This window comes from Mesorhizobium sp. EU05-FHT14A09, assembly GCF_058790995.1.
In genome coordinates, this window is the sequence record NZ_JBYTDF010000011.1 from 1 (window position 1) to 55,419 (window position 55,419).

Annotated in this window: 57 protein-coding genes and 1 pseudogene (1 of these 58 only partly in view); 32 read left to right on the top strand and 26 right to left on the bottom strand. The window is 57.6% G+C overall.

Going from position 1 to position 55,419, the window contains the following annotated elements:
• The first annotated feature begins 944 nt into the window (after positions 1 to 944).
• The 3 genes from AC3WTO_RS26470 (at position 945) to AC3WTO_RS26480 (ending at position 4,514) form a co-directional block, all read left to right on the top strand.
• On the top strand, positions 945 to 1,220 hold the full coding sequence (locus AC3WTO_RS26470; RefSeq protein ID WP_326893404.1) for a DUF1488 family protein: 276 nt from the start codon (positions 945 to 947) through the stop codon (positions 1,218 to 1,220).
• Positions 1,221 to 1,476: 256 nt separating this feature from the next.
• Positions 1,477 to 2,061 (top strand): DUF4142 domain-containing protein, encoded by a 585-nt coding sequence (locus AC3WTO_RS26475; RefSeq protein ID WP_492464116.1) that lies wholly within the window; start codon positions 1,477 to 1,479, stop codon positions 2,059 to 2,061.
• An 815-nt stretch (positions 2,062 to 2,876) separates the two neighbouring features.
• A complete protein-coding gene (locus AC3WTO_RS26480) occupies positions 2,877 to 4,514 on the top strand; it encodes a Na+/H+ antiporter (protein ID WP_492464115.1) in 1,638 nt (545 codons plus the stop codon).
• Positions 4,515 to 4,852: 338 nt separating this feature from the next.
• Here the strand turns inward: AC3WTO_RS26480 and AC3WTO_RS26485 are convergent, their stop codons facing one another.
• Positions 4,853 to 5,575: a Crp/Fnr family transcriptional regulator gene (locus AC3WTO_RS26485; RefSeq protein WP_492464114.1), complete on the bottom strand. Its 723-nt coding sequence runs from the start codon at positions 5,573 to 5,575 to the stop codon at positions 4,853 to 4,855.
• A gap of 173 nt (positions 5,576 to 5,748) precedes the next feature.
• On the opposite strand from AC3WTO_RS26485, the gene AC3WTO_RS26490 reads away from it, so the two are divergent.
• Positions 5,749 to 6,039, top strand: a complete 291-nt coding sequence (locus AC3WTO_RS26490; protein WP_492464113.1) for a hypothetical protein — start codon at positions 5,749 to 5,751, stop codon at positions 6,037 to 6,039.
• A 783-nt stretch (positions 6,040 to 6,822) separates the two neighbouring features.
• Here the strand turns inward: AC3WTO_RS26490 and AC3WTO_RS26495 are convergent.
• The 4 genes from AC3WTO_RS26495 to AC3WTO_RS26510 form a co-directional block, all read right to left on the bottom strand.
• Positions 6,823 to 7,098 (bottom strand): hypothetical protein, encoded by a 276-nt coding sequence (locus tag AC3WTO_RS26495; protein ID WP_492464112.1) that lies wholly within the window; start codon positions 7,096 to 7,098, stop codon positions 6,823 to 6,825.
• A 38-nt stretch (positions 7,099 to 7,136) separates the two neighbouring features.
• Positions 7,137 to 7,343 carry a hypothetical protein gene (locus tag AC3WTO_RS26500; RefSeq protein ID WP_492464111.1) on the bottom strand — a complete coding sequence of 69 codons (207 nt, stop codon included), beginning with the start codon at positions 7,341 to 7,343 and terminating at the stop codon, positions 7,137 to 7,139.
• A gap of 135 nt (positions 7,344 to 7,478) precedes the next feature.
• Positions 7,479 to 7,688, bottom strand: coding sequence for a cold-shock protein (locus AC3WTO_RS26505; protein ID WP_492464110.1), 210 nt, complete (start codon positions 7,686 to 7,688; stop codon positions 7,479 to 7,481).
• Between the two features lie 734 nt (positions 7,689 to 8,422).
• Positions 8,423 to 8,569 (bottom strand): hypothetical protein, encoded by a 147-nt coding sequence (locus AC3WTO_RS26510; RefSeq protein WP_492464109.1) that lies wholly within the window; start codon positions 8,567 to 8,569, stop codon positions 8,423 to 8,425.
• 422 nt (positions 8,570 to 8,991) lie between these two features.
• Between AC3WTO_RS26510 and AC3WTO_RS26515 the strand changes: the two genes are divergently transcribed.
• Both AC3WTO_RS26515 and AC3WTO_RS26520 read left to right on the top strand, forming a co-directional pair.
• A complete protein-coding gene (locus AC3WTO_RS26515; protein WP_492558452.1) occupies positions 8,992 to 9,252 on the top strand; it encodes a DUF982 domain-containing protein in 261 nt (86 codons plus the stop codon).
• A gap of 340 nt (positions 9,253 to 9,592) precedes the next feature.
• Positions 9,593 to 10,186 (top strand): DUF2934 domain-containing protein, encoded by a 594-nt coding sequence (locus AC3WTO_RS26520; protein WP_492464107.1) that lies wholly within the window; start codon positions 9,593 to 9,595, stop codon positions 10,184 to 10,186.
• 267 nt (positions 10,187 to 10,453) lie between these two features.
• Here the strand turns inward: AC3WTO_RS26520 and AC3WTO_RS26525 are convergent, their stop codons facing one another.
• Both AC3WTO_RS26525 and AC3WTO_RS26530 read right to left on the bottom strand, forming a co-directional pair.
• Positions 10,454 to 11,578 carry a PAS domain-containing sensor histidine kinase gene (locus AC3WTO_RS26525; RefSeq protein ID WP_492464106.1) on the bottom strand — a complete coding sequence of 375 codons (1,125 nt, stop codon included), beginning with the start codon at positions 11,576 to 11,578 and terminating at the stop codon, positions 10,454 to 10,456.
• Positions 11,579 to 11,590: 12 nt separating this feature from the next.
• Positions 11,591 to 12,379, bottom strand: a complete 789-nt coding sequence (locus AC3WTO_RS26530) for an alpha/beta fold hydrolase (RefSeq protein WP_492464105.1) — start codon at positions 12,377 to 12,379, stop codon at positions 11,591 to 11,593.
• A gap of 188 nt (positions 12,380 to 12,567) precedes the next feature.
• On the opposite strand from AC3WTO_RS26530, the gene AC3WTO_RS26535 reads away from it, so the two are divergent.
• Complete coding sequence (locus tag AC3WTO_RS26535) at positions 12,568 to 12,936, top strand: response regulator (protein WP_492464104.1); 369 nt, start codon at positions 12,568 to 12,570, stop codon at positions 12,934 to 12,936.
• A gap of 541 nt (positions 12,937 to 13,477) precedes the next feature.
• Here the strand turns inward: AC3WTO_RS26535 and AC3WTO_RS26540 are convergent.
• Both AC3WTO_RS26540 and katE read right to left on the bottom strand, forming a co-directional pair.
• Positions 13,478 to 13,909, bottom strand: coding sequence for a hypothetical protein (locus tag AC3WTO_RS26540; RefSeq protein ID WP_492464103.1), 432 nt, complete (start codon positions 13,907 to 13,909; stop codon positions 13,478 to 13,480).
• Positions 13,910 to 13,977: 68 nt separating this feature from the next.
• A complete protein-coding gene (gene katE, locus AC3WTO_RS26545) occupies positions 13,978 to 16,086 on the bottom strand; it encodes a catalase (protein WP_492464102.1) in 2,109 nt (702 codons plus the stop codon).
• A 626-nt stretch (positions 16,087 to 16,712) separates the two neighbouring features.
• Between katE and AC3WTO_RS26550 the strand changes: the two genes are divergently transcribed.
• On the top strand, positions 16,713 to 16,904 hold the full coding sequence (locus AC3WTO_RS26550; protein WP_492558453.1) for a BA14K family protein: 192 nt from the start codon (positions 16,713 to 16,715) through the stop codon (positions 16,902 to 16,904).
• On the opposite strand, the gene AC3WTO_RS26555 is transcribed toward AC3WTO_RS26550, so the two are convergent.
• Both AC3WTO_RS26555 and AC3WTO_RS26560 read right to left on the bottom strand, forming a co-directional pair.
• A complete protein-coding gene (locus AC3WTO_RS26555) occupies positions 16,888 to 17,745 on the bottom strand; it encodes a transglutaminase family protein (protein ID WP_492464100.1) in 858 nt (285 codons plus the stop codon). The genes AC3WTO_RS26550 and AC3WTO_RS26555 overlap by 17 nt on opposite strands.
• Before the next feature lie 203 nt (positions 17,746 to 17,948).
• Positions 17,949 to 18,164, bottom strand: a pseudogene (locus tag AC3WTO_RS26560) (hypothetical protein); the annotation flags it as partial.
• A gap of 165 nt (positions 18,165 to 18,329) precedes the next feature.
• On the opposite strand from AC3WTO_RS26560, the gene AC3WTO_RS26565 reads away from it, so the two are divergent.
• From AC3WTO_RS26565 to AC3WTO_RS26575, 3 genes are all read left to right on the top strand, one after another.
• A complete protein-coding gene (locus AC3WTO_RS26565) occupies positions 18,330 to 18,491 on the top strand; it encodes a hypothetical protein (RefSeq protein WP_492464099.1) in 162 nt (53 codons plus the stop codon).
• A gap of 162 nt (positions 18,492 to 18,653) precedes the next feature.
• Positions 18,654 to 19,394, top strand: coding sequence for a DUF4142 domain-containing protein (locus tag AC3WTO_RS26570; protein WP_492464098.1), 741 nt, complete (start codon positions 18,654 to 18,656; stop codon positions 19,392 to 19,394).
• A gap of 26 nt (positions 19,395 to 19,420) precedes the next feature.
• Positions 19,421 to 20,023: a hypothetical protein gene (locus tag AC3WTO_RS26575; RefSeq protein ID WP_492464097.1), complete on the top strand. Its 603-nt coding sequence runs from the start codon at positions 19,421 to 19,423 to the stop codon at positions 20,021 to 20,023.
• A 61-nt stretch (positions 20,024 to 20,084) separates the two neighbouring features.
• Here AC3WTO_RS26575 and AC3WTO_RS26580 read toward each other — a convergent pair whose 3' ends face one another.
• Positions 20,085 to 21,242, bottom strand: a complete 1,158-nt coding sequence (locus AC3WTO_RS26580; protein ID WP_492464129.1) for an extracellular catalytic domain type 1 short-chain-length polyhydroxyalkanoate depolymerase — start codon at positions 21,240 to 21,242, stop codon at positions 20,085 to 20,087.
• A 569-nt stretch (positions 21,243 to 21,811) separates the two neighbouring features.
• Here AC3WTO_RS26580 and AC3WTO_RS26585 point away from each other — a divergent pair.
• Both AC3WTO_RS26585 and AC3WTO_RS26590 read left to right on the top strand, forming a co-directional pair.
• On the top strand, positions 21,812 to 22,375 hold the full coding sequence (locus AC3WTO_RS26585) for an SRPBCC family protein (protein ID WP_492464096.1): 564 nt from the start codon (positions 21,812 to 21,814) through the stop codon (positions 22,373 to 22,375).
• Between the two features lie 816 nt (positions 22,376 to 23,191).
• Positions 23,192 to 23,674, top strand: coding sequence for a BA14K family protein (locus AC3WTO_RS26590; RefSeq protein ID WP_492464095.1), 483 nt, complete (start codon positions 23,192 to 23,194; stop codon positions 23,672 to 23,674).
• Positions 23,675 to 24,059: 385 nt separating this feature from the next.
• On the opposite strand, the gene AC3WTO_RS26595 is transcribed toward AC3WTO_RS26590, so the two are convergent.
• Positions 24,060 to 24,677 (bottom strand): TetR/AcrR family transcriptional regulator, encoded by a 618-nt coding sequence (locus tag AC3WTO_RS26595; RefSeq protein WP_492464094.1) that lies wholly within the window; start codon positions 24,675 to 24,677, stop codon positions 24,060 to 24,062.
• A gap of 57 nt (positions 24,678 to 24,734) precedes the next feature.
• Between AC3WTO_RS26595 and AC3WTO_RS26600 the strand changes: the two genes are divergently transcribed.
• From AC3WTO_RS26600 to AC3WTO_RS26610, 3 genes are all read left to right on the top strand, one after another.
• A complete protein-coding gene (locus tag AC3WTO_RS26600) occupies positions 24,735 to 25,190 on the top strand; it encodes a nuclear transport factor 2 family protein (protein WP_492464093.1) in 456 nt (151 codons plus the stop codon).
• Positions 25,183 to 26,025, top strand: a complete 843-nt coding sequence (locus tag AC3WTO_RS26605) for an NAD(P)H-binding protein (protein ID WP_492464092.1) — start codon at positions 25,183 to 25,185, stop codon at positions 26,023 to 26,025. Before AC3WTO_RS26600 ends, AC3WTO_RS26605 begins: the two co-directional genes overlap by 8 nt.
• Before the next feature lie 115 nt (positions 26,026 to 26,140).
• Entirely contained in the window at positions 26,141 to 27,013 is an 873-nt protein-coding gene (locus tag AC3WTO_RS26610; protein WP_492464091.1) for an alpha/beta fold hydrolase, read from the top strand.
• A 179-nt stretch (positions 27,014 to 27,192) separates the two neighbouring features.
• Here AC3WTO_RS26610 and AC3WTO_RS26615 read toward each other — a convergent pair whose 3' ends face one another.
• On the bottom strand, positions 27,193 to 27,543 hold the full coding sequence (locus AC3WTO_RS26615; RefSeq protein ID WP_492464090.1) for a hypothetical protein: 351 nt from the start codon (positions 27,541 to 27,543) through the stop codon (positions 27,193 to 27,195).
• 348 nt (positions 27,544 to 27,891) lie between these two features.
• On the opposite strand from AC3WTO_RS26615, the gene AC3WTO_RS26620 reads away from it, so the two are divergent.
• Positions 27,892 to 28,185, top strand: coding sequence for a hypothetical protein (locus AC3WTO_RS26620; protein WP_492464128.1), 294 nt, complete (start codon positions 27,892 to 27,894; stop codon positions 28,183 to 28,185).
• A 350-nt stretch (positions 28,186 to 28,535) separates the two neighbouring features.
• On the top strand, positions 28,536 to 28,883 hold the full coding sequence (locus AC3WTO_RS26625) for a hypothetical protein (protein ID WP_492464089.1): 348 nt from the start codon (positions 28,536 to 28,538) through the stop codon (positions 28,881 to 28,883).
• 343 nt (positions 28,884 to 29,226) lie between these two features.
• Here AC3WTO_RS26625 and AC3WTO_RS26630 read toward each other — a convergent pair whose 3' ends face one another.
• On the bottom strand, positions 29,227 to 29,520 hold the full coding sequence (locus AC3WTO_RS26630; RefSeq protein WP_492464088.1) for a hypothetical protein: 294 nt from the start codon (positions 29,518 to 29,520) through the stop codon (positions 29,227 to 29,229).
• A 125-nt stretch (positions 29,521 to 29,645) separates the two neighbouring features.
• On the bottom strand, positions 29,646 to 29,909 hold the full coding sequence (locus AC3WTO_RS26635; RefSeq protein WP_492464087.1) for a DUF982 domain-containing protein: 264 nt from the start codon (positions 29,907 to 29,909) through the stop codon (positions 29,646 to 29,648).
• 445 nt (positions 29,910 to 30,354) lie between these two features.
• On the opposite strand from AC3WTO_RS26635, the gene AC3WTO_RS26640 reads away from it, so the two are divergent.
• Together AC3WTO_RS26640 and AC3WTO_RS26645 are read left to right on the top strand one after the other, a co-directional pair.
• Positions 30,355 to 30,585 carry a TspO/MBR family protein gene (locus tag AC3WTO_RS26640; protein WP_492464086.1) on the top strand — a complete coding sequence of 77 codons (231 nt, stop codon included), beginning with the start codon at positions 30,355 to 30,357 and terminating at the stop codon, positions 30,583 to 30,585.
• Positions 30,534 to 30,818 (top strand): TspO/MBR family protein, encoded by a 285-nt coding sequence (locus AC3WTO_RS26645; protein WP_492464085.1) that lies wholly within the window; start codon positions 30,534 to 30,536, stop codon positions 30,816 to 30,818. The genes AC3WTO_RS26640 and AC3WTO_RS26645 overlap by 52 nt, the downstream gene beginning before the upstream one ends.
• A 274-nt stretch (positions 30,819 to 31,092) precedes the next feature.
• Here AC3WTO_RS26645 and AC3WTO_RS26650 read toward each other — a convergent pair whose 3' ends face one another.
• Together AC3WTO_RS26650 and AC3WTO_RS26655 are read right to left on the bottom strand one after the other, a co-directional pair.
• On the bottom strand, positions 31,093 to 31,254 hold the full coding sequence (locus tag AC3WTO_RS26650; protein ID WP_492464084.1) for a hypothetical protein: 162 nt from the start codon (positions 31,252 to 31,254) through the stop codon (positions 31,093 to 31,095).
• A 362-nt stretch (positions 31,255 to 31,616) separates the two neighbouring features.
• Positions 31,617 to 32,600, bottom strand: a complete 984-nt coding sequence (locus AC3WTO_RS26655) for an AraC family transcriptional regulator (RefSeq protein WP_492464083.1) — start codon at positions 32,598 to 32,600, stop codon at positions 31,617 to 31,619.
• Here AC3WTO_RS26655 and AC3WTO_RS26660 point away from each other — a divergent pair.
• Entirely contained in the window at positions 32,593 to 33,747 is a 1,155-nt protein-coding gene (locus tag AC3WTO_RS26660) for an MFS transporter (RefSeq protein ID WP_492464082.1), read from the top strand. The genes AC3WTO_RS26655 and AC3WTO_RS26660 overlap by 8 nt on opposite strands.
• A gap of 119 nt (positions 33,748 to 33,866) precedes the next feature.
• On the opposite strand, the gene AC3WTO_RS26665 is transcribed toward AC3WTO_RS26660, so the two are convergent.
• Positions 33,867 to 34,283, bottom strand: coding sequence for a hypothetical protein (locus AC3WTO_RS26665; RefSeq protein ID WP_492464081.1), 417 nt, complete (start codon positions 34,281 to 34,283; stop codon positions 33,867 to 33,869).
• An 86-nt stretch (positions 34,284 to 34,369) separates the two neighbouring features.
• Here AC3WTO_RS26665 and AC3WTO_RS26670 point away from each other — a divergent pair, with 86 nt between their 5' ends.
• From AC3WTO_RS26670 to AC3WTO_RS26680, 3 genes are read left to right on the top strand one after another with little or no spacing between them, the layout of a single operon-like run.
• Positions 34,370 to 35,944, top strand: a complete 1,575-nt coding sequence (locus AC3WTO_RS26670) for a recombinase family protein (RefSeq protein WP_492464080.1) — start codon at positions 34,370 to 34,372, stop codon at positions 35,942 to 35,944.
• Positions 35,941 to 36,843 (top strand): plasmid partitioning protein RepB C-terminal domain-containing protein, encoded by a 903-nt coding sequence (locus tag AC3WTO_RS26675; protein ID WP_492464079.1) that lies wholly within the window; start codon positions 35,941 to 35,943, stop codon positions 36,841 to 36,843. The genes AC3WTO_RS26670 and AC3WTO_RS26675 overlap by 4 nt, the downstream gene beginning before the upstream one ends.
• Positions 36,840 to 37,754, top strand: a complete 915-nt coding sequence (locus tag AC3WTO_RS26680; RefSeq protein WP_492464078.1) for a plasmid partitioning protein RepB C-terminal domain-containing protein — start codon at positions 36,840 to 36,842, stop codon at positions 37,752 to 37,754. The genes AC3WTO_RS26675 and AC3WTO_RS26680 overlap by 4 nt, the downstream gene beginning before the upstream one ends.
• Before the next feature lie 362 nt (positions 37,755 to 38,116).
• Here the strand turns inward: AC3WTO_RS26680 and AC3WTO_RS26685 are convergent, their stop codons facing one another.
• Entirely contained in the window at positions 38,117 to 41,221 is a 3,105-nt protein-coding gene (locus tag AC3WTO_RS26685; RefSeq protein WP_492464077.1) for a TrlF family AAA-like ATPase, read from the bottom strand.
• 702 nt (positions 41,222 to 41,923) lie between these two features.
• Here AC3WTO_RS26685 and AC3WTO_RS26690 point away from each other — a divergent pair.
• On the top strand, positions 41,924 to 42,298 hold the full coding sequence (locus tag AC3WTO_RS26690) for a hypothetical protein (protein ID WP_492464076.1): 375 nt from the start codon (positions 41,924 to 41,926) through the stop codon (positions 42,296 to 42,298).
• Positions 42,299 to 42,466: 168 nt separating this feature from the next.
• Here the strand turns inward: AC3WTO_RS26690 and AC3WTO_RS26695 are convergent, their stop codons facing one another.
• Positions 42,467 to 43,063 carry a TetR/AcrR family transcriptional regulator gene (locus AC3WTO_RS26695; RefSeq protein ID WP_492464075.1) on the bottom strand — a complete coding sequence of 199 codons (597 nt, stop codon included), beginning with the start codon at positions 43,061 to 43,063 and terminating at the stop codon, positions 42,467 to 42,469.
• 105 nt (positions 43,064 to 43,168) lie between these two features.
• On the opposite strand from AC3WTO_RS26695, the gene AC3WTO_RS26700 reads away from it, so the two are divergent.
• Positions 43,169 to 44,599 carry an MFS transporter gene (locus AC3WTO_RS26700; RefSeq protein ID WP_492464074.1) on the top strand — a complete coding sequence of 477 codons (1,431 nt, stop codon included), beginning with the start codon at positions 43,169 to 43,171 and terminating at the stop codon, positions 44,597 to 44,599.
• A gap of 310 nt (positions 44,600 to 44,909) precedes the next feature.
• Here the strand turns inward: AC3WTO_RS26700 and AC3WTO_RS26705 are convergent, their stop codons facing one another.
• The 3 genes from AC3WTO_RS26705 to AC3WTO_RS26715 all read right to left on the bottom strand — a co-directional run bounded on the left by AC3WTO_RS26705 (position 44,910) and on the right by AC3WTO_RS26715 (position 46,868).
• Positions 44,910 to 45,902: a phosphotransferase gene (locus AC3WTO_RS26705; protein WP_492464073.1), complete on the bottom strand. Its 993-nt coding sequence runs from the start codon at positions 45,900 to 45,902 to the stop codon at positions 44,910 to 44,912.
• 398 nt (positions 45,903 to 46,300) lie between these two features.
• Positions 46,301 to 46,540, bottom strand: a complete 240-nt coding sequence (locus AC3WTO_RS26710) for a conjugal transfer protein TraD (protein WP_492464072.1) — start codon at positions 46,538 to 46,540, stop codon at positions 46,301 to 46,303.
• Between the two features lies 1 nt (position 46,541).
• A complete protein-coding gene (locus AC3WTO_RS26715; RefSeq protein WP_492464071.1) occupies positions 46,542 to 46,868 on the bottom strand; it encodes a conjugal transfer protein TraD in 327 nt (108 codons plus the stop codon).
• A gap of 181 nt (positions 46,869 to 47,049) precedes the next feature.
• On the opposite strand from AC3WTO_RS26715, the gene traA reads away from it, so the two are divergent.
• Both traA and AC3WTO_RS26725 read left to right on the top strand, forming a co-directional pair.
• The gene (gene traA, locus AC3WTO_RS26720) at positions 47,050 to 50,058 is read left to right on the top strand and encodes a Ti-type conjugative transfer relaxase TraA (protein ID WP_492464070.1); all 3,009 of its coding nucleotides are present in this window, start codon (positions 47,050 to 47,052) and stop codon (positions 50,056 to 50,058) included.
• A gap of 128 nt (positions 50,059 to 50,186) precedes the next feature.
• Entirely contained in the window at positions 50,187 to 50,402 is a 216-nt protein-coding gene (locus AC3WTO_RS26725; protein ID WP_492464069.1) for a helix-turn-helix transcriptional regulator, read from the top strand.
• A 66-nt stretch (positions 50,403 to 50,468) separates the two neighbouring features.
• On the opposite strand, the gene AC3WTO_RS26730 is transcribed toward AC3WTO_RS26725, so the two are convergent.
• The gene (locus AC3WTO_RS26730) at positions 50,469 to 50,711 is read right to left on the bottom strand and encodes a helix-turn-helix domain-containing protein (protein WP_492464068.1); all 243 of its coding nucleotides are present in this window, start codon (positions 50,709 to 50,711) and stop codon (positions 50,469 to 50,471) included.
• A gap of 136 nt (positions 50,712 to 50,847) precedes the next feature.
• On the opposite strand from AC3WTO_RS26730, the gene AC3WTO_RS26735 reads away from it, so the two are divergent.
• Entirely contained in the window at positions 50,848 to 51,522 is a 675-nt protein-coding gene (locus AC3WTO_RS26735) for a hypothetical protein (protein ID WP_492464067.1), read from the top strand.
• Between the two features lie 4 nt (positions 51,523 to 51,526).
• Positions 51,527 to 51,985, top strand: a complete 459-nt coding sequence (locus AC3WTO_RS26740; RefSeq protein ID WP_492464066.1) for a helix-turn-helix domain-containing protein — start codon at positions 51,527 to 51,529, stop codon at positions 51,983 to 51,985.
• A gap of 806 nt (positions 51,986 to 52,791) precedes the next feature.
• Here AC3WTO_RS26740 and AC3WTO_RS26745 read toward each other — a convergent pair.
• The gene (locus AC3WTO_RS26745) at positions 52,792 to 53,169 is read right to left on the bottom strand and encodes a DUF982 domain-containing protein (RefSeq protein ID WP_492464064.1); all 378 of its coding nucleotides are present in this window, start codon (positions 53,167 to 53,169) and stop codon (positions 52,792 to 52,794) included.
• Positions 53,170 to 54,058: 889 nt separating this feature from the next.
• Here AC3WTO_RS26745 and AC3WTO_RS26750 point away from each other — a divergent pair.
• Both AC3WTO_RS26750 and AC3WTO_RS26755 read left to right on the top strand, forming a co-directional pair.
• Positions 54,059 to 54,313, top strand: a complete 255-nt coding sequence (locus AC3WTO_RS26750; RefSeq protein ID WP_492464063.1) for a hypothetical protein — start codon at positions 54,059 to 54,061, stop codon at positions 54,311 to 54,313.
• 983 nt (positions 54,314 to 55,296) lie between these two features.
• Positions 55,297 to 55,419: the 5' portion of a hypothetical protein gene (locus tag AC3WTO_RS26755; protein ID WP_492464062.1), read on the top strand. Its footprint extends 294 nt past the window's final position; 123 of the gene's 417 nt are visible here — the first part of the coding sequence; the start codon lies at positions 55,297 to 55,299; its stop codon lies beyond the right edge, outside the window.

Consider the following 55,419-nt stretch of genomic DNA (forward strand, 5'->3'; position numbering starts at 1 on the left):
CGCGTCGGATGACGACGCGGTCGTGAAGCGGACGAAAATTCATGAGGTTCTTTCTGGAGCCGGCGCATAGGGCGGCCGCATCATCAATTTAATGCATTAGACGCTTGATTGATAGTAGCACAAAATTAATTATTCAATTTTTTATATGTAACCCCCTTCCTTTATAAATCATACTAAAAAATAAATCGTAATTTTCTCATTACACCATTGATATATAACATTTTTATTTTAAATTTTCGAAACTCTCCTAGGGATTTTATTTTATAACTAAAAATTAAATACCTCCTCACCTTGATAAAAAACTTAATGATACACATGTAACTAAGTGGTTGATTTGAACAATTTGGGTTCATTGTGACCGGCTGACCACAGGTGTTCCGGCAACCTCGATATCAGAGGGTTCAAAAGGGAATGACAGGCAAGAAGCGCCTGTGCTTACTCCTGCAGAATTGCCTCATGGTCGACCTCGGACAGGAACTGTTGGCCTTCCTTGCAAACGGCTCGCAGCTATCCGGCCCAATGTGAAGAACAACCGATCGGCGCAGCCCGACAAATCCGGCAGCCTATCGCATCATCGATGCCGGCCCTGCCTCATTGGCGCAAGGGCGAAGAACGAAGGGATGACCATGACATGAATAGACATCTCCCAGAAACAACAGAACCGAAGCGAATTGCGGCCGCGATAAGCGACTGGGAGAATGAAGGCGGCGCACCCGGCTGCAACCTCATGCATCATCAGTATAGCCGCCGTGTCGAATCTGATCGCTTCCGGACGATCAAGTTTTTCCTGATACTCCAGCGTGCTTTGACGGCAAGACCATGACCCGTCTCAGCCGCTCGGAGGCAACCAAGAGCATGTGGCATCTCAACCTGCGAAATGCCGAGCACCGCAAGGGATCTATCGAACTACCGTTCGCCGCTACGAAACCGGTGGACACGGGCTCATGACGCTGGCTTTCCCCAACCCAAGCCGCAGCTTCGACGAAGTTCGCAGTGCTGTTCGTTTCACGGGTCATGATGGCATGTTCCAGATACGGTTTCTGGTCGAGGCGGCTGCGCTCACAAAGCCGAATGCCGCTAGCTGCGGGGCCGATGTGCTGGAAGCCACGTGTCTATCGGCCTTCGATACACTGCGTACGTCCATTTATGATGTCGCCAGAAAAGCCTACTCGCGTCGCCGTCGCGATTCATACACGCTAACCGCTGCGGATTTCCGCTAGGCAGACTTCGATGCCGATCGCTTCGTTCGTGAGATCTCAGGCTGACCTGCAACTACGCCCCCTCGTCAGGTTGCCTGCTGTCAGGCGACAGGAAAATGGCCGAGAGGAGAGTAAGTAGCTCAGCTGCAACTCGAAGCCCTTTCAAATTTGGGAGTTTAGATCGCTTCCGACGGCTCCAACATATGCCATGGTTGCGCCGACATGGTGCGCATTTCGACGCTCGTTGCCAGCACGTGGGTGCGTAAAGGACCTTAGGATGAAACCTGACCTATTTGTGGCCTCCCTGGCCACAACCATGGCATTTGCCACGCCTGCGCTGGCCGCCGGTAGCCCCCAGGATTTTGTCAACAAGGCAGCCGCCGTCGACATGTTTGAAATGGGGTTAAGCGGGGTCGCTGAGGCCAAGGGGCAGACTGCGTGTGTCAAGGATTTCGCCAAGAGCATGATTTCTGACCATGGTTCCGCCAACGCCAAGCTCACGACAATCGCCAAGGGGCAGAAACTGACCGTTCCCAAGGAGCTCGATGCCAAGCACAAGACCGACATCGAAACGCTCCGGAACGGCAAAGAGCTCGTTGATGAAACTTACGTCCATATGCAGCGCGACGCGCACACCGAAGCGGTGGAACTGTACGAGAACTACATCAATGATGGTGACAATGCCGAGTTGAGCGCATTCGCAAAGCGGACGCTTCCGACGCTCAAGATGCACCGGGAAACGATCGAAAAGATCGCCGGTGCAACCAACAGGAAAGAGACGAAGCAGCAGAAAGTGACTGTCGGGGACGGCCCGTATCCACCCTCTCCACTTCCCGGCGCCAACAGCTTTGCCGAAGACTAGGCGAAAGAGAGTCTATTCTAAGTGACGGGCATTGGCGCTGAATAATCACCGTTGGCTGCAAGAACGTGATAAAACGCCTTTGCTCGTGCGCAATCATGCGCACCCGTCTGACAAAGATCGGACACTACCATGCAACCCCCGGGATGGATTAAACCGGCCGTCTACGGCGCGGTCGCAGGAGCTTTGGCGCTCGCAATCATCGGCTTTACGGCAGGCGGATGGGTCACGGGGGGCACTGCGACAAAGATGGCGAAAAAACCAGCACTGATGCTGTCGTCGCCGTCATGACCCCGTACTGTGTCGCGCAGTTGAAGAGCGCGCCGAATTCAGTCGAAGTTCTGGCCGCCCTTAAGGCCGCTAACAGCTATGATCGTCGATCGATTATAGAAAAAGCCGGCTGGGCCACGCCGCTTGGAGGCACTGCGCCCAACACGGCATTGGCGGTCTCCTGCAACTCCGTCCTCGCGCTCAACTAGCGAGGGTTACCAACGGGTTTATGCCCTGTCCAATCTCCCACAGAGACAACGATGACGCCCCGACCGGGGGGCCCATGAAACTAATGGTCGCTGCGAGCCAGCCTTCCCGAGGAAAGCAGGTTTTTCACGAACCCCACAGGCACCACGCCGTCGGAGAGGAAATGGCACGCATGCTATCGAGCGAGGTATTGCCGAAACTGCCTTAAGCCAAACGCCGCCCACTGCCGCCTGCGCACCACACAACGGCATGCCGGTCCGAATAAGGCTCTTAAGGACGAATTTCGCGAACCGCTTTGGCGTTGAGGTTCTCGAAAGGGATGTCAGCAACGAGGCGCGGCTATGGAAACCATTACAATCGTCCTCATTCTGATGGTTGCGGTGGTCATAAGCGGCTTCATCTCGCGCCTGCTGCCGTTGCCTGCTCCCCGCCCTTTGGTGCAGATCGTGCTGGGTGGGACAATCGGGCTTGTCGCTGACCTGCGGGTAGAATTCGACCCCGAAATCTTCTTCCTCCTCTTCATCCCACCATTGCTGTTCCTGGATGGCTGGCGCATCCCGAACGAGCAGTTGCTCAAGGATCGGGCAGCGGTTCTCGAACTAGCGCTCGGTTTGGTCTTCCTGACGGTGGCTGGCATGGGCTTTTTCATACACTGGATGATTCCGGCAATGCCGCTGCCCGTCGCGTTCGCGCTCGCGGCTGTGGTGTCGCCTACCGATCCGATCGCCGTGTCCGCCATTACCGCGCGCGTGGCCGTGCCGGGACGACTGATGCATATCCTGGAAGGCGAGTCGCTGCTCAATGACGCCTCCGGCCTTGTCTGTCTGCGGTTTGCGATTGCCGCCGCGCTGACGGGAGCGTTCTCACTGTCCGATGCGGCGGTCAGCTTCGTTTGGGTCGCGCTCGGCGGCATTGGCATTGGTTTCGGCGTTACGTGGTTGACGACGAAGGTCAAGGAATCGATCGCACGCCGCATTGGCGAAGAAAGCGGATCGCAGATTCTCATCAGTCTGCTGCTTCCGTTCGGCTGCTACCTGCTCGCCGAGCGGCTTCATTGTTCGGGGATTCTCGCAGCCGTGGCCGCCGGCCTCACCATGAGCTCCGTAGAAGCTTCGGGCCGCGCTCAGGCTGCGACCCGGATGCGGCGCAATGCCGTGTGGGACACGATCCAGTTCGTAGCCAACGGCGTCATTTTCGTACTGCTTGGCGAGCAGTTGCCCTCGATCCTGGGGTCGGCCGCCGAGACCGTCCGGCTGACCGGTCATCAGGAGCCATGGTGGCTGCTGATCTATGTTCTTGCCATCTATTCGGGCCTGATCGTGCTCCGCTTCATCTGGGTCTGGGTCTCGCTCAGCTTGACCATCTTCAGAGCCCGATTTCAGGGCACCAGAGCGGGAGGACCCGACTTGCGGCTGGTTGCGGCAACGTCGCTGGCGGGCGTCCGTGGTGCCATCACCTTGGCCGGCGTCCTGACGCTGCCATTCGTTCTCCACGACGGCTCCCCCTTCCCGGCTCGAGAACTCGCCATCTTTCTCGCGATGGGCGTGATCATCGTGTCGATAATCGCCGCGAGCATCGGCCTGCCGATATTGCTAAAGGGATTGGAAATGCCGGTCGATCCCACCTATCGGGCGGACGAGAATCGGGCGCGGATGGTCGCGGCCGAGGCAGCGATTGCCGAGATCGAGCGAGTCCAGCATAGGCTCGCTGCAGGCCGCAAGGATGCCGATGTCTATATAGCGGCGGCTGCACGCGTGATGGATTTTTACCGTAGCCGCATTGAGGTCCGCTCGCGCGAGGGAGAAGCTGGAATCCGTGTCAGAGAGAGCGAGGAAGCCGAGCGGAAGATGCGGATGGCAGCAGTCAAAGCCGAGCGCAGAGCGATCTTCAAGATGCTGCGATCAAAGGAGATTGGGAGTGAGATCGCTGACAAGCTTGTGCGTGAACTCGATCTCCTGGAAGCGCGCGACGAAGCCTGACCGAGGCCGAGGCGGCCAGCCGCCAATTCGCTTAATATTGGTCCCAGATGGCGCACCGAAGCTGGTCAATGTTCGCCACATCCTGCCCAAGGATGAACATCGCCGGGCTTTTGGATCGAGCCGTTCCGGTCATTTATCTCTTTCGTTTGGCGTCTCCGAACGAAAGAGCGCGCGACAACACCGGTTTGCGCCATCGGCACGAAAGACTGCATTCGGAATTCCAGCACGCGAGTTCAAATGGACAGCTTTCAAGTGTGGTCAGGAAAAGCCGGGCTCAAACTGCAGACCGAACGGCAGCCTTTTCCAACATCTATGGCATACCCCACGTACCGGGAAACCTAAGCTGCACGACGCATGCGCCGGTGAAGGTAGTTCTCATCGAAGCCGGCGACCTGGATCAGCGTGACTGGATTGGTGACGATGAGGCTGCCGCGTTGCAGGGTCATGGCGCCTGTCTTCCTCAGTTCCTTCAGGACCCGGTTGAGATGGACTGGGGTCATTCCCAGTGAATCCGCCAGCAGAAGCTGTGACAAGGGGAGTTCCAGCTGCGTATTCGCCGTGATGCCGATGTTCTGGGCCCTCAGGTAAAGTTCGCACATCAGGTGTGCGACCCGCTCGATGCTGCTGCGGCGGCCCATGCTCGTGATCCAAGCTCGCATCGTGCCTTCGTCGACCAGTTGCGCGATGTACATCGCCTTGGCCACCCTGGGATGACGATCCATAATCGAATCCATGAGGTGGCGGTCGATGGTAGCAACGACCGCTTCAGTGACCGTCTGGATGCTGTGATCCATTTCCTTCAGGAGACCCACATGGAGGTCGCAGGAATCGCCCGGCATCAGATAGGCCAGAATCTGCCGGGTCCCGTTCGGCAGGATCTTGTAGCGGCATGCCCACCCGTCCAGGATAACAAAGACCGGGCCAGGCCTGTCGCCCTCCCGGATCAGATCCTTGCGGGGCGCAATGTTGCGGGGGCCAACTGTAGCCGCCAGAAGCGCGGAGACATCTTCCTCTCCAAGACTTCCGTAGCCCTGCAACTTCTCGACAAACCGATTACCCATGGGCCCACATTCCCACGGCACGATAAAGTTTGATATTGTTCAAAGTTAATATCGAAAGTTGATCTAGTTAATGGCGCTCCACCTGTTTCTCCCCTATGTTCCGCCATCGCTGGACGTGATAGCGGGCCTGGCGACTGAGAGATGAAGTGCTCTCGCCAATGCGAGCGAAGGGCATGACCTCGGAAACCGTCAACGACAATCAAGTGACCTCGCGCATCGCAGGACAGGAAGGACCCGATGCTCATGGGCAGGCGGCGTTGCTGCTTGTGGAGAGCCTGATCCACGCCTTGATCGCAGCGTCGGTGATCACCGTCCAAGAAGCGGTCGAAGTCGTTGATATAGCGGCGGACGTGAAGGAAGACATCGCTGAATCACTCGGAGATTCTCCTGCAACGCTGAGCCAATCGCTCACCCTGCTGCAGACAATTTCAGATAGCCTCCGGCGGGATCTCCCGCTTAGCTGACTGCTTTGCCTGTCGGAAATGAAGGGCCGTCGATCTAGCTTGCACAGGAGCTGGTGAATTTTGGCGTGTTAGCTGTTTGGGGCACGGATCCGAGGAACATGGCTACTTCGACTTGAGCAGGCCAAAGGACCCGTTCTGAATCCGCGCCAATGTTGATGACATTGGCGACAAACCTCTGGCATTGGGCGCCAGAAACCGTATCAGATACGTTGCGGTCTCGCCCCCGTGGGGGTGTAATTGTCCACCCCAAACCCCACAGTCACCACGCAGTAGTAACTTCGTTTCGCGAGTTGCTTGCCGGCGCGTAAGTGAACGCCCCCCACGCCTATAGGCGCGCGTACGACACGCCCCCGCGCGCGATGGCATGCAACGTGACAATTCCCCTTTCAACGAGGTTGGGAGGAACTGACAAGAATTCCGACACTGGCCTGCCGAGAATCAACCGACGGACTAAGGCCACCGTGTCGCACCACTTGCGGCGGCACTCGCACATGCATGGGTTTATGTTAGTCAACTTGCGGGAGACGTTGTTCGAACGGCAGGTTGTACGCAAGCAGCGCACGTTGCAGTTCGCGTGGACACCAAGCAAAACCAGAGCCCGAACGCCGGACGCCGGCTCTGGGGGTCCAGATGAGAAAAGGCAGCCATCAAGGTTGGCGGTTGTAACCCCTTGGGCCGCTCGTAGCACAGGGACTGACGGTTATTGTTATCCAATGCAGGAGGCCGGACTACGCTGGTTGGCCGGAGCCCTTCGACCATGCGATTAGATGGCTGGCCTCCGCATTAAGCCCGGTCAAACGTGAATGATGTGAGTAAGGTTGTAACGAAATTGCTCGCCTTTTCTTTCACGAGCACCTCCGTCCATTCGTCCGTGCCGCGCAATCTTAGATCGCAGTAGATGCTGTCGACCGCCGCCTCCTCAATGCGTTTGATGTGTCGCGTGAAGGTAGCTTCTCCGCCGGAATGATACATGTCGCGGATGACCATACGCAGGATTTCCTGAATTGCGATCTGCCAGGCTGTGTTGATGGCGTGAATTTCACTCATATGTTCTGCCATTGGGATTCCTCCATGTGGCTGCCTTCATCATCGTTCACTCAGGTTTGCGTGAACTTTGCTTCAGCAATCGCCAAATGCCGCGGGGGTAGAGGGCACTTAGGGCGTATTTCTCGAAGCCGCAGCGTCTTTTCCTGTCGGGACAGAGCAAAGAAGTTCAACTCATCGTTGCGAGCGAAAAATTGCGATCGAGCATGGCTAAAGACAATCTCCGCCTTCTGGCGCGATTTGCTGTATCTTTGGACCAATGATCCTTCCTGGATGGGAGGCGGTTAGATACCGCGGCAATAAAAAAGGCCAGGCAATCTGCCTGACCTTGATTGATATCATGCTTTCGACAGTGCCAGTACATCCGTGGTCAACGGAAAGCAGATACCGGATGATTAGGCTGCCTGCAGTTTGCAGGCAGACATTTTACCCGACTTACTGTCGCGCTCCAATTCGAAGCCGATCTTCTGACCTTCAACCAGTTCGCGCATACCGGCGCGCTCGACAGCCGATATGTGAACGAATGCGTCGGCGCCGCCATTGTCCGGTTGAATAAAGCCAAAGCCCTTGGTGGAATTAAACCATTTAACTGTGCCAGTGGTCATAAAAAACCCTTTCATAGCAATACGGGAACCACAACGCCGAAACGCTGCAGATGGTGATAGCGATTTTTGAAAGAAAAGGTTCGTTCAGGGCGCGATGACAACCGCGCAACAACCAAAGCTCAGCAAGCAAATATCGATAGGGATCATTTAGAATAGTCCTGTCGAGCTGTCAACTTCTAGTTTCGGAAAGCAGAAAACTAGGCGTATATTTGTACTGAAGCGCGGGTGGGTCCCGCCAATTCTGCCGCAACCGAATGACCGCTTTTGGCAGACCAAACAGCAGGACATGTGGCCGGGCTGAGATTTTCAATGACAATTTACTTGCTGCGCGCGAAATATCAGGCGGATTTGACGGGCCGGACCGACCATAACATACGGGATGGCATTTATCCGACATCAGCCGATGGATCGCCGATCGCGCCGGTTGGCAAGATACAATGGCAACGACTGACCGGATAGATGCGAGCCTCGCGCCGTTCAGAGATCTTCATCCAGTTCGCCATCGTGGACCTCGGCGGAGCGCTGTTTCGCCTGGGCGATCAAGTCTTTTGCGGGCGCCCCTTTCACCCTAGCAATCAACGGGGTCGATAGGATTTTGGCACGGAGCGAGATGGTTGGAACGACCTTAACTCCACTCCTGTCGGTCGACGAACGCGTGGAGTATATCACCAGCGCTGAAGGAAGGCGCGTTACCCGAAGGCATTCCGAAGATCGAAGACAGCTATCAGGGACCTCTAATCGTCGCCGGCAACCGCGACGCTGGGGCCAAGATCCCAGACACCGACGCGTTCGTCGTGGGTCTGCGCCGCGGTGCGGCTCGCGCGGGCATAGCCATAACCGAATGACAGCCGGTTGTTCACATAGCCAGTGATTGCTTGCACTGGCGCCCAGTCCTGAGGCAGGTGACCAAACAGACGCCAGGCGAGCTCACTGAGGTGATCGGATTCTCGGGTGGCAAGCTGTCCACGGGAGTTTCAAGGGCCAGCGGATTGGGCAATTCGCATTCGCCGCTATCCTTCACCAGTGCATCATAGAGAATCTGGAAACCGCCTTGCGGAGCAAGATAGCGTCAACAGATGTTACCGAAACAGTCTTGATAGCAATCGCTCGTTGCGCGGGGGCAAGTCAGCACTTTCGTCTGCCGTTTGATGTCGTGCTGCGCCGGCGACGTTCCAAAAATCAACCCACGCCCCAGGCTACTCAGTCCATTCGCAACGCACAGGTTGCGGGATAGGCCTCAATCCAAAACCCAGCAACACATGTAAAATTCGGAACGCCGGCCAGGCCGCGGCGTTGCGACATGATGCAGCCGCTTCTTTTTGACAGGCCGGTTCTTATCTATTTCGGAAAACCGGGACGAACGCGAAATGTAAACTCTGTTTTCGAGGCGGAGCATTGTCTGAAGAGCGAGAAGTGGCCGGCCACGCGAATGGCTGCCTGGCAGCAGGCAATCGATGTGCTTGAGGCGCTAAAACTAAATCAAGCTACGCCAGCCCAAGCCCGACAGTCATTCGAACGTGCTGCCAGCGAGGCCCGCATCCTGGCATCAAGTCGCAGAACTTGATACTTACATCACTAAGACACCAATTGCCTCTCGTGGCTCTGACGCCTGCGTCAGGCTTTCCAAACTAAGCTGTGGAAGCTCGGATACGCCGCGTGGTTCCGTCTCGGCATCAAGCCCGTCGACACCATCCAGCACAAAATCAAGGCGGATTTGGCGGGCTGCCACCTTGCCCCCCACGCAGGATCCGAAATCGTAGAACGTTGCGCCCCCCTCCGCTTCTCTTCCTGGCCGATATAGCCTGCGGCTGCTCCTCCGCAGCTTCATGCTGCAAGGTCCGAATTTTTCGGAACAGACGGCCAGTTTGAAGGTTGGCTTAGTCCCGATACGAGAGGAGAAAATCATGTCAATGCCGATCAAGGGTGCACCAGAAACAGCGGAGCAGAGGCCGACGTGGAATGGCCCACCAGAAAACCGTCCGGCGGGATATCTGCCTGCCGATGATCACTCAGAAACTCACCGAGATGCTGCGGGCGAAACTCTCGCCGCCGCCGATCATAGCAGTCTGTCGGATGCAGTATCGACAGAAGTTTCCCGCTCTTCCCGAGAGGATCGCATTCGCGACCGAGCTCACCAGTTATGGCAGCAAGACGGCCAACTGGATGGGAATCATCAAGACCACTGGCTGCAGGCAGAGCACGAGATCGACGAGGAGGGTGAACTTTCTCAACATCCAGACGTAACACAACCCTCTGAAGTCGATCGCCGGCCCCGGGAGGAATTTCCGCCCTTCGATGATCCGGCGTTTTCCCCAGAGCCAGCGCAACCGTCGGTTCAATCAGACTCCCCCGAAGGGAGTGGCCGCCTCGGCGTGAAAGCAGCCCTCAACCCTGCCACGGAAAAGACGTCCGGGGCGGGACCCGCGATTGCTGAGCGGTCGAAGGACGCGCAAGCGCTACAGACAGGCAGACAGCCCGGCGCTTACAAAAAGACTTGATGCAGCTAAATTGTCGGCTTAAGCCTCGAAGAAAGCCGCCTGAGGCGGCTTTCTTATTTTCCCGCAGCTGCCTGCTTCGGACGAATTTGCGCTAGAGCAGAAGGCGACCGCCATCGCCACAAAGACTCGCTATAGGATTGAAATTTTCCGGCTCAATGGCTGCCAGTTCCCACGCTACCCGACTGCGCATTGGCCGTGGCGCCCCAATGCGTGTGGTTCGCTCGTCACGACGTTTAAGACAGATCTCCATCTCGGTCGGTAGCAGCGTCAAGATGCGGCTTCGTCTTCTGAAACTGCCCGGCGTGTCGGCATCGACAACGCAAAGGTGGTTCGCAGATTGTTCGAGGATACCGACAGTGTCCCCCCATGGGCCTTGGCTATCTGAGAGGCAATGTAAAGGCCCAACCCCAGACCCTGCGAGGTGGAACGGCCTTCGGCACGGTAAAACGGTTGAAACAATTGCGTCATTGTGTCCGCAGGTATGGGCTTTCCGGCGTTGGCGACCGCAAGCGAAAACTCTCCATCTCGCGTCCTGCCCTCGATATAAACCGGCTGGTCTTCTGCCCCATGTGTAATGGCATTTCCCAACAGGTTTGAGAGAAGTTGGCCGATCCGGTTGTGATCGCAGTCTATCGGCTCTTTGATGTCCAGGTTCAGCACGAACGTGCGATCCGGGCTCACGACGCGAATTTCCTCGATGACTTGCATCAAGACAGGCGCCAGCGCGGTGTTGGGATCAACCCTCAGCGCGAGACCACCCCCCAGCCGGCTGCGCGTCAAATCGAGAACATTGTTAATCAACTCATGCATGCGGGCCACACTGCGCCGCATCTGTTCAAGAATGGCATGCGTGCGTGCGTCGCCGTCGGCGCGATGCAGCAGCCGCAGCCCTGCATCGATGCCGGCCAGTGGATTGCGCAAATCATGGCCAAGCACGGCAACGAACTGCTCGCGGAGCTCTGACGCTGCTCGTTCATCCTTGAGATCCTGCTCGGCTTCGAGCCTTGCCTCCACCAAACCGCGTTCATAGCGACGCCGCTCTGTCGCCGGGAAAACCGTCAGTCGCGTGAATAGGAGTTCGCCCCGCTCGTCGCGGCGCTCCTGCGCGTTGACCAACACCGAGAATTTGTTGCCCTCAGCCGTGAGAAGGTCGAGCGCCACTTCGCTGAAGAAGCCTTGCATGCGCAACAAGGGCGCGAAATGGGTTTCATAAAAGATCGCCCCGGCTACATTCAGCAGGTCGGGCAATCTCTTTCCCAGCAGCACCTCCCGCTCATACCCCGTCCACATCGAGAAAGTGCGGTTCGATTTAAGGATACGGCTATCCGTGCCGAGGGAAATATATCCGCAAGGTGCGTTTTCGTAGAGATCCTCAAAGTCCTCTTCCACCACCCACTCCCAACACTAGACGAACGCGCGAATGGCCGACACGACCTGCTGCGGCGCACTCAGGTTGGGGCAGTGACCGGTCGCGTCAAGAATGACGAGCCTGCTGCGTTGGAGCTGTCGCTCAACATATCGGCCCACCTGTTCGGCTGCGATGATGTCGTCCTTGCACTGCAGGACCAACGTTCTTACGCTCACTTTCCTCAAGTCATCTCGGTTATCCGACATGAACGTGACGCGTGCAAACTGCTTGGCTATTTCGGGATCGGTGCGACAAAAGCTGTTGGTGAGTTCCTCAGCAAGTTCGGGACGGCCGGGATTGGCCATGATCAACGGTGCCATCGCTGCCGACCAGCCCATGTGGTTGTCGTCGAGCGAGGCCAGCAATTCCTGGATTTGCTGTGCGCTGAAGCCACCCCGATACTCTCCCTCATCGATATAGCGCGGCGATGGTCCGACCAAGACCAAGGCCTCGAACAGACGCGGAGCCTTGATCGAGGCGAGCGCGCCGATCATCGCGCTGACCGAGTGGCCGACAAAGACGGCACCCGATAGTTCCAACGCCCGCCCCAGCTCGACAACGTCGTCGGCATACCCGTTGAGGGAAGCATATTTGGCCGGATCGTACGCGCTGAGGTCGGACTTTCCGGCACCGACATGATCGAAGAGCACGGTGCGGAAATTGCTCTCGAACTGAGGAGCAACAAACCGCCACATGTTCTGATCGCAGCCAAAACCATGAGCAAAAACCATCGCGCGCGAGCCGTTGCCACGGATCTGGACATTGTTGCGGGAAAGAACCGACATAGTCCTCCTAGAGCCTGATGCTCTAGGCAACCGGCCGGACGCATCCCGGTCGCTGCGAACGAGATCGACGAGACCATAATGGAACTTAATAGATTTGTCGTGGTTAGCTTGGTGCCGCAGCCCGTCCGGCGTCCTGCTTCTCAAGTCCCACTGGCGGCGTGGAACAGATCGCCGGGTGGAAAGTGTTTATGAAAGGCCAAGTCTCCGTACTGGTAGTGGAGGACGAATTCCTCATTCGCATGGACATCGCGGATCAGCTTCTCGAAGAGGGCTACAGGGTTTTCGAAGCATCAAATGCCGAAGGCGCAATCAGGTTGCTGGAAACAGAACCATCGATCAGGATCTTGTTCACCGACATAGACATGCCGGGCAGCATGGATGGGCTTAGGCTCGCGGCGGCAGTGCATGATCGCTGGCCCCCGGTCAAGATCGTCGTAACCTCCGGAAACAGGACGGTCGAAATTACTGATTTGCCCGAAGGTATTGTGTTCCACCCAAAGCCCTACCACCATGAGGCCGTAATGGCCTCCTTTCGAGAATTGCTGTCCCACACTTGAAAATGTCACGAAACCAAACTCGGCGCGGTTGTGCAGCCAAGTCGGGTAGACCTTCTGGAAGCGGGAGCACAGATCCCACGCTGCTCGTCAGGCTCCGCTTGCACGATGACTTTGGCTTCCATAGGCGTCACAACCCATCGACAATTGACCATCGTGCCTGCAGGACGGGGCATTGAGACAGAGCCGCTTGCGGGCGGCACGATCAATCCTGGGCAGTTCGAGAGTACCGCCCAGTTGCTCACGAAGGAACAGTTGTCCCCCGGTCGGTGCGTAACTCCCATCACGACAATCGTGGCGCAGCTGGCCTGGTCCCAACAATTGCCTTACCCGCCAATCGCGCGGCTACACCTCCGTTCAGGTCGACACGCTATGCCGGTTCGTCGAAGACAGGTTCCGCCAGCAGGCCATTTCACACAAAGCACGAAAGTTGCGAAACCTTGCAGCGTGGATAACTCACGCGAAGCCGCAAAATTGATCGCCTTGTTCAATCAGGAAACGCAATCTCGCCATTGGCTGGGAACCGCGACGCCCTTTGGGCGGCCTACGCTTCCTGAATGTAGATGACCCAATGCAACTCCCCGGTTTCACTTAACAAACGCCCCACCCATCCCCTCAACGCAACATTACCTGACTCAAGATTCGCCAGGAGGTCGATCGCACATCGCACAGCTGGCGCGCGTGCGGCATCGAGACTCGGGTGTCTGGATGGAGGGAGCTGACGACGTCCCTCGTCGTCATGACACCCGAAGACGAAGACAGCCTCTCCCTTGGCCGCCGTGACAGAGAATTCGTCGAAATCGCCGATGCTTTGCGCGTCATACTCATTCGTAGCGAGGCTGAGGCTCATGCTTTGCAGCAGAAGCGTTCGAGCCCTGGCAAGAAAGGCATCGCCTGCCTCGATGTGGTCTCGTGCCATGTGCACACTGATACACTCGTCGCCGTCGCCGCAAAGCAAAGCGGAAAATGTTCTCATTCCCGAATGCGGTTGGCCGGTCGATCATGGTGCAACAATTGCCATGCTGTTTCTCCGGCGTCTCTAAACTACGATTTTACAGCACCTTCCCTGGCCCAGAGCCGGAGATTGCGGCACGATTCGATGTATGAGGCGATCGCCTTGTTGCCATCCAGGACGATGAGGCCTTCATCCGCATCTGGATCCACGCCAGCTTTCTGCAACAGCGGAATGGCGCCGGGAGCGTATCCGATGAACTTGCAGTGGGCGAACGCATCGGCCACGAAGTCGCGCGCGGCGGCTTCGCCGGCCAGGCGCTTGGCACCCTCTTCCGTCAGCAGCAGCGCGACTGCGTCGAACAGCACCGAAGGCCCGCCGTCAACCATGTGGCGGCCTTCGATCCAACTGCCGTCGGCCGCTTCGACCCCGCCAACCTTGGGCGAAACGATCTCCATGACGGCACCTTCCTTCTCGATGGCGCCTTGCAAGCTTTTGAGAAGATCTGCGTCAACGCCGGGGCTTATGAGAATGCCGACCTTGCGGCCGGCAAAGCTGTCTGGGCCGTTTTCAATGATGCTGAGCGCCGGCGACGGTTGTAAATCCTTGCGCGTGGCGACGGCAGCATCGGCGGCCTTGGGCATTTCCTTGAGGCCAAGCTTGTCGCCGACCGTATCGGCGAGGCCCTCGTCAATGTTCAACAGATGCGAGACCATGCGTTCGCGGATGATCGGCGTCTCGACCTTTGAAAGTTCGAACGTCAACGCCATGGCGATATGCCGCTGCTCGGTTGGGGTCTGGCTGTGGAAGAATTGCCGCGCCTGGCTGTAGTGATCGGCAAAACTCTCGGCCCGCAATCGAACCTTTTGCCCGTCCTCACCATCCGCAAAGGAGCGGAAGCCGCGCTGAGGCGACTCGCGCGGTCCCTGGTCAAATGAGTTTGGCTCATAGTTCACGCGGCCCACCGGGTTGCGCATCGCCATGTGGCCGTCCTGCTGGAAATGATGGAAAGGGCATTTCGGAGCATTGATCGGGATGTGCGTGAAGTTTGGGCCGCCCAGCCGCTTCAGCTGGGTATCGAGATAAGAAAAGTTCCGGCCCTGCAGGAGAGGATCATTGGAAAAGTCGACGCCCGGGGGCACATTCTGCGTCATGAACGCAACCTGTTCGGTCTCAGCAAAGAAGTTATCAGGCATGCGGTCGAGAACGAGGCGCCCAACCGGGATCGGCTCCAGGATTTCTTCCGGAATGATCTTGGTGGCGTCGAGGATGTCGAAGTCAAAGCTGTCGGCAAACGCCTGATCGAACAGCTGAACACGCAACTCCCATTCCGGGAAATTGCCGGATTGGATCGCCTGCCACAGATCCCGGCGATGGAAATCCGGATCCGCGCCGTTGATCTTGACCGCTTCGTTCCACACCACCGATTGCAATCCGAACTTCGGCTTCCAGTGGAACTTGACGAAGGTCGACTCATCCTTGGCGTTCACGAACCGGAACGTGTGAACGCCAAAACCTTCCATGAAGCGGAACGATCTCGGGATCGCGCGATCGGACATGATCCACATGATCATGTGCATCGACTCGGGCGTCAGCGATATGAAATCCCAGAAATTGTCGTGGGCGGATTGGGCCTGCGGAAAGGCACGGTCCGGCTCCTCCTTCACGGCGTGAACGAGATCAGGGAACCGGATGGCATCCTGAATAAAGAAGACCGGGATGTTGTTCCCGACGATGTCCCAGTTGCCTTCCTTTGTGTAGAGCTTGACGGCGAAGCCGCGCACGTCGCGAGCAAGATCGAACGACCCCTTGGAACCGGCGACCGTCGAGAAACGCACAAAGGCCGGCGTCTTTTCACCGGCACGCTGGAAGATGTCCGCCTTGGTGTATTTGGCGAGTGAATCGTAGGTCTCGAAGTAGCCGTGCGCACCGTAGCCGCGGGCATGGACAACACGCTCAGGAATGCGTTCATGGTCAAAATGGAAGATTTTCTCCCGGAAATGAAAGTCTTCGATCAGGGAAGGGCCCCGCGCGCCGACCTTCAGCGTGTTGTGATCGTCCGAGACAGGTGCGCCTTGCGCCGTCGTCAGCGTCGGCGCGTCACCTTCGGCAATTTGGTGGAGCTCGCCGCCTTCTCCTCGAAGAAGCTTTTGATCGTGAATGGTCGCGGCTTTACCCGATGATGTTCCACTCTTAGCCATTGTGATCCCTTTCCGGAAAAGCCGTGTCGGTACGGAACCTCAATGTCGCGATATCCCTTTCGTTCCGGAAGATTGGTCGTGCGGTCATCCAAAAGTGCGGCGCGGCTCAAACGCCGACGGGAAACTGCGGCGAAGCGCGACGCGACGCCGGCGCGAGCAGGTGGCCGGCGAAGAGAGCGAGAAAGTTTGAGCGACAGGTGGGACTACTCGTCGCGTTTGATGAAGGGACACAACCAACCGCCCTCTACAAGAACCCCCATGAAAAAGATTCCTAACAGGCATTTATTCCTCAACAATGGCGCTGAGCTTCGGGCTCGCCACTTTAGCACCGGCCGCCGCTGCTTCCGTATTTGCACCCCGGCGGGGCGCGGCTTCCGCTCAGATCCAGACCGTGCAGTTCGGCCCTGATTGGCGCCGCGGCCATCGCAGCGAAAGACGGATGGAGCGCGAAGGGCGCTTCGAGCACCGCGGCAACCGCGCGTATTATAGTGGCTATCGCGGCTGTCACGAACCGCGCCGGGGCTAACGGGAGCACAATGGCGTATGGTTTCGGCTGCCGCGTTCATAGCCGGCGCGATCGTCGGCGGAGCCGCTTAACAATGAGTCGCGCTCAAGCGGCAATATCCATGTGCGATTGCTCCGGTCGCTACCGGCCCTATCGCGCTTTTGACAACACCTTCCAGCCCAACAACGGCCCGCGCCAGGGTGCGTCTCACTCTGACCGCGACCGGACTATGAGTGAGGCTGCCAGCCGCAAGCTGGCGGGCCTACGTCTGCCACCAGGTTGCTGCGACGACGCCGCTACGATGCCGGCGTGACGCGGACGGTGACGTCCATGCCGATGAAATCACCGGGCGCACCGGCATAGCCGCCGACGATGGGCATGATCTGGCGATTGGTGCGGGCGACAGCTACCGGAACAAGGCTTGCGCTACCGAGCCTGCGGTGCGTCGGATCGAAGGCGATCCATCCGGCGCCGGGGAGATAGACCTCAACCCATGCGTGCGTCGATCCGGGATCTTCGGCGCGTTGTTCCGGGTCCACGAGATAGCCTGAGACGGCGCGGGCGCCAAAGCCGAGGTATCGCACCGCTTCGATGAAGAGGGCTGCGATGTCGCGGCAGGAGCCACTTCCCAGCGCCAGCGTTTCAAGCGGCGTCTGCGTGCCCTCTTCATCACGAATGCGATACGCCACGGAGTCCAGGATACCGGCGTTGATATCCTTTAGGAGCGAAAGGGTATCGGTTGTCTCTCCTCGAACAAAAGCTTTCGCCCACTTGCCAGTCTTCCCCTCCGGATCCGCGTGTTGCGGACCGCGAAGCATTGCCAAATCCACCATATCGTCGCCGGAATAGATAAACGGGAAGGAATGCGCCTCGGGCGCGATTTTAAACACGGGCCAAGCCGCTGCCGTCTGCTCGATCGTGAGTTCGCTCGCGATAGACAGTTGAGTGGCGGGTTCTCCGAAGGTGCCGGCGGCGATGAGATTGCCGAAGACATCCTCGCTCCAGTCGAACTCGGGCACGGGCGAGCAGACAATGGAACTGGACAACACCCTGACTTGATGGTTGCCGCGCGGCCTCAAGATCATGCGATGCGGCAGGAACTCCACCTGCCGTGCATAGCGATAAGTCGTACGATGATGGATGATCAGCTTCATTCAAATCCCCGGTCGTTTCTCGACCGCCTGCACGCAGCAGCCAAACTTCTTCCGGGACCCGGCCTCTCGCGCGCCCGACTGGTTCGTTGTCGATGCAAGCCCGATCTGTTTTTTCAGAACGCATCGTGTGGAGCAGGCATCGTGCAGCGTGTGTCCAATAAAGGGCGGCCACCACTTTACTGGTGCGTCGTATCGCGTCCGATCGTCTCGACATCGAAACCCGCCGCTGATGCCTCGCTGGTGATTGCGTCCATGAGATCGGCATCTGAAATATCAAGACCTGGAAAAACGCGCCGTACCGCCCCTATCGCTTCGACAGAAGCGAAGGGGGTGGCTTCCTCCTGGCAAGCATTCAAGAATGCCTGAATGGCGGCGCGCACCTCGGCTGAAAGGGGTGGTGTGTGGTCGCTGCTGTTCATGACGGCATCCTGGTGAGGCTCCAAGCCAACGAATGCCAGTCTCGAACGTTCCCTTTTTCTAACTCTAAGCCACCGTGCATTTCGCGCGTCTGCATCCGGCGGAACGGCATGCAGCATGAAGCGTTGCTGTTAACATAGCAAAACGCTCTCGATGGAGATCCCTTCATGGCGAACAGCAAATCGAAAGATTATCGCATTTCCGACAAGGAGGCGGTGCGGATTGCGGAGCAAACCGACGTCTCCCCTCAACAGGCCAAGGATCTGGCAAGAGAGCATGGCAAGGAAAAGGGCGAACAGGAGGCTCGCAAAATCAAAGACGAAGGTTGACGCTCAAAAGCCGACCGGCAGCCGCATTAGAGGCGTGGCACAATCGTGCATCGCGGAGGCCGAGTTTTGGAGATGATTGGCTGGCCGCAGATTCTCGGAACAAACACAGGATCTGAAGGTTTGGTCCGCAGCACATAAGTGCTCAGAAAAAGGACTTTCTCCATGAAACCACGCCTATTGGTGGCCTCACTGGCCACAGCTACAGCCATGGCTTTTTCCATGCACGCACTGGCCGCCGACAGCGCACAGGAATTCGTCAACAAGGCCGCTGCCGGCGGCATGTTCGAAGTGGAGTCGAGCAAAATCGCCGAAAGCAAAGCGTCGGACGGGAACGTCAAGGCCTTCGCCCAGAAGATGATCGCCGACCATGGTGCAGCCAACGCCAAGCTCGCGACGATTGCCGAGGCCCAGAAGCTGACAGTTCCGAAGGAACTCGATGCTAAGGGAAAGGCCGACGTCGACGCGTTGCAGAAGGGCGCCGATCCCGTCGACGGACCTTACGTCGAACTGCAGCGAAGAGCCCATGCTGATGCGGTGGAGCTGTTCGAAAGCTACGCCAAGCACGGCGACAATGCTGAGCTGAAGACATTTGCTCAGCAGACGGCGCCAACGCTCAAGATGCATCAGGAGATGATCGAGAAGATCGCGGCGACGGATACGGCCGGGACGAAGGGACCCAGGATCACGGTCGGCGAAACGCCCGACCCCACCCCACCCCTGCCGGGTGCAAACAGCTTTACCGAGGACCAGGCGAAGGGTCGCATTCAGGACGCCGGCTACTCGGATGTCTCGAAACTGACCAAGGACGACCAGGGTATCTGGCGTGGGCAAGCCACCAAGGGTGGCAAAAATGCCAGCGTCGCGCTGGACTACAAAGGCAACGTCGTTGCCGGCACCCAGTAACCGAATAGATTCAGGAGAACAGCATCATGAAAACGGTAACCGGCCTTTTTGACAATTACGACGACGCTTCCGACGCCGTGCGCGAACTGGAAGCCAGCGGAATTCCAGAATCCGACATCAGCATCGTCGCAGGCAACTCCGGCAATCGCCACGGGGATGGTGACTCGAACGCGGCCGAGGGCGCTGCTGGCGGTGCCGGACTGGGTGCCGCCATCGGCGGCGCCGGGGGATTGCTCACCGGCCTCGGCCTGGTGGCTATTCCAGGGCTCGGCCCCGTTGTCGCCGCGGGGTGGCTGGCTGCAACCGCGGTCGGTGCAGTTGGCGGGGCCGCAGTTGGCGGTGCAGCTGGCGGCATCGTCGGCGCCCTGACCGACTCCGGCGTTCCCGAGAACGATGCACATGTGTATGCTGAAGGCGTGCGCCGTGGCGGCACAGTGGTCACCGCAAAGGTCGCCGATCAACTGGCGCCGCAGGCCGAAAGGATCCTGCAACAGGCCAGTTCGGTTGATCTGGAAGGACGACGGGGCGAGTACCAAACGGCCGGCTGGACCGGTTTCGATGAGGATGCCAAGGCCTACTCCAACGATGAGATCGGTCGCGACAAGGCTCGCGGCATCAATCGGGTCTGACCAAAAAACAGATGGGCCTCGCTCCGCATCAGTGGGGCCCATCGTTTGCCGAGCGCTTCACTTAACGCATCAGGCCGGCAGCACGAAGCGCATCTTCGATCGTTTTGCCGATGTCCGTCTCACGTCTGCGAGAACGATCTCGAGGCCGATCTTCCTTATCCGTACGAACTGCTCTTGCGCTTTCCGACGCAGAATAGGTGCACAATGCCTTCGCTCCATCAGAGCGAACCGAGCCGGTTTCAAGCTTGCCATACTTTGTGGCGTGACCATTTGTGAGCCCCCAGAAGTCTGCAATACGCCGTGTCGATGATATTCCAACCTCAAGCATGAACGGCGCGGTATTTCCAAGCCCATCAGTTCCTCCGGTTTTCAAGGGGGTGCCATGTCCCATCGCAGCGACCGTGTATTTTTCCATAAGCTCATTGCCAGTGCTGTCACACCAGACATGGCGAATATGGCCATCAACCGTTTCCGCTCGGCTGGGGCCGGCATTCACCCCATGCACCCCCTGCCATTGCGCGACTATTGAATTGGTATTGGAGGGTGCCACCGTGTTGTCGGCAGCGCCATGCCAGACGGAAATCCTTGGCCAAGCTCCTTGATGACGCGACGCTCCCACCAATCGCTGCTGCAGCTCAGACGCCGAGGGGCCGCCATAGCCGCGCATGCGGTCGAAGGCTTCAGGAATCGTTGACGCGCTGCCATAGGGGAGTCCGGCGATGATCGCTCCACCAGCAAACAGCTCGGGATATGTCGCGAGCATGGCGTTTGCCATCGCGCCGCCAGCTGACAGCCCCGTGATGAAAATGCGGCTGCGGTCCAGGCCATGCTTCATCACGATAGCTTCAATCATCTGGCAGATGGAAAACACCTCGCCTCGGTCCCGGGTGACATCGTCCGGCACGAACCAGTTGAAGCAGAGATGGGGATTATTGGCGCGCTGCTGTTCAGGAAACAACACCGCAAATCCCTCCTCCGCCGCGAGGCGCGACCAACCCGAACCATGATCGTAGCCTGCTGCTGATTGGCTACAGCCATGCAAGACAACGACAAGCGGAGCGCCAATCGGCAGGTTCTCAGGAGCAAAGAAACGTGCCCGCAGGGCACCAGGATTGGCTCCAAAATCGGCCAGATCGGATAAACGATCGGGACCTTGTGAAAAAACCTGCCCCCCGCGCATGGCGGCGAACCGGGTGATCGTGTCTGAAACTTTTCGCAAATTGAAATCCTGGGCCGCCGGGAGTGGCGGAAACCGGGCACCATGCCGTCGCTGCAACATCGTTGTTGCACTGCACAATAACAAGTTGACGTTGGGGAAGCATGCGGCGCGAAACGCGGTGATCTCGATCGATACCGTTATGATTTCATGGGTCATTTGCCTTAAAGTCCGAGCCTCCGTGAGCTCTCAAGCCCAGCGGCTGGGCCAGTCCACTGCCAAAAAAGAACCGTGATCACAAATTCAATGACGGCCTCTCGACACCCTGGAAACGGCGAAAAAGCGCTCGGCGATCTGTCTTACTGCATACGATCGGGCGTCTGATCGAAGCCACCGGCACCGATCATCAGGCCTCAAATTGAAGTTTAGCAGCAGCTTACGGAGTCGGCCAAAGACAGAACCGGAAATGGGGCTCGTTGCGCCCATCAACAATTCGCACCAGAATTGCGGAACCATACCGGAATTCAACCATTGGTTTAATTGGACGTATATCCGTAACCAGAGAACGAGGCCGGCAGTTTCGCAGGATGATTGCGAAGCTGCGTATGGCCATACTTATCAAAGGAACCGGGATGACCCTCATCACCAACTACGCTCCTGTCGTAGGAAAATCTCTCTCTGAAATGGACTGGCGATCTCAACGCCAGTCCAACCATGAGGATGGCTTCCTTCCGAAGGCCTATTACAGCATTGTCCTGGATGAGACCGCAGAGCAGGTCTGGAGCTTGGTTCGAGACTTCAACAACTACCCCCGCTACATCGAAGGCGTCACCGAGAGCATCATCGAAGACGACAAGCGCGGCGACAAGGTCGGTGCCGTGCGGCGTTTCCATTACGGTGATGTATGGATCCGCCAGCGCCTCGTGTCCCATTCCGATACCGAGCGATCATTCACCTATGCTGGCCTTGAGGAATTTCCTTTCCCCGGTGCGGACGCAGCCGCCTCACCGGCTCCTGTAAATTATCAAGGCACCTTGCGGGTAACGCCGGTAGTCGAGAGCAAACAAGCATTCGTAGAGTGGTTCGTGGAATTTGACAGCGCACCGAACGAAGCTACGCAATGGAACAACCTGCTTGTGCCCCTCATTGCGCAATGGACGGATTCGTTACGCCGCACCTTGGCAGGACAGCGCTGAATAGCAGAAAACAGAAGCCGGTCCGAAAAAGGATCGCTGCTGCCGGCGCGCCGGCAGCATTGGCGACGCGCCCCCGAAGGCGAACGGAAGTCATGCCGATCTCCGCTTGCGCCTCGCAAGGATTATCATGACCAAGACCGTCGAAATTGCGGAGACCCGTCGCACACAAGAGAGCCCGGTATTTCAATCACTCATGCGCTTCTATGGCGCTGAAGGACGGTATTCGGCTTCAGGTGGCGCGGCCGACAGAACCACTCTCTTGGACACGTTGCATCCGGATATCGTACTCTAACAACCGGATCCGCTGCCCTATCGCGGTGTATGGCGGGGTCGTGAAGCCTTCGGCAACTGGCTGGACGCTTTCGTCGAGACCTTGACAGGGAGACATCCACAGATCCCGCATTTCATGCTTGCGGCAATGACATGCTGATATGTGCGCCTCTGCTCGATCGACCGGAGCGGAGATCGCGATGCCGATGTGCCAGGTGATCCGTTTCTCCGAGGACCTTCGGGTCGAATGGTGGAATTTGCCTGGGATACCGCCACCATGAACGCTGCCTTGGATTGCGCCGAGGCGTCACCTTCTTAAATTGAGCCGATTTCTTATCGGGACTTGACAGTAGCGGTAGCACTCCTTGTTACAGCTTCAAACATTCACGCGGAGCGCCGCCCCGCAAGAGTAACTCGGACCAAGGTGATGAAGCCGTATGAGGCCCGGGCGAATGGCGGTGGCTGACATATTTGCGGAACGATAGGGCAATCCAACCGTTGGGTTTCCATGGAGGGACCAACCAACCTCCCTCTCAGGAACTCCCCATGAAAAAGATTCTCGCGGGCATTTGTGCCTCGACATTGGCTTTGACCCTCGGGCTCGCAACATTAGCACCGGTGACCGCCGCTCCGCTGCCGACGCCCAGGCCAGACGCAGCCTCCAACCCCGTCCAGACGGTTCAGTTCGATCCCGAATGGCGCCGCGGTGCCCAAAGGCGGATGGATCGAGGCGAAGGCTCCTTCGAACGACGCGACGGCCATTTCGAACGCCGCGGCAACCGCGCATATTACAACGGCCATCGCGGCTACTACGAACCCCGTCGGGGCTATCGGGAGCACAATGGCATGTGGTTCCCTGCTGCCGCCTTCATCGCCGGTGCGATCATCGGCGGAGCAATAGAGAATCAGCCACGCAGAAGCGGCAACACGCATATCCAGTATTGCTATGACCGGTACCGTTCATATCGGGCTTCCGACAATACGTTCCAGCCCAATAATGGTCCGCGCCAGCAGTGCGTCTCTCGCTAAGCCGTAACCGAAATTCATCCAAGCCGTCGCCCCAAAGGCGGCGGTTTTTCGCATTTGGCGCTCGCTTATTGGACAACCCAACCCGACACGAATTTTAAGATTTTCGGCATGGGTATGGATCTACCTACTGGCCGATCGCGCCGATCTGACCGGGGTTCAACCAATGTGCGCGCAAACCGATGCCCTGGCCTGCCGGTTCCCCGCAGGGCGACGACGACCTTCTCGAGCCGGTCCAGATGCAGACGTTGCGCTTCTTCTGGGGAAGGTTCGCATCCGCTTCATCTAACTCAACGATTTGTGGCAAGGCCAAAGGCGAGCATGAAGCACGCAAGATCAAAGACGAAGGCTGATTTCAACAAGCGTCGACAGGCCAGGCAGGCTGACATTACCACGCCCTGATCGCCGCAGCCGTCATGCGTGCAAGCCTTTCGATATATGAGCGGTCAGAGCGGCCTCGGACCACAATGAGACGCCAGTAAAGCGGCGCAGCAATCAAATCCGAAACGGTTTCCCGATCGATGGTCCAGGGAATTTCTCCCCGGGCAATGCCACGATCGATCAAGAGCTCGGCGCGCTTGCGCCTTGCTCGCTGAAATGGGCGTATCGCCGCTTCCAAGGCTTGTTGGCGACCAATCTCGGCGTGGAGATCCACAAGGATACGACGAACAAGCCGATGGCGCAGCACGCGCCGGATGGCGAAAAGAAGAGCACGCAGATCCGCCTCCAATGACCCCATATCCTCGATATCGGTAAGTGTCAGGCCGACCTGCGAAAGAAGGTCGGCGGCCATTTCGGCTTTAGACGACCATCTTCTGTAGAGTGCGGCTTTGCCAACCCCAGCATTTTTGGCCACTCGTTCCAGGCTCAGCAGCGCGTAGCCAGTGCGCGCCCATTCCTCGAAGAAGGCGCGGGCCAGGGCATGGGTAACTGTCGGACGCTTCACCGCCGCGCCGCTCAACCGCCGCCTCATATCCGAATTTCCGTCGGAACGATTGCGTTCCATCCGCGCCATCCCTATTTCAATGGAACGGTGCCGTTCCATTGAAATAGGACATAAACGATGAAAGACAGTGTGCAAAGCTTTTCTCAGATGTTGCGCCAGGCGCTAGGTGAGCGATTGCGGCCGGACGCGCACACCTTCCTCGACATGTTCGCGGAGGATGGGGTGATGGAGTTCCCCTTCGCCCCACCTGGGATGACGGAACGTCTTCAGGGACGCGTGGCGCTGAATGCTCATCTTCAAGCGCTGGCTGAGCTGATTGCATTCGACCGGATTGGTGATCCCGAATTTCTCGCGACAAGCGATCCGCAGATTGTCGTTCTCCAATTTGACGGCTTCGGTCGTGGCGTGGAGACCGACGAACTTTACGAACAGCGTTACATATCGGTCATCCGCGTGCGGGATGGACAGATCGTTCACTACAAAGACTATTGGAATCCGCTGGCTGTCCTGCGGGCGACAAGAGGGGCACCCGCCGTTGGTTCTCTTGTCGGCGTGGAGATGCACGATGCCTGAGCGTATTCTCATCACCGGCGCGACAGGAAAGACAGGAAGGGCGCTTCAGCAATTGATCCGCGCGGCGGGCAAGGATCTTCGCACGGCGTCACGCAAACCGGCCGCGCCAGACGACGTCCGCTTCGATTGGCATGATCACAGTACGCACAAAGCCGCTTTTGAAGGCGTTTCCGCTGTCTATCTCGTCGTGCCAACCGACACGACCGACCCCCTGAAGGATATGCGCCCGACGCTGGAGTACGCGTTAGACACCGGGATCGAGCGCTTTGTCCTTCTGTCTGCGTCGTCGCTGCCCGAGGGCGGTCCGATGATGGGGGCAGTTCACGCTTGGCTTGCCACCCAGAAAACGCGGTGGACGGTTCTGCGCCCGAGCTGGTTCATGCAGAACTTCGTGACCCAGCATCTTCATGCGATCGTCCAAGAAGGCGTGATCTATTCGGCGACCGGAGACGGTCGCGTCCCTTTCATCGACGCCGAAGACATTGCGGCCGTGGCCGCAAAAGCCTTGACTGACCCTGAGTTCGAATGGGGTTCGGCGCCAGTGCTGACCGGCCCCGAGGCTCTCACGTATGACGAAGTTGCGATGGCTATCGCGCAACTGGCAGGCCGACCGCTTCGCCATGCCCGCCTTACAGTGCCCGAGCTCGCAGACCGATATGCGGGCGCCGGCCTTCCCGCTGACTATGCGGCCATACTCGCAAACATGGACGACGGCATAGCCAGCGGGGCAGAGAACCGCACCACGATCGAAGTTGAGAGGATTACTGGGAAGAAAGCGAACGATATGACGACGTTCCTCGCCGCACACCGGGCCCTGTTCGGTCAACGTGGGTAATCGGGCGGTCCAAGGCTGCTGTTGGAATGGACTGCTGCGTCGCCGTATTCATGCTCTTGCACTTTGCATATTATGAAAAACTGCTGAGCCAGTGTTTGGCATTCGGGGACCTGAGATGTTTGTTGAAGTGAACCGCACCAAGCTTTTCTTCGATGTAGAAGGAGCCGGTTTGGTGCCTGATGGCTCAAGGATGAAATCAAAACCGACCCTGCTCCTTCTTCATGGCGGACCGGGCTTCGATCACTCTCTGCTGAAGCCAGCCTTTTCAGCGTTTGCGGACATCGCGCAGGTAGTCTATCTCGACCAGCGCGGCAGCGGCCGGAGCGCCCAATCCCACAGCGAGACCTGGAACCTCGCCCAATGGGGCGATGACGTAAAATCCTTCTGCGACGTTCTGGGCATTGTAAAGCCCATCGTGTTTGGCGTGTCCTTCGGTGGTTTCGTCGCGCAGTCCTATGCGACACGTCACCCTGGCCACCCGGGCAAGCTCATTCTTTGCAATACCGCTGCATGGATGGATTTTCCGGTCGTCTTCAAAACGTTCGCGCAATTTGGTGGCCCTGAGGCCGGCACCGTAGCCCGGGCCTATTGGGAGGACCCGACAGTCGAAAACTGGGAACGTTATGCAACGATCTGTCTGCCGCTTTATAACCGGCGCCCGACCGGTGACGACGATTGGAAAAAGCGGGCAGTTGTTGCGAAAGAAGTTGGCGTTCATTTCAATGGACCGGATAACGAACACGGCGCGATGGATTTTCGCTCGGCGTTGAACAATGTCATTTGTCCCACACTCGTTCTTGCCGGCGACAAGGATCCGATAACGCCAATCTCATTTGGTGCAGCGATCGCCGCCTGCCTTCATCCGGACGTGGTTCGCTTCGAGCGCTTTCCCGGATGTGGCCATCCCGTCTTTATCGATGATCCGGTTCGCGCCTTCGAAGTGATCCGGAAATTCATATTGGAAACAGATGCCGCCCAAGGTGGGTAAAATGGTTTGTTCTAGGCTATGCTTGCTATGGCGGACTTGCGCTCCGCGCTTCCGGTGACGGCGCAATCTGACCAAGTCGAAGCGGTACACGCTCTCTTCCAGCGCTGGCTGGCCGCACTTTCTCGATTCAACAGCATAGCTGAAGCTGCAATTCACCCATGTCAGCCTCGACGACCGGCCTAAAACCAACGCTGGTCTTTGTCATTCAGGTAGCCGATCGCCAATCCGATCATCACTCCAACGGTTGCACCAAGGAACATGGCACTTGAGACGGTGCCGGGATTCTTCCTGACAGTTCGCGAAACTGACTGAGCTTGTGACTTCACCTGTTGAGCCGCGCGTGATGTCTTCTCGGCAGCTGTATCGTACCAGCCGCTAGCTTCTTCCATGGCTTCCTCGGCGCGCTCGGCAAGCGTCGTGTTGATCTTGGTAATGTCGCGCCGGAGTGCGGCAATCTGCTTTTCCAGCATTTCCCGAACATTGTCTGCTGGCGTCTCAGCGGCGGCGTTCTCGTTAGGGATATCTGCCATCGTGAATCATCCTTGTGTTGTCATGAGGGAACGGCTGGCAATCACGGAGGTTCCGGAATGCTTGTCTGGCCAAAAGCCACGTCAGCGATGCGCGGCATCCAACCATCAACGAAGTTGCGGAACCGCACTCGCCTTTGCTCCGATGCTGGCAGATCCTAGCCGGATCCGTTGCCCTTGCAGGTCAAAGCGACCTTTGCAGAGGGTCGCAGCACCTCGTTTAATTTTCGAAAGAAGCTTCAAATATTAATTTCAAGGAGCAATATTATTCTATATTTTTTGGAACGATTGCAAATATTTTTTGTTCTTTAAAGGGATCGCTGTTCTGGAGATCTCGGAACAAGGAGAAATATAATGATCAAAATGCTTCTACTGAGCGCAATGACGCTTTCCATAATGACCGGCGCAAGCTTCGCCGGCACCACCAAAGGAACTTCGGCGCTTGATGATCCGGCGAAAATGTCACCCTTCTTCACCGATACCGGCATGAAGACGATGAAGTCGGAGAGCGAATTCAAGGCTGCATGGATGGCCATGAAGGAAGACGAACGCGCCGGAATGATAAAGGAATGCGGCGATGCAGCCATCGCCAAAGAGCATGACAATTTCTGCAAGATGACCAAGCAGCTTGGCGGCGCCAACTAGCTAGGTGCATAATTTTCGAATTCTCAGATGGCGAGCAACTGCTCGTCATCTGCTTCTTCCAGGAAGCCGCTGCCACCTGCCAAGGCAATGCCGAACATCATGTCCATCATTGAAGACGAGGCGAACCAAAGGATGACTCCCAGACTTTGTCTGCTGTCATGCCATCCGGGCGAAGCCGAGATCTGGACGGACGCCTCTCGGCATTGGCAGTCCGACGGAGACTACGCAGCGCCACCGCCCGCACACCGAGGCTGATCTGCGGAATAGTTATCGCCCGCGGCGCGGATGTGATAGAATGACTCACTCGTGCGCAATCATGTGCACCCGTCTGACAAAGATCGGACACTATCATGCAACCCCGGGAATGGATTAAGCCGGCCGGCTACGGCGCGGCCGGAGGAGCTTTGGCGCTGGCAATCATCGGCTTCACCGCAGGTGGATGGGTCACTGGCGGTAGTGCTACGAAAATGGCGGAAAACTCCGCCACCAATGCTGTCGTCGCCGTCATGACCCCCTATTGCGTCGCACAATCCAAGAGCGCACCGAATTCGGTCGAGGTCCTGGCGGCCCTCAAAGCGGCCAACAGCTATGACCGTCGATCGATCATCGAGAAGGCCGGCTGGGCCACGCCGCTTGGCAGTAACACGCCCAACTCCGCATTGGCCATCTCCTGCAACTCCGCCATGGCCCTGAACTAGAGCCCCTCACAGACGAGGCGTTGGTTGGCAGCCTGCGCCTCGTAGTCGCCTGCGGACGCTCCTGTCCAGGTCGGCCCCTCAAGGAATACCACCATGCCTCGCAAAGACAGTTTTGGATTCGGGACACGAAAGCCTCGGGCTCGAACAGATCGTATTCCGGGGAGTGAAAAAGCGACCGGCAAAGGCAAGACGCGGACCCGCAAGTGGAACGAGGAAGCGGAAGCGCGAGATGCCAACGATCGCGTACATCCCCAGCGCGACACCAGAGAAACCCCGTCTCCACATCCCTGAGAATTGGCAGACGCGATAAGCCTACCGTCCATTTCCGCGCTGCCGTCTCTCCTCAATCCGGCGCATTGTCTTTGAGACCGCGCTGAAACTCGTCGTCGAATGCTGCCAGATGTCGGCGCATTCGCACCTTCCGTATCAGCATTCCGCCCATAAAACTGACAATCAATGCTGTCCCCAGTAGGACTGGGTAGCGAAGAAGTTGCAGCGTGTAAAAGCTGTCGACTATCCAGAATGCCAAAGCAATCAGGACGATTGCCACGATCCCAGACATGAGCAACGAACTTTTTGGCCGTGGCGCATATCGGTTTGCAGCGGAACGGGCTTCTTTTGAGCGTTTGTCCGGCATCCACACCAGCTACGCCCCGAAAGCGTTCCAACCAAGGCCGGATCAGTCGGCTAGCATCTTGTTGTAGGCGAGACAGAGTGACGACATCACCCTTGCAAAAGGCAAGTCCAATCCACCTTCGCGACTTAGGATTTAGGAAGAATGGGAGGTGGCATTATCTCCACCAGCACGCCTGCTTCCTGACAGAAGGCGCGAAGCACGGACCGTGCCTCCTCCTCTGTGATGCTGCCTGCTTCGGCCGATCGAAGGGCGTTGCTCGCCATGTAGAAGAATGCCGATCGATTGAGCAAAGGCCAGCCGGCCAGGAAGGCGATTCCCTCTTCTATCGAGGAAATTGGGAAAATCCCGAACGCCCCTTCCTTTACCCAGAGGTTGCGCATGAAGCCCATATGGGCGTGATCCGCTTGTGATCGCTTCGAGCATGTAACGGCCGAAGATGAACGAAGTTGCAAAAATCTAGACGATCGGCAGTCACCGCGACCGGGAATGCGTCAGAGGAGACGGTGGTCGCGCTCTGTTTCACGAGCAGCAATACGGGCCCTGTTCTGTGTTGGGCCAGTGCCGCGTCCGTTGCGCTTTCTTCGTCCAGCGTCGCCTTGAGCAGTTTCACGGGTTTGGGCATGTCGAGTTGTCAGCCCATGAGCAGTGGACAATTGCGGGCAATTCACGTCTTGTTTTCTAAAAAGCGGTGCCAGGATTTTTGATCCAAGGCCGCCTCTACGGCGTAGATAAGGAAACATCGTTGCAGCCTGGCCAGGTGTGTTGGCTGGCAATTCAAATGCATGGACAAGCCAGCACCATGGACGCAAGGTTAAGCCCACCAGCAACGCCGTTATGGCTCAGGGCCTCGATCGCGCTGATCCCCGTGATGCGGCATCGCTTCTGGGTCAGTGGGCGACATATCCCAACATCGCCTCCTGGTATGCGGGTCTAATCCAGCCGTCCTTCAATCCGCCGAACTGGATTTTCGCTCCGGTCTGGACCTCCCTCTATTTCCTCATGGCGTATGCTGTTTGGCGCGTGCTCAACGCAGCCGGGAGCCTGGCGAGCGAAGCACCGCACTGACGCTTTTCTTCCTGCAATTGGCGCTCAATGCGCTGTGGTCCTGGTTGTTCTTCGGACTGCACAGCCCGATTGCGGGCTTGCTGGACATATTTCCGCAGCTGTTGATTATCCTGGCGACGATCGTCTGGTTCAGGCGGCTCGATCCTCGCGCGGCCTGGTGCCTGGCGCCGCTGGCTATATGGGTGGCATTTGCGCTTCTGCTGAATTTCGAAATCTGGCGCCGGAATGGTTAGGGGAGCGCCCAACGTAAGCCAGATGACGACACAGAGCGTCCGGCGATCGTAGGGTTCCGCGGCGATCTTTCGTCTACGCGGCAAACCCGCCGCTGAGCAGCAGCGCGTCTGCGGCCGCAAGATCATCTGCATCTTCGTCCGCGGTGAAGAGTCGAAGGGCCGTTCCCCGCTTGATGGGCTGCGGGGTGGTATTTGCATTGCGCGCTGCAGGAATTGGCCTGCGACCTGAGCCGTCATGTGGCCAACCAGGCTTTGCGGGTACCTATGGTTCCCGCTACATCAGTTCCTCGATCAGTCGCCGACCTTCCGCGCTGGTTATGAACTCGAGGCGCTCGTCAACCGGCAACGGCCCTGTTGCTTCTTCGCTGTTGCCTGGCATACCAACGAAGAAGCGGCTGACCGGCACGCCGAGCGCCCTGCCGATCAGATAAAGCATGGAAGCGCTGACGCGATTGCGTTCGCTTTCGTATTTCTGAAGTGCTGCGTTCTGATGCCGATGGAACAGGCGAGCGTTGCTTGCGATACGTCCAACTGAACGCGGAGCGTCGCGATCTGCCTGCCGACATGCTGATCGGCTGCATGCGGATCGTTCTCAGCCTTGGTCTCCGCCACCACAAGGCAGTGCTCAAGGTTTTCAGCCTCGGCAGAACCCTTCTCTGCTCCACCAATCACTCCCTGCCCTGAGGCTTCGGTCGACGGCCGCTCGCACGAAGCGGCGATCGAGGTGGCCTTTACTGACAGGCAACAAGACCGGCTCGGTAACAAGCGGGTTCTTTCTTTCCAGTCACGCGTTCAAAATTACTTCGCGACGAGGGGCCAATTAGGCCTCCTAGCAGGGCCCGCGCGCCTCGGTTCGTTCATTTCTTGCGGTTGATCCGTGAGGATTTCCCGATTCTTGGAAAATCGGCTCGGACTCATGCCGATGGCACTGCGGAACATGTAGGCAAAGGCGCTTGGCGACTCGTAACCCTGGGCCAACGCCACCGAACTGATTTTCATCCCCGCGGCGAGCTGAGAGATTGCGTGAAGGATGCGTGCATGCCTCAACCAGCGCGATGGCGGCATGCCGGTTTCAGCGATGAACAAGCGCTCGATCGTCTTGCGGCTGGCGGCGCCGTCAGCAAGCCATGCCTCGACCGAAACAATCGAGCCGGGATTATGCAACGCGGCCTGAGCAAGACTGTTGATCCGTTTGTCCTGCGGCATGGCGAGTGACAACGGAACGTCTCTGGCCGCGAGGATCTCATGGCAAAGCAGATCATGCAGAGCAGCTCTATGGCGCCCTGTAAGGTCGGACGACAAGTCGGGCAGCGTTGCCTGCATCAGGGCACCCAGAAGCGGTGTCATCTCAACAATGCGCGTGGCGCTTCCAAGCTTGCGCGCCTCCTGCTTGTTCACATCGACATAAAGCATCTCATTGCTCGACGCGTATCTTAGCCAGTGTTCAGCGTCCGGCGGAATCCATACCGCCATGGCAGGGCTCAGCAACAAGGCCTGATTGTGCGTGCCAACATACATCGATCCATAGGAAGCGGAGATGAGTTGCCCAAAGTCGTGGCTGTGCCAGCCAAAGTTCTCGCTGGCTTCCTGACTTTCTATTTGGCCACGATATCTGGGCCGCATCCCTGCAAAGACCTCGATGGATACGAAAGAGCAACCGGAGGCGATTTGACGAATTCTCGATGCAATTGAGCTTTGCATCGACAGAAAGACATAACCAAATCTGCTAGGAGTTTCCAGACGCGTTGATGAACAACGCGAGCGGGCCGACAATATGAGCACGACGACTACCTACAATGCCGACCAGCCGGACTGGGCGGCAATCACCGTTGTAATCTTGAGCGTTACAGCTTTCGCGATTGCCCAAGGCCTGACCTTCCCGCTCATTTCGCTCGTTCTGCAAGGCAAGGGGGTGCCCGGAAGCCTGATCGGGCTCAATGCCGCCGTGTACGCGGTAGGAGCGGCAACTGCCGTGCTGACGATCGACCGGCTTACCGCTAACTTTCGCGGCGATCGCCTCATCATCGCGGCCATGTTCGGCTGCGCCATAGGCCTCATGGCATTTGCATTGACCGACTATCTTCCGGCCTGGTTCGTGGCGCGTTTCGCGATCGGGTTCTGCGCCAGCTTGATCTCCATTTTGAGCGGTGCATGGCTGAACACGGCAAGTCCTGATCGCATCCGCGGCCGCATCTCGGGGTTGTACGGGGCGGGCATGTGTGCGGGTTTCGCCGCTGGCCCTTTGGCAATACCCCTGCTCGGCACGAAAAACGGCTTCGCCTTCGCTCTGGTCGCCGTCTATATCGCGCTTATTGGTTTTGCCAGCGCGGCAGTCAACGGCACCACGCGCACGTTGCCGGAGCGCGCACCCTCAGGCGCATTGCTCCGCTTCATCAAGGCCGCGCCCATTCTGGTGCTCATGGAACTCGCCTTCGGCTTTGCCGATATAGCCGCGATATCTGGAATGGCAGTGTATTTTGTTCGTGTTGGTCACTCCGAAGCGTTCGCCGCCTACGCCATCACCGTCCTGTCGCTGCCAACCGCACTTGCACAGCCTTTCGTCGGATGGTTGCTCGACCGGACATCACGCGCCGGCGTGGCGTTAGGCTGCAGCTTACTGGGCGCCGTCGCTTTCTTCGCAATCCCGTTCTTGCATTCCGAGGCTGCGATCCTGGCGACGTTCGCTGTCATCGGTGCGGCCACTTTTGCCCTCAGCACCTGCGCCCTCACAATTCTGGGCGAGCGGTTCGTGGGCGGTATGCTCGTCGCGGGTACAGCCAGCTATTCACTCGCCTACTCGGCAGGCAGCGTTGTGGGTTCCACTGGCACCGGCTTTGTCCTGGATTTGATCTCCCCAGCGGCAGTGCCAATCAGCGTCGGCTTCGGGCTCCTCGCCTTCGCGGGCGTGATTGCGCTGAAGCGACCTTAGGGTTGCGCCCAAGCAACATCTGCTTAGGGGCCGGAAACGGACTGGCAGCTTCTAGCGTACGAGGCGAGAAAGCGGACGTTCTATCCGTTTGAACAACCAAGAGCTGAATTCCGCTCGGGTCATAGCGTCGCCTGGCCGTCGGTCCTTGTCTTCTCGGAGCCTTGTTCCTCCGTCTCGATTTCGCGGATCAAAGCTAAGGCCGACAACAGTCGCTTTTCCAAATCAAACAAGCGGACGCCCGTCAGAAGCGTTTTTCGCCCAGTCATGCGAATGATGGCCTCCATGACCTCATCACATTGACTGGCAAGAACCATTAGATGGTCACCGCTGGGGCCGTAGCGCCCGCAGAACCAATTCTTGACGGTTCGCTCGTTGGCGCCGGTCCAGTTAACGACTGTCTTCGTTGTCACGCGCGCATCATCGCTGGCTCGCCTCAGCGCCAACGAAATGACCATGGCGAAACTCAAATCATCAAAGGAAGATTCGGCGGGGCGCATTCTGGACGGAAAGGACTTGCCCCTTTTGGGAAACGACATTCCACGACCTCATCAAGTACGCTCGACCTTCTTGGTCCTCCCGTTGAGTGGCTCACTACGATAAGTGCGTTCGAAGGTGTCTTCTGTTGGTTCCTTCCTCGACAAAGGCGATTTTAACGACTTCGAAGTCTGAGGGACTGGCGGTCCCGGCCGCCGCCTATGTCCGCATGTCAACCGATCTTCAAAAATACTCGACTGAAAACCAGTTTGCTGCCATCCGCAGATATGCCGACGAGCGGAGCTTCGAGATTGTTCGCATCTATGAGGATGCCGGACGCAGCGGCCTCAAGATCGACGGTCGCGATGCGTTGAAGCAGCTGATGGATGATGTCGAGACTGGCACTGCGAATTTCAGGGCGATTCTCGTCTATGACATCAGCAGGTGGGGGCGATTTCAAAACGCCGACGAAAGCGCCCATTATGAGTATCTTTGTTCGCGGACAGGCATCCGCATCCACTACTGTGCAGAACAGTTTGAAAATGACGGGAGCACCGGCGCGCACCTTTTGAAGTCGGTCCGCAGGATTATGGCGGGAGACTATAGCCGAGATCTTTCCGTCAAGGTTTTCGCAGGACATTGCCGGTTGTGCGAGAAGGGTTATCGGCAGGGAGGGTCTCCAGGTTTCGGCTTGCGCCGAATGCTGCTTGATGAAACCAGCACACCTAAGGGCGAACTACGGCGCGGCCAGAAAAAAAATCTGCAGACGGACAGGGTTATTCTGGTGCCCGGCCCTGCGTCTGAGACGGATACGGTCAGGCGCATCTACAACATGTTTGTCGAGGAACAAAAATCCGAACGCGAGATCGCCGGCCTGCTGAACAGCGAAGGCATTCTGCCGGATTGGGGTAGGCCATGGAGACGTGAAAACATCCATGACATCCTGATCAACGAGAAATACATCGGAAACAATGTCTACAACCGCACATCCTTCAAACTGAAACAGCAACGTATCAACAACAAGCCAGATATGTGGGTGCGGGCCGAGGGCGCCTTCGCTCCGATTGTCGAGAAGGCCGTATTCGAACGCGCGCGCGCTTTGATAGACGCACGCAGCCAGCATCTCAGCAACGAAGAGCTGCTTGATCTCCTGAGGGGAGTTCTTCATGCAAATGGAACCTTGACCGGTGTCATCATCAACGCGGCAGACTCACTGCCATCGATTTTCACCTATCGCCGGCGCTTTGGCAGCCTTCGGCGAGCCTACAGCCTGATCGGATATACTCCCGCTAGGGACTTCCGATATGTCGAAATCCAGAAGAGCCTGCGACAGCAGCACCCGCAAGTGGTGGCCACCCTCATCGATGACCTCAGCCGGGCCGGGATATCGGTGTCGTTGGATCCTGTCACGGACCTGCTTCGCATCAATGGCGAATTCACGATCTCGCTGGTCCTGGCGCGATGCTTTCAGACAAATGCCGGAAGCTTGAGATGGAAGGTGAGATTCGATACGGGGCTTGTCCCAGACATCAGCATCGTAGTCCGAATGAACGAGGCGAACGACCGGCCGCTTGACTACTATCTACTTCCTTCAATCGACATGACGATGCCAAAGCTTCGCGTCGCGGAGCAGAATGCTCTCTCTCTTGAGGCCTATCGGTTCGATTCCCTGGATTTTTTCTTCGATCTGTCGAGGCGATCCCTATTGGAGGAGGCGGCATGACGGAAGGCGAGAAACGGGTTGCGTGGAAATACATCGACGCAGTCCCTATCAGTCAGATCCGGATCCTCAATCCAAGGGAGCGCGACAAACGCAAATTTAGCCTTCTCGTCGACAACATATCGAAGGTCGGATTGAAACGTCCCATCACGGTCAGCGCGAGGGGTACCAACGAAAGCAAGTCAGGCTACGACCTGGTGTGTGGCCAGGGCCGGATAGAAGCCTTCCTGGTGTTGGGCCAGACGCATATTCCTGCCATGGTCATCGACGCGAGCAGAAATGATTGTCTTGTCATGAGCCTTGTCGAGAACTGCGCGCGCCGGCAGCATCGGGCGATCGATCTTTTGCAGGAAATCGCGAGCCTTCGCCAGCGTGGCTACAGCGACAAGTCCATCGGCACGAAAATCGGAGTCACGTCCGAATATGTCAATCAGATCGTTGGGCTGCTTGAAAAAGGCGAGGAGAGACTTTTGTCCGCCGTGGAAGCTGGAGCCCTGCCGCTGAGCCTTGCAGTGGAGATTGCCAAGACCGACGAAGAGGGCGCGCAGGCTGCCTTAATGGACGCCTATACCCAAAAGCAGCTACGCGGGAAGAAACTTGTCGTGGTCCGCAGGCTGCTGCAGCAGCGTAATCTGAAAGGCGGGCGCCTCAGTCAGCTGAATTTCGGGCGCGTCAACCCATCGAAACGCGCGCTAACAAGCGAAGCAATGGTAAGAGCCTATCAACTGGAAGCCGACCGGCAAAAGGTACTGCTAAAGAAGGCTGAGGTTACGCAAGGCAAGTTGCTGTTTGTCGTCGAGGCCATACGATCCTTGATGACGGAAGAAGGTTTCGTAAACCTGTTGCGCTCGGAGGGGCTGGATTCTCTTCCAGCCCAATTGAAGCAAAGGCTCGCCCTATGAACGAGCAGGATCAAAAACCTAGGGAGTCCGTGCGGCAAGGCTTCGAGGGTCACTGCATCCTTGTGAAATTGGAAACGCTGCTGCCTGGAAAGACGATACGCCCCACAGTGAAGTCGAGCAAAAAATACAAGCAGATCGCGACGTCGATCGGTGAAGTCGATCTTGTGGAGCCGCCGGTCATCGCCCGCAATCCGGACGATGTGGGCACGTTCTTTATCCTCGATGGTCATCTACGAATCGAGGCACTCAAGGATCTCGGTCGTACCGAGGTTGAATGCCTCGTTTCAACAGACGACGAGGCCTTCACCTACAACAAACAGATCAACCGGCTCGCATCGATCCAAGAATACGCGATGATCGTGAACGCGCTCAACCAGGGAGTACCTGAGGAGCGGATAGCCAAGGTCCTGTCCGTCAACGTGGAAACCGTTCGCCGGCGTTCGCGCATGCTGAACGGCATATGTGCTGAGGCAAGAGAGCTCCTCAAGGACAAGAATTGCCCCATGGCGATTTTTGAGACCCTCAAGAAAATGCAGCCACTTCGACAGATAGAGGCCGCAGATCTTATGATCAATGCCAACAACTACTCGGTAGCCTATGCATCGGCTATCTTGGCAGGAACGCCTCGCAACCGCTTGGCGGAGCCGGACAAACCGAAAAGCGTCAAGGGGCTCACAGCCGACGCCATTGCCAGAATGGAAAAGGAACTTGCCCGATTGCAGGAAGCGATGGCCTCAATTCAGGACACCTATGGAAAGGACCACCTCGAGCTGACAGTGGTAAAAGGTTATCTCAAGCGTCTTTTGGGAAATTCACGGATCGTCAGTTATCTGGTCAGCTACCGTCCCGAATACCTGCCGGAATTCCAGAACATCGTGGACATCACCTCGACCATGCCATCCGAGAGCTGACCCTTCAAAGCACTCAAGCAAAAATCATCGAAAAGATTTGTGTCGCAGCTCGCAACCTGAAGATGCCGAAGCTCAGCACTCAGGAAAAAGAGGACTGGGACCAGTTTTTCTATACTCAATGGATGCGCACTCCTGACACACTTAACTCGACGATAAGTGATGCCGACTTCGAAAAATGGCTAAAGAAAGCCAATCAAGATGCGCGGTCGGTTTGCAATGAGCCTGGCCGAGCTCAAGGATGAGGAAGGTGGTGCCGTCCGGCTGTCAACGGTTCGCGATGCCTTTAATTCGCCCTTCAGGCCATTCGTGCTTGCCAGGACTTCTGTTTTTTGGATCTGGTGCCGACGCGGGGCTGCGCAGAATCAATGATACTTCTGGCTTCGGTTGTTAAACGCGGGCTTGGTCCCCTCCAAGACTGTAACAACATGTTTGTTTATGATGGGCGCTTCGATTGCCCCGGACACGTAGGTGATCTTCGGATTTGCTTTTCGGTCAAATTCCGCAAAGATGATCTGCTCTGCGTCGCAAACAACGGCGAGATTTGGATTGTGGGTGACCATGATAATCTGGCGGTTCTGTTTTGCCTGCTCGAGAACCGGGACAAGCAAACTTACCACCGTCTCGTTATCGAGATTTTCTTCGGGTTGGTCCAGAACGATTGGGTTCCGGCCTTTGTCTACTAACAGGTAGAAAATCAACAGTAGCGCACCGCGCTGACCAGGTGACAGTTGCTCGATCTGGGTATCCTGGAAAAGAAGGGTGTATTTTGGCTCCAAATATTCCAGGCCGAAGATGAAGTCATAGACTTCTACGGGCTCACGATCCTTACGGAGTACAGTACGCATGCCCTCGCCGCCGCCTGATATCCGGCTGGAAGCGTCCCTTACGAGAGCATCCATATCGTCGACGAACTGGGTTGCATGATCTCTCGCCGTAAAATCGTGCTTTTCAAAGCGCGACCGCACTGCAGCGAGGCTCTCTTCCTCTCCTCGCAATTCTCCGGCATTCTGTTTGATCAAATTGAACAAGCGAGACGCAATCGCCTCCACGGATGCGCCGAGCTTGGCGACAAATTCCAGCTTGTATCCTTCTCTTATTAGTGTGTTGCCTTGGATAAGGGATTGTAGAGGGGAAAATAGTTCGGCCCGACCTTCACGCTGGGCAGCCAGCAGGTCATAAATCTCACCCGCCAACTCGCGTCTGTCTTCGCGTTTCTTCCCGAGCGCCTGCGGCAAAACTTGCAGCTGCGACAAGCGGGCGGTCAAGCCGCGAACGCTCTCAGCTGACGTTTCTGTTCCTTCCAGCGTGGCCAAGGTCTTTTGCCACCGTTCTGTTGCAGCCAGATACTCCTGATGCAATTGCTGCGGCTCATTGAGCTTGCTTGAGAGCGCGAGCCGCACTTGCTGAATAACTTCCCTCCGTTGCTCAAACTGAGCGGCCCGTTCGATCAGTTGAGCGTTTTCGTCAGCGAAGCCACGTTCCATATCGGCCAGTTTTGCTAGGTTGCTCTTATATTGAACGACGTCATCTATCTGCAGGCCGATGTTCGTCAGGTCCGCCGAGATGCCTGATCGCAGCTCACCCAACTGAGATTCAAAAATTTCCACTCTAGCGTTGATATTCTTGATAGAGCGTCGTTTTGAGGCAACGAGGACCTGCTGTTCCTTCGTTTTTTCGAGCGCCTCTGTTAATTGCGTCATCTCTTCGGATAGGGCGACAAGCTGCAATGTCGCGTGCTGTTGTTCAATCGAAAGCTCGGCGGTCGGGGCAGGAACTTCCTTCGGGACGACGGCCTTATGCTCTGCAACTTGCTGTCGCTTCAAAGACAACTGCTCTTCAAGGTTCGATTTCAGCGCAGGATTTAGCTGATCTTCGATATGGACGATTTCCTCGTTCAGCGTTCGAAGCCGTTTTCGGAGTTCCCCAATCTTAGCTCGATGAACCTCTTCCTGCTTTTCAATAAGTTGGTCGAAATCTAAGGCTCCGTCCGCGACTTCGGTGGGAACATGAGTGAAGATAACGGATCGAAGCTCATTCTCGAAGGCATTGGATGTGCCCATCACGTGTTCGTTGCATAGGGCTTCGAAGCGCCCTTGTGGGATATACTTCACCAGCTCGACGCGCTCTGCAGACGGATTGTCGCTCAGAACCATCGAGCCAGGCTCGCCAGCAAGCCAGTTCAACGTTCCCTCGAAATGGTGCGCGGGCTCGCCGTTCTTCCCACGGAACCGTTTGGCTTGAAGGAAGGAAAAGTGCTTCTGCTGCTGCGAATTCCCAAGCAAAGCGATCACATCGGCAAGTGCGCTCTTGCCGCTGCCTTTATTCCCGATGATGGCAACCAGATCATGGTTCAAACTCACGTCGACGCCATCAAGCCAATCGTCTGCAAAGGTGCTGGTTGCCACTTTGTTAATCGCGATCTTATCGATGTAAAAGGTTTTGAGTGAGTTCACCAGTTCCAGCTTGGGCGGCATCGCGCCGAGGAACGACCGCTTCGCAGGTTCGCGAATTGCCTGCAAAAGTCCTTCCCAGGTGGGATCAGCCTTGATCCAAGTCTTTTTGTTTGAGGGAAAGTTGCCATATCCGCGCTGGTTGTTATCGCCTGTAACACCGCGAAACCGATGAGAGTCGCTCCCCGAGACTGCCAGCCTCGGCACATTGCGCAGCGCTGTTTGAAAGGCTGCGAGCCATTTCTTGTTGCCGGATGTTTCAACACCTGCAAATGCAGCCCAAAGATTGTGGTCCCGGGTCTCGAAAATTGGCGATGTTTCGAAGAGACTTAGTGCATATGCGTAATGTTCATTTCGCTCGATCTCGGTCAACCCGTCATTCGTCGAGAATGGCATAAACCCAACGGCCATTCCGTTCGGGACCCTACGTATTGCCTCCTTGTACGCGTCGCAATTGATCTCACCTATCGTGTAGCCTGCTTGGAGCGCTATTGTTTCATCCGCCTCAACGTCAGCTTTCTTGAAGCCGTGGTGAGTAAGTTTTTCCGAAGATGCGCGGCGTGCGTAATCTGCAAGCGCCGCGTCCGACAGCGGTCGATCAATTAGCGCTAGCTTCTGAGCGGAAAGGAAATCTCGGAGGTGCTGGTCTTGGATCTTGTCAGAGAAAATGACATGTGCGTTCAACCTGCCGCGCATCGGAGCGGACAGACGAAGCTCTATTCCCGGAAAGACGGTCTTTTCGAGCTTGGGGGCCGCCGGGTCTTGTAATCTCCGCTTCAGGGCGAACCATCCCTCGAAAGTGAAGTAATCCATGAACGCGAACACTTGCGGTTCGGCTTCGTTCAGGGCAACGATCAGATCGTCGATAATTCCGTTATTATGGAAATCATTGCTTGGGATGAATCGTACGCCTTCCCAGTGAAATGAGGCTGGCGTATGAATGTGAAGGTCCCACAGTCTCCATTCGGAGCCACGCGGATACGCAGTATTCCCAAGCATATATTGCCCGTCTGTCATTGCTGGAGATTCTACTGGCAAACTACATTGCCCACCTTTCATGGTCTACTGGCCGTATCCGAGTTTTCTACATATCAGGGAAATCGGGTTACGCGCAGCTGGCAATCTGAGGTGGCGACCCGTCTTTGATCAGTAGGGAATGACAGGAGGGTCGACTCAAGCCCGAGTTCGGCGGGATCTGCATAGGTCCACTTGACGGGTGCATCATTGCGCGGTGGATGTCAGCTGAAGAGACCTTAACCAATGCAATATCTGCTTCTCTAAACTTTCCATCACGATAACCCATATCGTGAGAATCTGGACAAATCATCCAGGGAATCTTTGATAGGGACATCGAATTCGCGCCCGAAATCCGCGCATTGCTCTGTCATATCGAGAATAGCCCATCGTATTTCTCCTTGGCCTTCATTGACCAAAGAAACGTGTAGCTCCAGACCGGCGTTTCGGTGCCGAAAGCGGACCGGCGGCTTACGGTTCCCGATCTTGAGAAGCAGCCCTTGGTGCGCCCGACGGGATTCGGGCTCTCTCTCGACTATTGAGAAAACTGTATGACAGGGCGTCCGCTTTTGGGAGTTCTCAGTTCGGGTGTGAACGTCCTAAATGCGGGCGCAAAGCTGTCGCAAGACGCGAACATCACAGGCCCGGCCCCCCAGCTTTGTATCGTGCCGTCATGACTTTTCGAAAGAGGCCCGGCCCGATCAGGTGGACGCTGCCATCCGGCAGTCCAAGAAGTGGATCGAGCGCGATGCCATAGAGCTTGATACGGCGATCAAGAAGACGGACGGCTCTGTTCGTTTCGGCCTTGGTTTCGGATACGAACGCTCGGGCAACGATCCCATGTGTCGCGCTGCCGAGTTGCTGCAGCATCTCGGAGACACCCGCTGGATCGAAAATTTCAAATGTGCCTTTCCGGGCCCCCTGTTCAATAGTGGTGGGCCGCCAATCCTCGACATCCGCACTTGTGATTTGGTTGGCGGGGCTTCGAAGCAAAATTCGCGCCCGCGAGATCGGTTCAACAAGGCGGTCGAAGAAGCGTCAGCACGCGACAGCGAAGCCGGGACTCTAGACAACAACTAACCGGTAGTGCTGCTTGAGGTAGCAAAGCACTTCTCCGGAATCCCTAAAAGCTGGCCAGTCCGGCACAGATGCGCAATGAGCATCGGCGAAGCGAAGCCCACGCAGGCATCGGGAAATCGTGCTGCGCCCCTAACGCGCCATCTCGTCCTGCGCCCCCCACGGGTGCTATCACACGGCAGCGATGCGAAGCGCCTGCATCGCCACTGGAATTGTCATCAGCAGCCGCTTTCGCGGCACGCCGTCCCTGGCCTGAACGGCGAGCCCAATGAGGATCGCAGCATAGTGGTCGGCCAGGCCCGCAACGTCGGCATCCGCGCGCAATTCGCCTTCAGCAACGGCGCGCTTCAATCGCTCCCCCAGCAAGGCGGTTCGGCGGCTGCGGTAATCCGTGAGAAACGCCCGCACGCCCTCGTTCTCGACCGTACAGTTGGTTGCGGCCAATACCACCATGCAGCCGGGAGGGCGCCCTTTTCGCGTGCAGTTTTCGATTGCTTCGCGCAGGCTGCGTTCTATGGCGCGTATGGCCGTTGGCTCTTGCACCATCGCTCGTTCGGCAAAGCCGCCTTCGTGTGCCGCATAGAGTTCAACGGCTTCGCGAAACAGCTCTTCCTTGGATCCGAAGGCCGCGTAGATACGCGCCGAGGCGATGCCCATCGTCTCGACAAGATCGGCCATCGACACGCCCTCATAGCCACGTGACCAGAAGGCATCGCGTGCTTTGGCCAGTGCAAGCTCTCGATCAAATTCACGCGGTCGTCCCGCCATCGCACTTCTCCATTATTGAGTGAACAACAAATAATTGGCTTGACGGCGCTATGCAAGCCTCTATTGTTTGTCATTCGACAAAGATTTGCCGAACTGGAGATCAGCATGACCGTATCGGAACAGGCCGGCGCAAAACAAGTATCTGGCATCAGCGCACGAAAGGGAGGAGCGTTGGCGCTGCTTGCCTTCGCCCAGCTCATTTATTCGCTCGACATCAACATCGTTTTCGTCGCTCTACCCGAGATCGGGGCTGGTCTGGGTTTCTCCGGCCAGACCCTGCAATGGGTAGTCAGTGCCTATATGGTTCTGTGCGGAGGTTTCTTATTGTTCGGCGGACGCGCCGCAGACCTGATCGGCCAGCGGCGCATGTTCATCTTCGCGCTCTGGCTTTATGCGCTGTCCTCGCTCGCGGGAGGGCTCGCCTGGTCATCGGAGATCATCATCGCGGCACGCGCGGTGCAAGGCATCGGCGGCGCCTTCCTGTTTCCGGCCACGCTTTCGCTCATCAACCGCCTCTTCGCCGAAGGGCGGGAGCGCAATCAGGCTTTGGCCGTCTGGGGCGGAGCTGGAGCAAGCGGCCTCAGCGTCGGCGCACTGGCCGGCGGATTTCTCACCGCGACATGGGGCTGGCCGGCCGTCTTCTACGTTAATGTCGTGCTCGCCGCGATTGCTATCGTCGCCGCCTTCCTGGTCATACCGCGCGACACCGTGCGTCATGAACACCGCAATTTTGACCTGCCCGGCGCGCTGAGCGTCACAATCGGCGTGACGGCGCTGGTCTTTGCTCTGGTGGAAGGGCCCGAGATCGGATGGCAGGCCGTTAGTGTTATAGGCGCGCTCATCCTCTCCGTTTCGTCCCTCGTCGCTTTTGCGCTGATCGAAGCACGCAGTGCCGATCCGCTGATGCCGCTGCGGTTGTTTGCCAACCGCAATCTCGTCGCAAGCATGATCATTACCTTTCTGTTCATGGGTACCTTCGGTGCCCTGCCCTATTTCCTGACCATTCTGTTCCAGAACGTGCAGGGGCTGACGGCCCTACAGACGGGGTTCGCTTTTCTCGTTCCGTCCGTTGCCATCGTTATTGGCACCCAGCTCGGTGAGCGGCTGGTACGGCATCTTTCGATGCGCGCCACGCTGGTAACCGGCATGGTGGTTGGCGCGGCCGGTACAGCCTTGATGGTGCCCGGCGCTGATATAGCTAGCGGTTATCTCGCGATCGTTCCCGGCCTCATCATTTCGGGAATTGGCCAGGGCATCGTCTGGACAGGTATGTGGATCGCGGCCGCCACGGGAGTACGCCACGAAGAGCAGGGCGTGGCCTCCGGCATGGCGTCCACCACGCTCAGCGTCGGCAATTCCATCGGCCTCGCCGTGCTGATCGCCCTCGCCAACTGCCATGTCGGCGGCCTCGAAGGAGAGGCATTGGCTGCCGCCGTGTCAGAAGGCATACAGCTCGCCTTCTGGTTAGCCGCCGCCGGCATTTTGGTCAGCGTTCTTGCAGCCTTCGCACTGCCGGCCCGGACCAAAGCCGCTTAGCGCCGGCCGATACCCCGGCACCTGAGAATCGCAGCCACCGGGGCACACATGCCAAGCTGGAAGGGTCTAAGGCGGTCGGAAAAGACGTGATCTCCGGGTTATCGCGCAATGAAACAAAGTTCGAAACGGGGCCGCAGGCGGACTGTCCGGTTCTGGGGTCGCCCAGCGATAAGCTACCGTTCTGCGTCCGACCCTTTTGCGGTCATTCACGCTGTCCCCGTAAGGTCCCGAAAGCTGCCGTCCACAAGACTCGGATGGTAATGCCTGTGCTGTGTGGCTTCGCAGCTCCGCATCATAGAGTTGGCTGCTCTCAGCAAGCCTGGGTCAGTCGCAAGACCTTGTCGGTGTGGATGGACACGAGCATCCGCATGAACGGCTTGTCGGGAAAATCGGTCTGGAGGATGCGCAACGGTCCTTCGATCAGGGACAAGGATTGTGCCAGCTCATAGAAGCGCATGCGCGCCGGGTCGAGTTCGATATTGATGCCGAGTTCGCCGTAGGCATCGCCCAAGCGCATCTTGGTGAAGGCGTGCTCCCACTCGACGTCGAAGAACATCACGCCTTCAATGTCAATCATCACCGACTGACCGTTGTCATCGAGCATGACATGGTCCGCGCCAAGCTCGCCGTGAATAAGACCGTAGGAATCGCGCGGTTGAATGAGCGAATGGAGCCTCTGAAGCGTGCTTCCGATGAGTGGGAAGGCCGGCTGCAATGCATCTACCTGGCCGGCGACAGAGCCCAGATGATCGAGCGCTCGATCCAGCACCACCTGCTCAGCTCTGCGATCCTGACGGACCGCCGCTGAGGTGATGGCGAATGGCTTGCCAAGGCTGGTGGATGTATATCTCGCCATACCATTGAGCATGGCTCCCAGCTCGCGCAGTGGCACCAGGGATGCCTTCGGATCGGCTGCGATGAGCGCTTCAAGCGTGCCGTTGCGAAGATCTTCGGCGACGGCGATATCGGCTGGGTACAGTGACTGGCTGCGGTCGGTCAGCAGCAATTTTGGTCCCCTCGCCCCGGCCCCTTCCAGGGCCGCGACTGCCGTCTCCAGAAAGTCGATTCCCGACACCTCGGCGAAAGGATCGCTCTGGTCGGTCCCATTGTCCGCCCAGTAATTCTCGGACGTGTTCCACGCATAGAGGATGACTGTGCTGCCATCATCCAACAAGAGCCGATAAACACCCTTCTTGCTTCCACCGCTCAGTCGTTCAAAGGAAACGAGGCTGCGAGCTGTGCCAAACGTCTCCCTCAGGAATGGTTCCACATGCTCCCGCTGCATGAACTGCCGATCTGCCACATCGCACCTGCTGTCCTGATTGGAAGAGGCGCGTTTATCGTTCGGTGGAGCGCGTAGAACAAGGGCATCCGGCCATTTGCACCAGAATAGGACCTGTTTTCCGGCCTACGTCGGCACCGCGCAGTTATCGGATAGCCTTAACTAGCCTTCGAATTTCAGGCCGGTATCCCGTCACGCCCTGACACGGGCAGTCACCGCATTGGTGAATTCGTACCAATAAGCTGACATTCCGCTTTCCATCCCACTTCGGTCGTCGCCGATGCGCTGATGGAACGGCAGCTTTTGGGAAGTGGCGGCAAAATGCACAACGAATGATACGCGGGCGCAATGCGGAAGTCCGGAATGGCTGAGCCTCCACGTTGGGTTCCTCGAACAGCGTACGAAAATCGCCACATCTGTTAGCGTCCCGCTTCGTCATCCCCCTTCGCCGCGAACCCCTCCTTCCCCTTCCTTGCCCATAGCTCCCGCGCCCGCTCACTATCTTCGCTATTGAGCTTGTCCGCGATCCAAAGTAGCGCGCCGTAGAGCATGGGACGATCATCGCCGGTGAGGTCGACGATGCCCGCCTTGACGATGAGACCGCCGAGTTCGATGAGGTGCCGCGTGCGCTGGCGGCGTTCGACTTGCCACGTTCGCATGTCATGCCGCGCCAGTGCCGCCTGACACCGATTGCGCGCTGCCCGGTTGCGCTTGAGCGCCGCGAGCGTCGCTGTCAGATGTTGTCGCAGATCGCCGTGATTTGCCGCGAAAGAAGGCAGCGCCACGCCTGCCCCATGCCTCCCGTTTGGCGGCATCTTTGGTCTCGGCGAGCACCAGCAGCGAACCCGCCAGTTCTTCTGCGCTGAAACTGTCGGTGCCGGTAGCGATCACCAGTTCACCGAGGTGCTGCACCTTGCGGGTCTTGAGGTCTTTCGCCTTGTCCTCCAGCACCTTCAATTCGCTGTCATAGTCGCGGGGCTTGCGCATTGGTGTATCCTTCGTCGGGAAGAATTGTCGATGCTGTGATGATAGCCCTGCGCCTTGCAGAAGGCTTCCATGTCACCGAGCCGGTCTGAGACGCGCCGGTCCATCCCGAGATTTTTTCGAGGGAGGGCGCGCTTATACGTCGTTCCGACGTGGCGTGGATCGTGCTGATGATCGCAGCGCGATGGCAATCTATCATCTTCACGTCAAGGTCATTGGCCGCACGGCCGGCTCAAGTGCGGTGGCGTCCGCCGCCTACCGCTCAGCCTCACGGCTGCACGATGAACGGATCGAGCGCAGCCATGACTTCTCAGCCAAACGCGGCGTCGTGCATTCGCAGGTGCTTTTGCCCGACGGTGCGCCCGAGCAATGGCGCAATCGCGAACGGCTCTGGAACGACGTCGAGACCTTCGAGAAGCGCAACGACGCCCAGCTTGCCCGCGAGGTGGAGTTCGCCCTGCCCCGCGAGCTGAGCCAGGCGCAGGGCATCGAACTGGCGCGCGACTTCGTGCAGGCGCAGTTTGTTGATGCCGGCATGATCGCCGATCTCAACGTGCATTGGGATATCGGCGAGGATGGCATGCCCAAACCCCATGCCCATGTCATGCTCACCATGCGTTCGGTCGACGAGAACGGCTTTGGCCCAAAGGTTCGGGACTGGAACAGCACGCAGATGGTCGAGCGCTGGCGCGAATGCTGGGCCGAGCTTGCCAATGAGCGCTTGGCCGATCTGGATATCGACGCCCGCATCGATCATCGCAGCCTGGAAGCACAGGGCATCGAGCTGGAACCACAGAGCCAGATCGGCGCATCGGCACAGCGCATCGAGACACGTCGTGCCGAATCCGAAGCGCTTGACGTTGCCGACCGGGCCGAACTGCATCGCGAGATCGCGCGCAACAATGGCGCACGCATCCTCGCAGATCCCGCTGTGGCTCTGGATGCCATGACACACCAGCAATCGACCTTCACGCGCCGCGACCTGGCGCTGTTCGCACACCGCCACAGTGATGGACTGGAGCAGTTCAATGCGGTGATGAATGCATTGGAAAGTTCGCCCGACCTGGTCGCACTCGGTAGCGACGGCCGCGGCATGGAGCGCTTCACAACACGCGACATGATCGCTGCCGAACAGCGTTTGTACGCAGCATCTGAACGCATGGCTGAACGTAGGAGCCATGGTGTCGATTACAATGACACGTCAGCAGCATTGGCGCGTGCCCAGCAGCGCGGCCTGCTGCTTTCTGGTGAGCAGCAGGCCGCGCTGTCTCACGTCACGGATGGGCGCGATCTCGCGCTCGTCATCGGTCATGCCGGAACGGGAAAGAGTGCGATGCTCGGCGTGGCATGCGAGGCATGGGAGGCTGCCGGCTATCGCGTCCGCGGTGCTGCCCTTTCGGGCATCGCCGCCGAGAACCTGGAGAACGGATCGGGCATAGTCTCGCGCACCATCGCCAGCATGGAGCATGGCTGGCAGCAGGGTCGTGATCTGCTATCGGCGCGCGATGTGCTGATCATCGATGAGGCAGGCATGGTCGGCACGCGACAGATGGAGCGCGTGCTTTCCCATGCAGCAGAGGTCGGTGCAAAGATCGTGTTGGTGGGTGACCCGCAGCAGTTGCAGGCCATCGAGGCAGGTGCTGCCTTGCGGTCGATCCATGAACGTCATGGCAGCGCAGAGATCGGCGACGTGCGCCGCCAGCGCGATCATTGGCAACGCGACGCGACACGCAATCTGGCTAGCGCCAGGATCGGCAGTGCACTTGAAGCATATCGGTCCCATGGCATGGTGCATGAAGCGGCAACCCGCAACGAAGCGCGCGAGGATCTGATCGAGCGCTGGGACCGCGAGCGGCAGCTACAGCCAGACCAAAGCCGCATCATCCTCACCCACACCAATGAGGAGGTGCGCATCCTCAACGAGGCTGCACGCAAGCGCATGCATGAGGCCGGCGACCTTGGCGACGCGGTGCGCGTCACTGTCGATCGCGGCGCGCGCCACTTCGCCAGCGGCGATCGCGTCATGTTCCTGCAAAATGAGCGCGGACTTAGCGTGAAGAACGGCACGCTCGGCACTATTCAAAAGGTCGACACGCAGTCTATGACGGTGCGCACCGATGATGGCCGCTCCGTCGCCTTCGACTTCAAGGATTATGATCGCATTGATCACGGCTATGCGGCGACCATTCACAAGGCACAGGGCATGACCGTGGATCGCAGCCATGTGCTTGCCACACCGGGCCTGGACGCACATGGCACCTATGTCGCCCTGTCGCGCCATCGCGACGGTGTCAACCTGCATTACGGCAACGATGACTTTGCCAATCCAGACCGGCTCGCGCGCACGCTGTCCCGTGATCGGTCAAAGGACATGGCGTCCGACTACGAGACGACTGATCCAGCTCGCGTCTACGCCGAGCGGCGCGGCATCACCTTCACTGAGCGCGTCGCCGAGATCATAAAACGCATCCTGCCGGAAAGGCTGCGTGAGCGTATCAGCAGCTTGCTCTCTCCAGACCAGGACAGCGGGCGCGAGCCGGCAAGAGAAAATGCAGGCGAAAACGCGCGGCGTGACATTGCGAAGCCGGACATAGCCACGGCGCAAGATCCGGAAGCGGTGATGCGCAAGGCTCGCACCGACGCCCTCACTCGTCATGCCCGTGCCGTCGACGCAATTGCCATCGCAGGAGAAGCGAACGACAGGATCAGTCCCGAGCGTATGCGCGAACTGAACAAGGCACGCCAGGCCTTCGACAAGGTGCGGCCGCATGGCTGGCGCGATGCCGAGGCGGCTTACGCCAAACGTCCCGAACTTGCCCACGAAGCGGCAACCGGCAAGGTCAATCGCGCTATCCGCGCACTGCAACTCGAAACCGAAATCCGCACCGGACGCAGCAACGATGCGAGCCTCGGTCTGAACGCCAGAGCCGAGCGCTTCGTGGAACGCTGGCAAAAACTCAACCAGACCAGTCGGCGTCAGTACCAGGCCGCTGATATGGCCGGCTATCGGGCGACACGCTCACAAATGGGCGACATGGCCAAAAGCCTTGAACGCGACCCGCAGCTTGAATCCATTCTGGCCAACCACACGAAGGCGCTCGGCATCGGCATGGACACCGGCCGGCGTCTTGGGGCGGAACTTGCCTTCAGCCACGGTATCGATCTCGGCAGGGGACGTAGCATCGGACTCTAAGCCGTCCGATTCGCAGCCGGCGCTTCGCTATGGCCGCACAGTGAAATCATGCGCCTTGCGGGCGTGCAACGTTCTGCTCATCTGGTCTCCATCGCAGCCAGGGACATCCAGCAGCAGGCAGAACGACCATGCGAGAACCAGATCGTATCATCCGTCTCAAATCCGTCCTGTCTCGAACCGGGCTAAGCCGCTCCACCCTCTACCGCAAGATCGCCGAAGGCTCCTTCCCCGCCCAGATCAAGATCAGCGTTAATGGCGCCGGCTGGCATGAATCCCAGATCAATCGCTGGGTTGAAGATCCGGTTCGTTGGCGGCCCAAAAGCGTGGATGATCAGGCGGAATAAACCGGTGGACTCAAGAGATCTGGGCGCTCATTTCTTTATGCTGGCTCAGCCACGCGCTCGCGCCACTCAATCAGTTACTTGAGATAGCTTCCTAACGGCCGACGGAGCATCAAACCCAAGAACCTCGGCAAGCTTTATGAATTCCACAACATCAACACGGCGCTGTCCACTTTCCAGGCGAGCCACAAACGATTGGTATTGGCCAAGCTTCGATGCCAAGTCAGCTTGGGTCAGTCCTGCCGCTTCACGTTTCTGTACAAGGAGAGCGATCAGAGCTTTGTGCCGATCTGTGCCAAGTGTATCGACCACCTATCACCCCAATCTGAATTCAGATGGGGGGTTCCTTTATATCTGATTTTCAGTTATCTTAAATTCAGATATTTTCCGATGCTGCCCTCTTTGGCTGCATCCACTTACCAAGCTGAAGCTGTTTGGAACTCGGATCATGGCTGTTTCCGAAAATAGCACCCCCTTGCCCTCCGTAACGCGCCGGCAGTTGATGGCGCCTACCGCAAGCACGATGCGGCGTTTAGAGGTCTCGACACGGCAAAGCCAGTCGAGCGAGGCTTTGCACCAAGACCCAATACTTCGGCTGTGCGAGGAGTGGCAGGAAGCTCACCAACAGACGCTGGCGCTCTGTCGCATGCATGGAGCTCTGGAGGCAGAGCTTGTCAGGGCCATCGGCTTTCCAAGCGCACGACCATGCCGCACCAATGGAAGCGACGGGAAAATTCATTCGGTCGATGACTTGACTGACGTCTGGCCACCTGAGGGCGAAGCCATCCGCGATCAGGCGATTGCGGAGCCGGACGAACATCAAGCCCGTTGGAATGCCATGGACGACCAGATCGGCTATTCCAGAATGGACGGCCTGATCCGTCAATCAGAAGCCACCGAACGGGCTCTGCTCGCTGACATCCTGCTATCGCCAGCCTCAACCACGGACGGCATGCTTGCCAAGTTGTCCGTGATCCTTTGCGAGGCAGAAAACCGGGACGATCCTGAGGATTTCCCTTGGCCCCACATCCGCTCACTTCAGAACGACCTTGCCCGTCTGCATGGCGCAGAGCCAGCGACCACCGCAAGACCGATACGGCAGCCCAACTCCGAGAGCAGGTGAGGTCTTGCTGGAACGCACGGGTCGCTTTCGTACCGGTATTGCGCCAAAGGGGGAGGTCAGCCCTCACCCGGTTGACCGACATGTCGGCCGGCAGATCGCCACTGTGCGTGTCCAGTCGGACATCTCGCAGGCGCAACTCGCCCGAAAGATCGGCATCAGCTTTCAACAACTCCAGAAATACGAAAACGCACGCAACCGTGTCAGCGCTTCCATGCTCTATGAAATCGCCCTCGCGCTGCAGGTTCCCCTCAACCGCTTCTTCGGCGGACTACCGGGCAACGGTGAGGCAACCACCCCGCTCCTGCCGGTCGACGAACGTCTGGAGTTCATCGCCAGCGCCGAAGGAAGGCGCGTTATCGAAGGGCTGATGCGCCTTCCTCCGCGCGTGCGCAGCCGTGCGGCGTCTTTGATCGCTGCTTTGGCGGAAGAAATCCCTTCCGAGCAATGTCGACACGACGGTTAAACGCGATATTGAGGATAATGAAAATCAAAGCGCCGCGCGTCGAACAGCCGCGCGGAGTTCTCAAGGATCTAAATCAAAACTTTTTCGAACTCTCGTCGCCACGTTCAGCGGCATTCACCACCTTTGCCAACATGACCGGACTTCCAGCGATGAGTTTACCCTTAACCTGGACCAGCACGCGCGTCTCAGATCATCACCCCGATCGTCAACACTCGCTAGGGATTCAACTCCTACGAGATGAGCCCCATCATGGTGGAGTGAGCGGCACTCGAAGTTTTCGAAACCAATTTCGCGTGTGGCCGTTTTAAGTGCTCCCAACCTGATGACCTGCATGACCTGCGCCGCCACGGGATCTCCCTGGCGGCGCCTTTTTTTGCGATCTCAATTTTGGAACGGCCAGCTCGCTACCGAGTTTCTCCCACGCTGATAGGTCTCTCCGTCAGTGAACCGGGCCGGTTTGGTGTGGGGGCAATGCGCGCCAGACCGGTTCCGGGGTTAGTGCCCCAAGTCCTGACATGCCAATTCAGTCAATTCCGCCTCGTCTCTGATCCCACTCTGATAGTAGGCAATGATACGTGACGCTCGCTGTTCCCTGTCGCTGTTGTTTTCAAACTCGCGACACGCCGTCTCGTACACTCTGATAAGCATCTCAACTTCTTCAGGCTGAAACGCGCCTGCGTTTTCCAGCATCTGACGCATGGGCATGACAAACACCTCCCGCTGCCGCCATCATACTGCCGACTTGGGAGGGTCCCAAATGCAAAAATCCGCCCCGGCGAACCGGAGCGGAATTTCGGGTTGGCGAGTTATGAGTGTGGCCGCTGGGCTGCGTCACCACTGATCGCGTGAGACATACGACGTGTCCGAAACTGAGCCTGTGGCGTCAGCGCTTTGAATTCCTCGATACCAATCGCCGCAAGTTGCCGCATTACGCGATCTTGTAGCGGGCGAGCTTCAACAATCCGACCCTGTGCTTTCGCGGCCGTTAAAAACGCTTCGTAGGCTACTCGCGGCGTACACCAGCCTTGCTGGGCGCGTTCAGCCAAGCCAACTGCGTTTCGATATATTTCGCACTCGGCGTCCGGCCATGCCATTGCCAATGCCCTCGCCGCCTGATGAAGACATCCGACAGGAAATTCATATCCTCTCGCAGTTCGAAACGTCACTGTTTTGAACGGGGCCATTACTGCCCCCCACGCAACATCTGTGCTGCTGGAGACGGGCAACCAAGATGTCGTTCTACGCTCGCTCGAATTTGGACTTCGTCGTGAATTCCGTCGGCGAAGAGACTCATGAGCACTTTGCCGACATCGTCCGCAGCTCGGCTCCCACTATCAAAGCCTCGCTGAAAGCAAACGTCGTCGTGAACTGATTTGAGTAGGATCAAATCTTCGGGGTAGGCAATTCCGTTGGTCGAGGAGTAGGCAATTGCCATGGCTCCCTCCCTTCCATATAGGGGCGGAAGCGCGATACTCGCTCACAGCCGGCAATGCCCTGGTCAGTTATCGCCGATAGGTCATCATACACTGTTTGCGACACGGCGTCTGATCGACACCGTTGAGCGCCGATCAATTATCAAAACGGCTGCCTTCAAGCGTTCTCAATGACTTACGGCAGTAGAAGCGCAAAAAGCCCGCTCAGCCGAAGCTGAGCGGGCGTTGCCTGAGACGCGCTAGCCAACAGAAAAGCGCGGCGTGCGCGTAATTGCACTATGTGGCAAAAAATTGCTCTCGGTGGGCGCCGCCGCTTAGCATCGACGATGGTTTGAAGGGTGGCTGTCAGTACCCCAAAGTGTTCGAAAGCCCGACGATACTGTCTTTGACCCTATCGGGGCGATTGAGGGTGGCGGACCGTTGTCGAGCGTCATGCTGACGAGATCGACGTCGCCGTTCGTGTAAGCGCCGTACCCAAGGGTCTCGTTGTAGCCGCGGCCCTTGTCGGTCCCTTACTCTTCCCAGTGAGGTCGAGCATTGGGGAATACACATAATAGCGGTCGCCCGCCCCAATCGGTGCGTTCGTCATAATTAAACTCCATGTGATGTGGTGAAGTTCCTCCCTCACAGGGAGGCTGAGATGATCAAGACAAGTGAAGGTATCGAGCGAGCGATACAGAGGGTTGAAATAAGCCGTCTCGTGGAATTGCTGGTGACTGCGGGGGCCGTCAGTCAGACAGCTGCGATAGAATTTTTCGCAGGGCTCGCTGATACAGCGCGCGACGCCGCAGTTGCGCCTGACCTACGCCGATACGCGGACCAGAAGGCCGTCCACTACGAGGACATGGCGAAGCTGATGAGCGGAGGAACGCTTTTGCCTCGCGCCCTCCTCTGACGGCATGGACTTCCGATGTAGAGGGCAGCTGATCGGCGACATTCATAGATGCCCTCTCAACGACAGCAGCCGCTCCCGGCATATGCAGACGTGACCTTGTGTGAGGGGGACACATGCACCGTTGTGGCTGGTGCGAGTACCAGAGTTACGTCCCCGACGAGGTTCGGCGGAAAAAACGCGATGAATCTCGTGACAAACTCTCGGAATTGATTGTTCCATGGCCAACGTGCGGCCTGCTTGCATGCCATCCAGGACACGCTGAGACATTCAGCGGGCAAGTCACATTCGAAGGCCGCACGTGGACATTTCGTCGATCGCCAAGGCTTGGCAATTTTAGGGGAATGGCCGTATCCAGCACTGGTTCGCCTAGCCGCTATTGCTTAACGCGAGCTTAGACCGGCTTCATGTCGACAGAGGAAGCTCGCCAAGCGTCTGTCGATTTCTGTATCGACGCCGAAATTCTTGCGAGGAGCGACTGAAGCCAGACGTTGTGATCAGGCTTGAGACAAGAGCCGCAATGAGGCCCGATTGAGCTGGGGGCGCGAGGCTGCACACCGCTAACACATGTCTCAATAGTACAATTTCCTGTGGAAAAGGGAATCGAACCACCGGTATGATTTTGGATTGGGTAATTATGTGGGTAAGGAACTTTTTTCGAACTGAATATTTTTCAATAAATTCAAATATATAATCTATTTATTCGATTCCGCCCCTGGCACCATTCCTCTCCTAGACTCGCATCCACTTCCTATCCTTTTTGGCCTAACACCCAGATTGGACACCGTTCGGACTGAAGGTCAGGGTCTCCCGTTCATCACGTGTTCCGCGCCAGTGTATTCATGCTGCGTCTTCTCTTACCACCGCCGTCGCTCTGATCCGTTGCCACCTATTGCGACCGACTACCCGCCCCCGAGCTCCCGCTAGGCCGGCCTTTTTGTTTTTGGCCGTTGGGTTATCCTCGCTCTACCAGCGAGGTCGCTTTCATGAGCCCAACGGTGTTGTATTCGTCGCGCGAGAAAACACTGTTTGCACTGGTGTTTTTTCTAGCTCTCGCCTCGTTCGGCGTGGCTTTGAAGGACGGACTACCACCGATCATATTCGGGATC

Bases quoted from the DNA above. Each gene is read 5' to 3' on its own strand.
- AC3WTO_RS26610 (WP_492464091.1), top strand. From the start codon at position 26,141: ATGTTTGTTGAAGTGAACCGCACCAAGCTTTTCTTCGATGTAGAAGGA.
- AC3WTO_RS26550 (WP_492558453.1), top strand. From the start codon at position 16,713: ATGTGCGATTGCTCCGGTCGCTACCGGCCCTATCGCGCTTTTGACAAC.
- AC3WTO_RS26605 (WP_492464092.1), top strand. From the start codon at position 25,183: ATGCCTGAGCGTATTCTCATCACCGGCGCGACAGGAAAGACAGGAAGG.
- AC3WTO_RS26480 (WP_492464115.1), top strand. From the start codon at position 2,877: ATGGAAACCATTACAATCGTCCTCATTCTGATGGTTGCGGTGGTCATA.
- AC3WTO_RS26685 (WP_492464077.1), bottom strand. From the start codon at position 41,221: ATGACAGACGGGCAATATATGCTTGGGAATACTGCGTATCCGCGTGGC.
- AC3WTO_RS26635 (WP_492464087.1), bottom strand. From the start codon at position 29,909: ATGGGCTTCATGCGCAACCTCTGGGTAAAGGAAGGGGCGTTCGGGATT.
- AC3WTO_RS26520 (WP_492464107.1), top strand. From the start codon at position 9,593: ATGTCAATGCCGATCAAGGGTGCACCAGAAACAGCGGAGCAGAGGCCG.
- AC3WTO_RS26535 (WP_492464104.1), top strand. From the start codon at position 12,568: ATGAAAGGCCAAGTCTCCGTACTGGTAGTGGAGGACGAATTCCTCATT.
- AC3WTO_RS26530 (WP_492464105.1), bottom strand. From the start codon at position 12,379: ATGTCGGTTCTTTCCCGCAACAATGTCCAGATCCGTGGCAACGGCTCG.
- AC3WTO_RS26495 (WP_492464112.1), bottom strand. From the start codon at position 7,098: ATGGCAGAACATATGAGTGAAATTCACGCCATCAACACAGCCTGGCAG.
- AC3WTO_RS26710 (WP_492464072.1), bottom strand. From the start codon at position 46,540: ATGCGAACGTGGCAAGTCGAACGCCGCCAGCGCACGCGGCACCTCATC.
- AC3WTO_RS26565 (WP_492464099.1), top strand. From the start codon at position 18,330: ATGGCGAACAGCAAATCGAAAGATTATCGCATTTCCGACAAGGAGGCG.
- katE (WP_492464102.1), bottom strand. From the start codon at position 16,086: ATGGCTAAGAGTGGAACATCATCGGGTAAAGCCGCGACCATTCACGAT.
- AC3WTO_RS26555 (WP_492464100.1), bottom strand. From the start codon at position 17,745: ATGAAGCTGATCATCCATCATCGTACGACTTATCGCTATGCACGGCAG.
- AC3WTO_RS26675 (WP_492464079.1), top strand. From the start codon at position 35,941: ATGACGGAAGGCGAGAAACGGGTTGCGTGGAAATACATCGACGCAGTC.
- traA (WP_492464070.1), top strand. From the start codon at position 47,050: ATGGCAATCTATCATCTTCACGTCAAGGTCATTGGCCGCACGGCCGGC.
- AC3WTO_RS26680 (WP_492464078.1), top strand. From the start codon at position 36,840: ATGAACGAGCAGGATCAAAAACCTAGGGAGTCCGTGCGGCAAGGCTTC.
- AC3WTO_RS26470 (WP_326893404.1), top strand. From the start codon at position 945: ATGACGCTGGCTTTCCCCAACCCAAGCCGCAGCTTCGACGAAGTTCGC.
- AC3WTO_RS26600 (WP_492464093.1), top strand. From the start codon at position 24,735: ATGAAAGACAGTGTGCAAAGCTTTTCTCAGATGTTGCGCCAGGCGCTA.
- AC3WTO_RS26735 (WP_492464067.1), top strand. From the start codon at position 50,848: ATGGCTGTTTCCGAAAATAGCACCCCCTTGCCCTCCGTAACGCGCCGG.
- AC3WTO_RS26750 (WP_492464063.1), top strand. From the start codon at position 54,059: ATGATCAAGACAAGTGAAGGTATCGAGCGAGCGATACAGAGGGTTGAA.
- AC3WTO_RS26595 (WP_492464094.1), bottom strand. From the start codon at position 24,677: ATGGAACGCAATCGTTCCGACGGAAATTCGGATATGAGGCGGCGGTTG.
- AC3WTO_RS26615 (WP_492464090.1), bottom strand. From the start codon at position 27,543: ATGGCAGATATCCCTAACGAGAACGCCGCCGCTGAGACGCCAGCAGAC.
- AC3WTO_RS26695 (WP_492464075.1), bottom strand. From the start codon at position 43,063: ATGGCGGGACGACCGCGTGAATTTGATCGAGAGCTTGCACTGGCCAAA.
- AC3WTO_RS26540 (WP_492464103.1), bottom strand. From the start codon at position 13,909: ATGAGAACATTTTCCGCTTTGCTTTGCGGCGACGGCGACGAGTGTATC.
- AC3WTO_RS26475 (WP_492464116.1), top strand. From the start codon at position 1,477: ATGAAACCTGACCTATTTGTGGCCTCCCTGGCCACAACCATGGCATTT.
- AC3WTO_RS26700 (WP_492464074.1), top strand. From the start codon at position 43,169: ATGACCGTATCGGAACAGGCCGGCGCAAAACAAGTATCTGGCATCAGC.
- AC3WTO_RS26505 (WP_492464110.1), bottom strand. From the start codon at position 7,688: ATGACCACTGGCACAGTTAAATGGTTTAATTCCACCAAGGGCTTTGGC.
- AC3WTO_RS26640 (WP_492464086.1), top strand. From the start codon at position 30,355: ATGGCTCAGGGCCTCGATCGCGCTGATCCCCGTGATGCGGCATCGCTT.
- AC3WTO_RS26625 (WP_492464089.1), top strand. From the start codon at position 28,536: ATGCAACCCCGGGAATGGATTAAGCCGGCCGGCTACGGCGCGGCCGGA.
- AC3WTO_RS26745 (WP_492464064.1), bottom strand. From the start codon at position 53,169: ATGGCCCCGTTCAAAACAGTGACGTTTCGAACTGCGAGAGGATATGAA.
- AC3WTO_RS26585 (WP_492464096.1), top strand. From the start codon at position 21,812: ATGACCCTCATCACCAACTACGCTCCTGTCGTAGGAAAATCTCTCTCT.
- AC3WTO_RS26715 (WP_492464071.1), bottom strand. From the start codon at position 46,868: ATGCGCAAGCCCCGCGACTATGACAGCGAATTGAAGGTGCTGGAGGAC.
- AC3WTO_RS26570 (WP_492464098.1), top strand. From the start codon at position 18,654: ATGAAACCACGCCTATTGGTGGCCTCACTGGCCACAGCTACAGCCATG.
- AC3WTO_RS26650 (WP_492464084.1), bottom strand. From the start codon at position 31,254: ATGCTTTATCTGATCGGCAGGGCGCTCGGCGTGCCGGTCAGCCGCTTC.
- AC3WTO_RS26660 (WP_492464082.1), top strand. From the start codon at position 32,593: ATGAGCACGACGACTACCTACAATGCCGACCAGCCGGACTGGGCGGCA.
- AC3WTO_RS26590 (WP_492464095.1), top strand. From the start codon at position 23,192: ATGAAAAAGATTCTCGCGGGCATTTGTGCCTCGACATTGGCTTTGACC.
- AC3WTO_RS26725 (WP_492464069.1), top strand. From the start codon at position 50,187: ATGCGAGAACCAGATCGTATCATCCGTCTCAAATCCGTCCTGTCTCGA.
- AC3WTO_RS26665 (WP_492464081.1), bottom strand. From the start codon at position 34,283: ATGTCGTTTCCCAAAAGGGGCAAGTCCTTTCCGTCCAGAATGCGCCCC.
- AC3WTO_RS26485 (WP_492464114.1), bottom strand. From the start codon at position 5,575: ATGGGTAATCGGTTTGTCGAGAAGTTGCAGGGCTACGGAAGTCTTGGA.
- AC3WTO_RS26575 (WP_492464097.1), top strand. From the start codon at position 19,421: ATGAAAACGGTAACCGGCCTTTTTGACAATTACGACGACGCTTCCGAC.
- AC3WTO_RS26515 (WP_492558452.1), top strand. From the start codon at position 8,992: ATGCAGCCGCTTCTTTTTGACAGGCCGGTTCTTATCTATTTCGGAAAA.
- AC3WTO_RS26490 (WP_492464113.1), top strand. From the start codon at position 5,749: ATGACCTCGGAAACCGTCAACGACAATCAAGTGACCTCGCGCATCGCA.
- AC3WTO_RS26630 (WP_492464088.1), bottom strand. From the start codon at position 29,520: ATGCCGGACAAACGCTCAAAAGAAGCCCGTTCCGCTGCAAACCGATAT.